The organism is Azospirillum sp. A23, assembly GCF_042938965.1.
Taxonomy (GTDB): domain Bacteria; phylum Pseudomonadota; class Alphaproteobacteria; order Azospirillales; family Azospirillaceae; genus Azospirillum; species Azospirillum melinis.
Map to the genome: position 1 here is coordinate 287584 of NZ_CP170666.1, position 54537 is coordinate 342120.

Below are 54537 nucleotides of genomic sequence, written 5' to 3' on the forward strand. Positions count from 1 at the left end.
CGGTTTCGCCGATGCTCCGCGAGATGGTCCTCCGCCTCGCCGGCGTGCCGGGCGGCTACTCTGAGGATGACCATACCGGCCGCCTCGTGCGGGTCCTGCTGGACGAGTTGGCGCTGATGCCGAGGGAGGGGTTGAGGCTGCCCGTGTCCGGCCACCCGAAGATCGCGATGATCGCCAGGGCGCTGACGGCGGATCCGGGCGACCGCCGCACGCTTGCCGGCTGGGCCGCGCATGTCGCCATGAGCGAGCGATCCCTGAAGCGGCTGATGGTCCAGGAAACCGGGCTGACCTTCGGCCAGTGGCGCCGCCAGCTCCATCTGGTCGTCGCACTGCGCGAACTCGCCGGCGGGGCGACGGTCCAGCGGGTGGCGGGCGACCTGGGCTACGAGTCCGTCACCGCCTTCATCGTGATGTTCAAGAAGGCGATGGGGACAACGCCGACAGGCTACTTCCGCACCGGCGCCGGCCGCGTCGACAATCCCGGCGGGGCGCATCCGGCTGCGGACCGGGCAAGCCGGGCAGCGTAGCCGAAGGCGAGCCGCCGCGTCAGGGCCACTTCACCTCGGGCGGCAGGCTCATCAGGATCGCCTCGGTGTTGCCGCCGGTCTTCAGGCCGAAGGTGGTGCCGCGGTCGTAGAGCAGGTTGAACTCGACATAGCGGCCGCGGCGGACCAGCTGGTGTTCGCGCTGTTCGGCGGTCCAGGGCCGGTTCATGTGCCGGCGGACGAGCGCGGCGTAGCTGTCGAGGAAAGCGGTGCCGACATCGCGGGTGAAGGCGAAATCCGCCTCCCAGTCGCCCGACTCGAGGTTGTCGAAGAAGATGCCGCCGACGCCGCGCGCCTCGCCCCGGTGCGGCAGGAAGAAATAGCGATCGCACCACTCCTTGTAGCGCGGATAATAGTCCGGGTCGTGCCGGTCGCAGGCGGCGCGCAGGCCGGCGTGGAAGTCGGCGGTGTCCCGCTCGTCCTCCATCATCGGCGTCAGGTCGGCGCCGCCGCCGAACCAGCCCTTGGTCGTCACGATGTGGCGGGTGTTCATGTGGGTCGCCGGGACCAGCGGCGAGCGCATGTGCGCCACCAGGCTGATGCCAGCCGCCCAGAACGCGCCGGTCTCGGCCGCACCGGGGATGTTGGCGCGGAATTCCGGGCTGAAGGTGCCGTGGACGGTCGAGATGTTGACCCCGACCTTCTCGAACACCCGGCCCTTCATCACCGACATGGTGCCGCCGCCGCCCTCGCCGCCGGCATGGTCGGGGCGGTTCCAGCTCTTGCGCTCGAACCGGCCGGGGGCCAAGTCGGCATGGGTGCCGGTCAGCTCGTCCTCCAGCGCTTCGAAGGCCGCGCAGATGCGGTCGCGCAGCTCCTTGAACCAGGCGGCGGCGCGGGCCTTGCGCTCTTCGACGGTGCTGGAGTCGGCAGTCGTTGCGGCTGTCATGGCGTATCCGGCTGTGCGGGAGCATCGGAGCGGAGCGCGGCAGACTGCCGCCCATCCAATGCGGCAGTCTGCCGCAAGGCCTCACCCAACACCATCGCCGCGCTGACCGCAACGTTCAAGGAGCGGGCGGGCGGCACCATCGGGATCACCAGCCGGGCGTCGGCGGCGTCATGCACCTCGTCGGGCACCCCGGCGCTCTCGCGGCCGACCAGCAGGCGGTCGCCGGGGGCGAAGCGGAAATCGGTGTAGGGGATCGCCGCCCGCGTGGTCAGCAGCACCAGCCGGCCGGCCTGCGGAGCCGCGCGGTACGCGGTCCACGAGCTGTGCCGGGTCCAGTCGAGATGGTCGAGATAGTCCATTCCGGCACGGCGCAACCGGCGGTCATCCAGCACGAAACCGCAGGGTTCGATCAGATCCAAAGCCACCCCCAGCCCGGCTGCGAGTCGCATCAGCGTTCCGGCGTTCTGCGGAATGTCGGGTTCGAACAGCACAAGGCGCAACGCGGGCCTTGCCTCGAAGTGTTTGTTTTGCATACAAATGTTCTTGCCCCTGTACACGCGACAAATTGTCTCCCGGCCAAGGACTTTTCAAGATGTCGACGCGACGGTATACCGCAGCGCAGAAGCTGGAGATACCCACTCCGGACCGATGCGGCATGCCTGAGGGTTTTTCCTTCGGCGGGCGGGCGTGCCGTGTCATGCATAAAAATGGTCCATCGGTCGTCCGGCGCGGGCAAAGGGCGTCGGGCATGCCTTGAGGAGAAACAGGCTTATGGCTCAGACCACGCATCCGCCCGGGACGGGTGGCCACGCGGCCTCCAGCGGCGAGGGGGGTTCCCGCCGCGATTTTCTGTATCTTGCCACCGGTGCGGTCGGTGTCGTCGGGGCGGCCTCGGCGGCCTGGCCCTTCATCGACAGCATGAACCCGGCGGCCGACACCCTGGCGCTTGCCTCCATCGACGTCGATCTGGCCCCCGTGGCCGAAGGTCAGGCGATCACGGTCACCTGGCGCGGAAAGCCTGTCTTTGTCCGCCACCGCACCGCCGAGGAGATCGAGTCCGCCAAGAAGGTCAATCTTGGCGATCTGCGCGATCCGGTTGCCGACGATGCCCGCGTGAAGAAGCCTGAATGGCTGATCGTCATCGGCATCTGCACGCATCTGGGCTGTGTGCCGCTCGGGCAGAAGGTCACCGATCCGCGCGGCGACTACGGCGGGTGGTTCTGCCCCTGCCACGGCTCGCACTACGACACCGCTGGGCGCATCCGCAAGGGCCCGGCCCCCGCCAACCTTGTCCTTCCGACGTACGCCTTCACCGGCGATACCAAGATCCGGCTCGGTTAACGCGGCCCAACGGTTCTGGAGACCCCCGAGATGGCTCAGGTTCAAGCCACCAAGTTCAAGAATCCGGTCGTGAACTGGATCGACAGCCGCCTGCCGATCTTCACGATGCTGGATCACGAGTACAACCACTACCCGATGCCGCGGAACGTCAACTATCTGTGGGCGTTCGGTGCGATTGCCGGCATCATGCTGATGATCATGATCGCCACGGGCCTGTTCCTGGCGATGCAGTACTCGTCCCACACCTCGCTGGCCTTCGATTCGGTCGAGCGCATCATGCGCGACGTCAATTACGGCTGGCTGATCCGCTACGTGCACGCCAACGGCGCGTCGATGTTCTTCATCGCCGTCTACATCCACATGTTCCGTGCGCTCTATTACGGCTCCTACAAGGCCCCGCGCGAGATCCTGTGGATCCTGGGCGTCATCATCTTCCTCGTCATGATGGGCACCGCCTTCATGGGCTACGTGCTGCCGTGGGGCCAGATGAGCTTCTGGGGCGCCACCGTCATCACGAACCTGTTCTCGGCCTTCCCCATCGTCGGCGACCCCATCGTCACGCTGCTGTGGGGCGGCTTCTCGGTCGACAACCCGACGCTGAACCGCTTCTTCGCGCTGCACTTCCTGCTGCCCTTCGTCCTGCTGGGTCTGGTGATCCTGCACACGGCGGCGCTGCATGTCTGCGGTTCGAACAACCCGCTCGGCATCGACCCGAAGGGCCCGCAGGACACCGTTCCGTTCAACCCGTACGTCACGCTCAAGGACGGCTTCGCGGTGGTGATCTTCCTGATCGTCTTCGCGGTGTTCGTGTTCTTCATGCCGAACTACATGGGCCATCCGGACAACTACATCCCGGCCAACCCGCTGGTGACCCCGGCGCACATCGTGCCGGAATGGTACTTCCTGCCCTTCTACGCCATGCTGCGCGCGATCCCGGACAAGCTGGGCGGCGTGCTGGCGATGTTCGGCTCGATCGCGCTGCTGGCCTTCCTGCCGTGGCTCGACCGCTCCAAGGTCCGCAGCTGCAAGTTCCGCCCGGTCTACCGCCAGTTCTTCTGGATCCTGGCCATCGACGCCCTGATCCTGGGCTATGCCGGTGCCATGCCTGCCGAGGGCTCCTGGCTGCTGATCGCGCGCATCGGCACCTTCTACTACTTCTTCCACTTCCTGGTCCTGCTGCCGGTGCTGGGCAAGCTGGAACGCACGCGTCCGCTTCCCAACAGCATCTCCGAGTCCATTCTGAAGGGCGGGGGCAGCATCGCCGCCGGCGCCCATGCCAAGCCGATGGAGAAGGCCTGATGCGCGCGTTGAAGACTGCAATCCTCTCGGCGGCGCTGGCTCTCGGCATCGCCGGGGCCGCGCAGGCCTCCGAAGGCGTGCACATCCCCAAGCAGACCTGGGCGCATGCCGGCATCTTCGGCACCATCGACAAGTCGGCGGCCCAGCGCGGCTTCCAGATCTACAAGGAAGTCTGCTCGGCCTGCCATTCCATGCGTCTGGTGCCGATCCGCACGCTGGCCGGCATCGGCTTCAAGGAAGACGAGCTGAAGGGCATCGCCGCCGGCTATGAGGTGCAGGCCGGTCCGAACGACGCGGGCGAGATGTTCATGCGTCCGGGTCTCCCGGCCGACCGTTTCCCGTCGCCGTTCGCCAACGACCAGGCGGCCCGCGCGTCGAACAACGGCGCCCTGCCGCCGGACCTGTCGCTGATGGCCAAGGCCCGCGTCGGCGGCGAGGATTACCTCTACGCCTTCCTGACCGGGTTCGAGGAGCCGCCGGCCGACGTCCATGTGATGCCCGGCATGAACTACAACAAGGTGTTCCCCGGCCATCAGGTCGGCATGCCGAACATCCTGCAGCCCGACGGCGTCACCTTCGCCGACGGCACCAAGGCGACGGTGGAGCAGCAGGCGCACGACGTGGCGACCTTCCTGACCTTCGTCGCGGAACCGCACCTCGATGCCCGCAAGCAGATGGGCGTCAAGGTCATCCTGTTCCTGCTGGTGCTGGCCGGCCTGATGTACGCCGCCAAGCGCAAGCTGTGGAGCACGCTGCACTGAGCCTGACGGTTCGGCTGAGGCAATTGGTATCTGGACAGGGCGCCCCTTAGGGCGCCCTGTTCTTGTTTGGGGGAGCGTGTCGTCGGGCGACGCAAGGCAAGGCGGAGAAGACAATGATGGACAGTCTGATCGACGAGATCGTCGATTTCTGGTTCGACGAGGCGATGAAGCCCTATTGGTTCCGCAGGTCGGCCAGCTTCGACCGTGCGGTGGCCGACACGCTGGGCCCGCATTACGAGGCGGCGGCCCGCGGCGACTACGATGACTGGATCGAGGATGTCGACGGCTGCATCGCGCTGTGCGTGCTGCTCGATCAGGTGCCGCGCAACATGTTCCGCGACGACCTGCGTGCCTTCGCCACCGACGCCAAGGCGCGGGGCGTGAGCGAGCATGCCGTCGCCAACGGCTTCGATCTGGAATGCAACGAGGACGAGCGGACCTTCCTCTATCTGCCCTTCGAGCATCACGAGGACATGGGCAGCCAGGAGCGCTCCGTCGCCCTGTTCACCGAACGGGTGGGCGACGAGACTACGATCCGCTATGCCGAACGCCACCGCGAGATCATCGGGCGCTTCGGCCGCTTTCCCCACCGCAACGCCCTTCTCGGCCGTGTGAGCACGCCGGAGGAGGAGGCGTTCCTCAAGGAACCCGACTCCTCCTTCTGAAGATGTGAGGTCAGGCCGGCAGCGACATCAAGCAGGTTGCGGCGCCAGCCAGCGCTCCAGCGCGCCCAGCAGGTCGGCGCGGCGGACCGGCTTGGTCAGATAGTCGTTCATCCCGGCCGCCAGACAGCGGATGCGGTCCTCGGGCTGGGCGTTGGCGGTGACGGCGATGATCGGGATGCGCGCCCGGTCGTCGCTCATCCGGCGGATGGTGGCGGTGGCGGTGGCCCCGTCCATGTCGGGCATCGCCACGTCCATGAGCACCGCCTCAGGCGGCACGGGCGCGTGGGCGACCGCCTCCACCGCCTCCGCCCCGCCATTGGCGGTCTCGACCGAGAAGCCGGCCTTGGCGAGCAGCCCGGCCACCACCATGCGGTTGGTGGCGCTGTCGTCCACCACCAGCAGCCGGCCGCCGCGCGACCGCGCCCAGTTCATCAGAAGCTCGCCGTCGGTGGTGCGGGAGGGCAGGGCCGCCGGCATGTCGAGCACCGCGCGCCGCGATCCGTCGGCCTCCTCGGTCACGCTCATCTGCGCGCCCAGGCCCGCCAGCAGCCGCCGCATGAAATCCTTGTTGAACCCGTCCTCGCACTTGGCCCCGCAGCTGGCCTCATAGCGGCCATGCAGTTCCGCCCGGAAGACGACCGAGTCTTCACCGCTGGGCAGCGCTGACAGCCGCAGGTCGAGCCGGCCCGGTGCTGCGGCGGCGATGGCGCTCGCGGCAAGTGCGTTGCACAGGCTGCTGACCGTTTCCGCATTGCCGATCAGGCGCGGCGGCGTGCCGGTCAGAACGCCGACATCCAGAGCGATTCCCCGCCCCTGCGCCAGGGCCGTGGTGGAAACCGCCAGCATGCGGGCCATCGCTTCCGGAGCGAACGCCGTCCCCCTGTGGTGGGGGGCGTGATGCAGAATGTCACCGTTCATGGCCCGCCATTGGCAAAATGCAAAGCAGCTTGCATCGATCGGGTCAGAAAAGGACCGAGGTCCGCGCTCCGGCCGATCTTGCGACCAATTCTCAGCAAGTTGCGGGCCAGCGGCGCATCATTTCGCGCGCCGCGCGCGGCAAACAGCGTTATCCTGTCGGCACATACTTGGGTACGCTGTCCAGGGTCCGTCGACCGACACCGGAGAAGTGGCTGTATGGCAGATTCGTGGTCCGGGAGAGCGGCGAGGCGGCTGCTGCACTGTCTGGCGGTCCTGGCGGTTCCGGTTCAGCTCCTGATTGCTGCGACGGCTTACGGTGCCGAAAGCGTTCTCTACTGCGCCGACCCCGATTGGCCCCCCTACGAATCCATCACCGCGGACGGAAAGCACCAGGGGATCGCCGCGGACCTGCTGGCCCTGGTGTCGGAACGCTCCGGGGTGGCCATGCGTCCGCTGCCGACCCGCGACTGGGAGGACAGCCTGGCGGCGGTGCGGGACGGGCGCTGCCGCTTCCTCAGCTTTCTCAATCGGACGCCGAAGCGGGAGGAATGGCTGGCCTTCACCGAGCCGCTGTTCGTCGATCCCAACGTGCTGGTGACGCGGGAAAGCCACGACTTCATCGCCGATCTCGCCGGCCTCGGCGGCGAAACGATGGTGCTTCCCAAGGGAACCTCGGTCGAGGAGCGGGTGCGCCGCGACTTTCCCGAGCTGCGCATCGTCATGGTCGACAGCGAGGCGGAAGCCTTCGCCATGGTGTCCCACGGCAAGGCCGACATGACGCTGCGGTCGCTGACCGTTGCCGTCTTCACCATCAAGACGGCCGGCTGGTTCAATTTGAAGGTTGCCGGCCACCTGCCGGGCTATGAGAATCTGCTGCGCATCGGCGTCCGCCGGGACGAGCCGGAGCTGCTGGCGGCGCTGGACCGCGGTGTCCGGACGATTTCCGCCGCCGAACGGACCGCCATCGCCAACCGGCATGTCGCCATCCAGGTGCAGTCGCCGCTCGATCCGTGGACGCTGGCGAAGCTGCTCGCCATCCCGGCGGCGGTGATCCTGACCAGCTTGTTCTGGATCGTGACGCTGATGCGGGTGAACGAGCGGTTGCGGGTGCAGTCGCGCACCGATGTGCTGACCGGCCTCGCCAACCGCAGCCATCTGAACGACGTCTGCCGTGCGGAGATGGAGCGCGCCGCCCGCTACGGCAGGCCGTTCTCGATCATCCTCGTCGATCTGGACCATTTCAAGCAGGTCAACGACCGCTATGGCCATGTCTTCGGCGACCGGGTGCTGATCGAGTTCGCCGCACTGGCCCGCAAGGCGCTGCGCGCCACCGACACGGTCGGCCGCTGGGGCGGCGAGGAATTCCTGATCCTGTGTCCGGAGGCCAGTCCGGAAGCGGCCTTCGCCCTGGCCGAACGGCTGCGCCGGACGATCCGCGGCTACGACTTCTCCAACGGCCACCGGCAGACCGGCAGTTTCGGCGTCGCCGGAGTCCGTGACGGCGACAGCATCGACCGCCTGCTGATCCGGGCCGACAACGCGCTGTACCGGGCGAAGGACGAGGGGCGAGACCGCGTCGTCCTCGACAGCGACGACAGCGACGGCGGCGAGGGCGGCGGTCGGCCCGGCAGGGCGTTCAGCCGGACGGCGTGTCCGGCGGATTGAACAGGTAGGGCACGAAGCTGCGGTGATGCTCGTTCACCCGCAGCTCGCTGCCGATCGGCGGGAAGGCGCGCTGCTGGCAGTCGGTGCGCTCGCACAGGCGGCAGTTGACGCCGATTGGCACCGCCGCCTTCATGTCGGTGATGTCGATGCCGGCGGCATAGACCAGTTCCGGCGCGTGGCTCGCCTCGCAGCCCAGCCCGACGGCGAACTGCCGTGACGGCTTCAGATAGGCGCCGCCGCGCTTGGTCACCGTGCGGGCGATGCTGATATAGGCGGTGCGGTCAGGCATCTGGGCGAACTGCACCAGGATCTTGCCGGGCTGGGCGAAGGCGTCATGCACGTTCCACAGCGGGCAGGCGCCGCCGAAGCGGGCGAAGTGAAAGCGCGTCGCCGAATGGCGCTTGGTGATGTTGCCGGCCATGTCGACCCGCACGAAATAAAAGGGCAGGCCGCGGGCGCCCGGCCGTTGCAGGGTGGACAGCCGGTGGCAGACCTGCTCGAAGCTGGCGGAAAAGCGGCTTTGCAACTGCTCCACATCGTGGCGCAGGGCGCGGGCTTGCGCCGCGAAGGCGCGGTAGGGCAGCACCAGCGCCCCGGCGAAATAGTTGGCGAGCCCGACCCGGCAGATCGACCGCGCGTCCTCGCTGGAGAATTTCGCCTGCTCCACCAGATCGTCGATCTGGTCGCCGAACTCCAGCAGCGCGATCTGGTTCGCCATGTGGAAGGCGCGGCTGGAGCTGGTCAGCAGGGCCGACAGCCGCAGCGTGCCGGTGGTGGCGTCGTAGCTGCGCATGGCGGTGTCGCCCGCCTCGTCGGCGACGATCTTCACCCGCACGTCGTGGCGCCGCTTCAGATAGGCGGCGAGTTCGTTCAGCAGCGATCCGGAATGGATTTTCTCGCTGTCCCACAGCCGCTCCGCCGCCTCGTCCAGCGGACCGATGTAGTTGTTGCAGTAATGGAAATAGTCCCGCACCTCCTCATAGGGGAATTGCGGACCGGCGAAGCTGTCGCCCTGTTCGGTGTTGGACAGGCTGTCGGTCAGCGACTGCACCCGCTCATGCAGCTTCTGATAGGCCTGATGCAGGCTGAGCACCCGGCGGGCCAGTTCCGGGCTGGACCCCACCACGCTGCGCAGTTCCGCCGCGGTCAGCGGGGCGCCTGCGAACAGCGGGTCGGCCAGCGCCTCGCGCAGATCGGAGACCAGCCGGCTGTCCTCGTCCTCCAGGAAGGCGGACAGCTCCAGCTCGAAGGTGGCGGCGATCCGCATCAGCACCGGCAGGGTCAGCGGGCGCTGGTTGTTCTCCAACTGGTTGAGATAGCTGGGGGAAAGCTCCAGCGTCTTGGCGAGCGACGCCTGGGTCAGGCCGCGCTGCTCGCGCAGGCGGCGCAGCTTGTAGCCAAGGAACAGCTTCTTTTGCATGCGTATAAATTCCTGCCCGGCGCCGGCCTTGGAAATCCGCCATTCTTCGCAATCTTAGCAAGCGCAAAGCCGCAATTGCAAAGGGCTTCGCAACTTCGCACGTTTTTGCGAAGAGGCTGTTTGAAGCGCTGCGAAGTTTGTGAATAATCCGCGGCGTTCCGGTGAACGATTGCGTCGCCTGCCGCCGGAACGGGGACGGTCATTGAGACGACAAGGAATGGGAACGCCCGATGCAAGACATTCTGGCCAAGTTGGAGTCCAAGCGCGCCGCGGCGCGGCTGGGCGGCGGTGAGAAGCGCATCGCCGGCCAGCACGCCAAAGGCAAGCTGACCGCGCGCGAGCGGATCGAGCTGTTCCTCGACGAAGGGTCGTTCGAGGAGTTCGACATGTTCGTCGAACATCGCTGCATCGACTTCGGCATGGAAAACCAGAAGGTCCCGGGCGACGGCGTGGTCACCGGCCACGGCACCGTCAACGGCCGCCTCGTCTTCGTCTTCAGCCAGGACTTCACGGTCTTCGGCGGCGCGCTGTCCGAAGCGCATGCCGAGAAGATCTGCAAGATCATGGACCAGGCGCTGAAGGTCGGCGCCCCGGTCATCGGCCTGAACGACAGCGGTGGCGCCCGCATCCAGGAGGGCGTCGCCTCGCTCGGCGGCTATGCCGAGGTGTTCCAGCGTAACGTCGATGCCTCGGGCGTCATCCCGCAGATCTCGCTGATCATGGGGCCGTGCGCCGGCGGCGCGGTGTACTCGCCGGCCATGACCGACTTCATCTTCATGGTGAAGGACAGCTCCTACATGTTCGTCACCGGCCCCGACGTGGTGAAGACCGTCACCCACGAGGTGGTGACCGCCGAAGAGCTGGGCGGCGCCGTCACCCACTCCACCAAGTCGGGCGTCGCCGATCTGGCCTTCGAGAACGATGTCGAGGCCCTGCTCCAGCTGCGCCGCTTCGTCGATTTCCTGCCGTCGTCGAACCGCGAGAAGGCGCCGGTCCGTCCCTGCGCCGACCCGCTCGACCGCGAGGACTTCTCGCTCGACACGCTGGTGCCGGAGAACCCGAACAAGCCCTACGACATGAAGGAGCTGATCCTCAAGATCGTCGACGAGGGCGACTTCTTCGAACTCCAGCCGGAATACGCCAAGAACATCCTGATCGGCTTCGCCCGGATGAACGGCTCCACGGTCGGCATCGTCGCCAACCAGCCGATGGTGCTCGCCGGCTGCCTCGACATCGACAGCTCCAAGAAGGCGGCGCGCTTCGTCCGCTTCTGCGATGCCTTCGAAATCCCGATCCTGACCCTGGTCGATGTCCCCGGCTTCATGCCCGGCACCAGCCAGGAATATGGCGGCATCATCAAGCATGGCGCCAAGCTGCTGTACGCGTACGCCGAGGCCACCGTGCCGAAGGTGACCGTCATCACCCGCAAGGCGTACGGCGGCGCGTACGACGTGATGTCGTCCAAGCATCTGCGCGGCGACCTCAACTATGCCTGGCCGTCGGCTGAAATCGCGGTGATGGGCGCCAAGGGCGCGGTGGAAATCATCTTCCGCAGCGACATCGGCGACGCCGAGAAGATCGAGGCACGTACGGAAGAGTACAAGCAGAAGTTCGCCAATCCCTTCGTCGCCGCGTCGCGCGGTTACATCGACGACGTCATCATGCCGCACGGAACCCGCCGCCGCATCACGAAGGCGCTGTCCATGCTGAAGAACAAGCAGCTCCAGACCCCCTGGCGCAAGCACGACAACATTCCGCTGTGAGGGCCGGCAGCATGTTCGAGAAGATCCTCATCGCCAACCGTGGCGAGATCGCCTGCCGCGTCATCCGCACGGCACGCCGCATGGGCATCAAGACCGTCGCGGTCTATTCCGACGCCGACAGGAACGCGCTCCATGTCGAGATGGCCGACGAGGCCGTCCACATCGGCGCCGCCCCGTCCGCCCAGAGCTATCTGCTGATCGACAGGATCGTGGATGCCTGCAAGCGGACCGGCGCCCAGGCCGTCCATCCCGGCTACGGCTTCCTGTCGGAAAAGCGCGAGTTCCAGGAGGCGCTGGCGGCTGCCGGCATCGCCTTCATCGGGCCGGACGCCCACGCCATCCAGGCGATGGGCGACAAGATCGAGTCCAAGAAGCTGGCGAAGGCCGCCGGCGTCTCCACCGTCCCCGGCTATCTCGGCGTCATCGCCGACGACAGCGAGGCGGTGACCATCGCCCGCGACATCGGCTATCCGGTGATGATCAAGGCCTCGGCCGGCGGCGGCGGCAAGGGCATGCGCGTGGCCTGGAACGACGAGGAGGCGCGCGAGGGCTTCCGCTCGGCAACCAACGAGGCGCGCTCCAGCTTCGCCGACGACCGCGTCTTCGTCGAGAAGTACATCCAGCAGCCGCGCCACATCGAAATCCAGCTTCTGGCCGACGGGCAGGGCACCTGCCTGTACCTGCACGAGCGTGAATGCTCGATCCAGCGCCGCCACCAGAAGGTCATCGAGGAGGCGCCGAGCCCGTTCCTCGACGCCGCCACCCGCAAGGCGATGGGCGAGCAGGCGGTGGCTCTGGCCAACGCGGTGCAGTACAAGTCGGCCGGCACGGTGGAATTCATCGTCGATGCCGAGCGCAACTTCTACTTCCTGGAGATGAACACCCGCCTCCAGGTCGAACATCCGGTCACCGAGCTGATCACCGGCCTCGACCTCGTCGAGCTGATGATCCGCGTCGCCGCCGGCGAGAAGCTGACGCTCCGTCAGGAGGACGTGCAGCTCAACGGCTGGGCCGTCGAGGCGCGCGTCTATGCCGAGGATCCCTTCCGCAATTTCCTGCCCTCGACCGGCCGCCTGACCCATTACCGGCCGCCGGCCGCCGACAGCCATGTCCGCGTCGACACCGGCGTGTTCGAGGGCGGCGAGATCTCGATGTATTACGATCCGATGATCGCCAAGCTCTGCACTTGGGGGCAGACGCGCGACGAGGCCATCGCCGAAATGCGCGAGGCGCTGGACCAGTATTACATCCGCGGCGTCAGCCACAACATCCCGTTCCTGGCCTCGCTGATGGCGAACCAGCGCTTCGTCGACGGGCGGCTGACCACCAACTTCATCGCCGAGGAATATCCGAACGGCTTCCACGCCTCGGACCTGCCGCCGGAAGATCCGGCGGTGCTGGTCGCGGTGGCGGCGGTGATCCACCGCAGCCTGAACGACCGCGACAACCAGATCTCCGGCAAGATGCCCGGCAACAAGGTGGCGGTGCGCGGCGACTGGGTGGTGGTGCTCGACGGCACCCAGCATCCGGTTCACCTGCATGCCGCCGAGAGCAATGGGCAGCGCATCGGCTACACCGTCGATGTCGACGGCACGCACCACACGGTGCGGAGCGACTGGCAGATCGGCGAGCCGCTGTTCCGCGGCACGGTGAACGGCCGGCATGTCTGCGTGCAGATCGACCGCGTCGGCATCGGCTATCGCCTGCACCACAGCGGCTCGCAGGCCATCGTCAAGGTGCTGACGCCGAAGGCGGCCAAACTGGACGCCCTGATGCCGGTCAAGGCGCCGCCGGACATGTCGAAGTTCCTGCTGTCGCCGATGCCGGGCCTGCTGGTGTCGCTGTCGGTGTCGGAAGGCCAGGAGGTCAAGGCCGGCGAGGTGCTGGCCGTGGTCGAGGCGATGAAGATGGAGAACATTCTGCGCGCGTCGCAGGACGGGACGGTCGCGAAAATCCACGCGGCGCCGGGCAGCAGCCTGGCGGTCGATCAGAAGATCGTGGAATTCGCGTAACCGTATAATAAGAAGAAACGCAATCGAGAGGAAGCGTCGCCCCTGCCCCCTTCCACCGGCCGTCCGTCCGATGGAAGGGGGCATCGGGGGGACCGCACTGCCAGTATTAGTTTCGCCCAAGGCAATCGCATATGAAGATCGTGCTCTTCTCAAAGGAAGCTCGTCATCCCCGCGAAGGCGGGGATCCAGGCTTTCCCACCAGATTCGTCTTGCGAACTCTGGATCCCCGCCTTCGCGGGGATGACGGAAGGCCCTTCCAAGGAATTTAAGTTCCACATCCGATTGCCTTGCAGTTTCACCAGCGCCATAAGAAGCCATCAGGAGGCGTCGATGACCGAGTTCCCGCAGAAGACCCTTGCCGACTGGGACAAGCTGGCCGCCAAGGATCTCGGCGCCGACGGCGACATTTCCAAGCTGGTCTGGAAGACCCCGGAAGGGCTGGACGTCAAGGCGCTCTACACCGCCGCCGATCTGGAAGGGCTGGAGCTGGACACGCTGCCGGGCTTCCCCCCCTTCACCCGCGGCCCGCGCGCCACGATGTATGCGGTGAAGCCCTGGACCATCCGGCAATATGCCGGCTTCTCCACCGCGGAGGAGTCGAACGCCTTCTACAAGGCCAACCTCAAGGCCGGCCAGATGGGCCTGTCGGTGGCCTTCGACCTCGCCACCCACCGCGGCTATGACAGCGACCATCCGCGCGTCGTCGGCGATGTCGGCAAGGCCGGCGTCGCCATCGACAGTGTCGAGGACATGAAGGTCCTGTTCGCCGATATCCCGCTCGACAAGATGTCGGTGTCGATGACCATGAACGGCGCGGTGCTGCCGATCCTGGCCGGCTACATCGTCGCGGCGGAAGAGCAGGGCGTCTCCCAGGACAAGCTGAGCGGCACCATCCAGAACGACATCCTCAAGGAGTTCATGGTCCGCAACACCTACATCTACCCGCCCGAACCCTCGATGCGGATCATCGCCGACATCATCGAGTACACCTCCCAGCACATGCCGAAGTTCAACTCGATCTCGATCTCCGGCTACCACATGCAGGAGGCAGGCGCGACGGCGGTGCAGGAGCTGGCCTTCACCATCGCTGACGGGCTGGAATATGTCCGCGCCGCGATGTCGAAGGGGCTGCCGGTCGACAAGTTCGCGCCGCGCCTGTCCTTCTTCTTCTCCATCGGCATGAATTTCTTCATGGAGATCGCCAAGCTGCGCGCCGCGCGCCTGCTGTGGTCCTCTCTGATGCAGGAGAAGTTCCAGCCCAAGGACGCGCGCTCGCTGGCTCTGCGCACCCATTGCCAGACCTCCGGCGTCTCGCTGACCGAGCAGGACCCCTACAACAACGTCATCCGCACCACCATCGAGGCGATGGCGGCGGTGCTGGGCGGCACCCAGTCGCTGCACACCAACGCCTTCGACGAGGCGCTCGGCCTGCCGACCAAGACCTCCGCCCGCATCGCCCGCAACACCCAGCTGATCATCGCGGAGGAGGCCGGCGTCACCAAGGTGGTCGATCCGCTCGGCGGCTCCTTCTACATCGAGCATCTGACCCACAGCCTCGCCAACGCCGCCCTTGAGCTGATCGGCCGGGTCGAGGAGATGGGCGGCATGACCAAGGCGGTCGAGAGCGGCATGCCCAAGCTGCTGATCGAGGAGGCCGCCGCCCGCCGTCAGGCCGCCATCGACCGCGGCGAGGAGGTGATCGTCGGCGTCAACAAGTACCGTCCGGAGAACCCGGAGGGGGTGGACGTGCTGGACATCGACAACACCGCCGTCCGCGAGGCGCAGATCGCCCGCCTCAAGCAGATCCGCGCCACCCGCGACGAAGCCAAATGCCAGGCTGCGCTGGCGGCGCTGACCGAGGCCGCCGCGGCGAAGACCGGCAACCTGCTGGCCCTGTCGGTCGAGGCCACCCGCGCCCGCGCCACCGTCGGCGAGATCTCCGACGCGCTGGAAAAGGCCTTCACCCGCCATGTCGCCGTCATCCGCTCGGTGTCGGGCGTCTACGGCTCGGCCTATGAGGGCGACGAGGGTTTCAGGAAGATCCAGGAGGAGGTGGCGTCCTTCGCCGCCGACGAAGGCCGCCGGCCGCGCATCCTGGTGGTGAAGATGGGCCAGGACGGCCACGACCGCGGCGCCAAGGTGATCGCCACCAGCTTCGCCGACATCGGCTTCGACGTCGACATCGGCCCGCTGTTCCAGACCCCGGACGAGGCGGCGCGGCAGGCGGTGGAAAACGACGTGCACGTCATCGGCGTGTCGTCCCAGGCCGCCGGCCACAAGACGCTGGTGCCGCAGCTGATCGAGGAGCTGCGCCGCCAGGGCGCCGGCGACATCCTGGTGGTGTGCGGCGGGGTGATCCCGCCGCAGGATTACGATTTCCTCTACAAGGCGGGTGCCGCGGCCATCTACGGTCCGGGCACCAACATCCCGAAGGCGGCGTCGGACATCCTGGGCATCCTGCGCAAGCAGCGGGCGGCGGCGTGATCGGCAAAAGAGGGAAGAGCATGGCTCTTCCCTCTTTTGAGTCAGGCGGCTGTGCCCCGCTGTGAGATTTGATGGGGCGACGCGCGGTGGCGGCATCGCCCCGTCGATTTCAGTGATCCCAATCCAGATCCCTGATGTCCTGCCGCCGCTCCTGTATGGTCAGCTCAATTCTGTAGCGCCGTGGATTGCCGCACATCCAGCAACTGCACACTGCCATATTGTCGGCGACCTTCTGCGGAACGTCGGCCCAAGGGAGAATGCGCCGAACCTTCGCGACCATACGAGCCCGGTCATGCCGGCGGCGCGCCCGCATCATGTCTTTAGACATCTTGCCTCTCCTAGCTCGATGCCCCGGCGCGTCCCGTTCAACATTGGACGGCGCTGCCGGGGCTATCGTGGCTTGGGAGGAGAGGCGACCAAATTCGTCATGCCGGTATTGTAGTCGCGGTTCAGGACGGCGTCATCCCCCCGTTTCGGAACCTGGGATGGGCCGGGCAAACTCCGCAGATTTCAAACTGAGACACCACCCGGGTCGCCATGAACTGGACAGGATAGAGCTGCGTCACTATCCTTAGGATGGTGACGCATGGTCGGGAGCCATTTCGATGTTCAGGATCGATCCAGCCAAGAAGAGTGAGCATCCCGTTTCCGATACGCTGGAAAACGCATCCCCTGTGTCGTCCATGGATGCCGAAAAGAAGAAATGGATGGAAGACAATCGGGCGGCGTTTGCAGCCTACGATGCGTTGGTGGACCGGCTTGGTCTTTTTGGTGAAGAGTACCGGAACTTCGAATGAGATTTCTCGACGTTTGCCTCAATCCGGCGGCGAAGGGAAAGAAGAATCACCCCATTCCCTATCTCTTGATCGTTCAGGGTGATTATGTCGGGATCGACAGAACCCGTGTGGTCGTTCCGTTGATCCGGTCGTCCGAAGTTGAAACTCCGATTCCCAAAATCATGCCGTCAATCATGGTCGGCAACGAGCAATTCGCCGTCGCGACGCCGCAGATCATCGCTTTGCCCGTTGCGCAAATCGGTGCTGTCGTGGCGTCCGCATCCGACGCCCATTCCGACATCCGCCGTGCCATCGACGTCCTGACAGGCGACTTTTGACCGTCACCGCCGAAACCGACCTCTACGCTCCCGTCAAAGCCTTCCTCGAAGCCCAAGGTTACGACGTGAAGGCGGAGATCCGCGGCTGCGATCTCGTCGCCACGCGCGGGGACGAGCCGCCGGTGATCGTAGAGCTGAAAAAGCGCTTCACCCTCGACCTCGTGCTGCAAGGGGTGGACCGGCTGGCGGTCAGCGACAGCGTCTATCTCGCCGTGCCGCAGCCGGGGCGCAAGGCGACCGGGCTGTCTCCCCTCGACGGCGACGTTAAGAAGCTCTGCCGCCGGCTCGGGCTCGGCCTGCTGATGGTCGATCCGGGGCTGGCCGAGGGGCGGCAGGTCGCCGTGCTGCTCGACCCCATCCCCTACACCCCGCGCAAGGACAAGAAGCGCACTCATCGCCTGCTCGGCGAGCATGCCCGCCGGGTCGGCGATCCCAACCGCGGCGGCTCCACCCGCGTCGCCATCGTCACCGCCTACCGCCAGGACGCGCTGCGCATCGCCCGCCTGCTGCGCGGCGGGCCGCTGACCGTCGCGGCTCTGCGCAAGGCGGGGGCGCCGAAGGATGTCGGACCGATGCTGCTGCGCAACGTCTATGGCTGGTTCGAACGGGTCGGGCGCGGCACCTACGCGCTGACCCCGGCCGGCGTGCAGGGGGTCGAGGCCTTCGCCCATGCCCTGGCGGAGGCGTGACACTCCGCACCGCCAAGCCTATGATCGTCGCCACCCAATCCACGATCACAAAAGGCTGGAGCCCGCTTTGTCGGACTACATCAGCAATCTCGTCGTTTTTTTCGTCGTCGTCGATCCGCCGGGGCTGGTGCCGCTGTTCATCGCGCTGACCCGCGGCTTCGATGACCGGCACAAGCGGATCATCGCGCTGCGCGGCACCGCCATCGCCTTCGTCGTGCTGGTCTTCTTCGCCTATTTCGGCAAGGTCGTGCTGGAGACGCTGTCCATCGAGATGCCGGCCTTCCGCATCGCCGGCGGGGCGCTGCTGTTCTGGATCGCCTTCGAAATGCTGTTCGCCAAGCGCTCCGAGCGCAAGGAGCGCGACACCGGCGAGGCGATGACCGACGAGGACGCGCACGACATCGCCGTCTTCCCGCTGGCGGTTCCGCTGATCGCCGGGCCCGGCGCCATCACCTCGATCCTGCTGCTGATGGACCGCGTCGGCACCACGGCGGCGGGACAGGTCAGCGTCCTGGGGGCGGCGGCGACGGTGATCGGCGGGGTGACGCTGATCCTGCTGGGGGCCGACCGGGTCGGGCGGCTGCTGGGCCGCACGGTGATCCACACGGTAAGCCGCGTGCTCGGCATCGTGCTGGCGGCGCTGGCCGCGCAGACGGTGATTTCCGGCATCACCGCGGTGTATCCGCCCCACTGACATCCGGCCAACCCGGCAAAATCGTCCAAAGGGGCAGCGCGCCGCCGCCGGCACTTCCTCGCTACCGCTTCCCGCAGTCCGGCCCAAGCCCGAAAGACTAATCCCCTTTCCGGTCCGGCCGCCCAGCCTACATGGGGTCCTGCCACAGTCGACGCCGGGTATTCGCCCGGCGTTCGCCCATCCACGCGCCCAAACACAAGAGGCGGCGGCCATGGACCTCGACCCGCTGATCCTGTCGCGGATTCAGTTCGCGTTCACGATCTCCTTCCACATCCTGTTCCCCAGCTTCACGGTCGGGCTCGCCTGCTGGATCGCGCTTCTGGAAGCGCTGTGGGTCGGCACCGGCAAGGGCATCTACCGCAGCCTGTCGGAGTTCTGGACCCGCATCTTCGCGCTGTCCTTCGGTCTGGGCGTGGTGTCGGGCATCGTCATGTCCTACCAGTTCGGCACCAACTGGAGCCGCTGGTCCGACACCGTGGGCAACGTGCTGGGTCCGCTGATCCAGTACGAGGTGGTGACCGCCTTCTTCCTCGAGGCCGCCTTCCTCGGCATCCTGCTGTTCGGGCGCGACCGGGTGCCGCGCGGCATCCACCTGATGGCGGCCTGTCTGGTGGCGCTGGGCACGCTGCTGTCGTCCTTCTGGATCCTGTCGGCCAACAGCTGGATGCACACCCCGGCCGGCTTCGAGATCAGGGACGGCCGCTATTTCGTCACCGACTGGTGGCAGGTGGTGTTCAACCCGTCCTTCCCCTATCGCCTCGCCCACATGGTGACGGCGATGTTCCTGACCACCAGCTTCGTCGTCGCCGGCATCAGCGCCTTCTACCTGCTGAAGCGCCGGCATTTCGACCATGCCAGGCTGGGGCTCGGCATGGCGCTCGCCCTCATCACCGTGCTGGCGCCCCTGCAGATCTTCCTCGGCGACGAGCATGGGCTGAACACGCTGGAGCATCAGCCGGCCAAGATCGCGGCGATGGAAGGCAATTGGGAGGGCGGTCCGCGCGCCCCGCTGGTCCTCTTCGCCATCCCCGACGTGGAGGCGGAAACCAACCGGCTGGAGATCGGCATCCCCGCTTTGTCCAGCCTGATCCTGACCCACGATTTCAACGGCAGCGTTCCCGGCCTGAAGCAGTTCCCGGCCGACGAGCGCCCCGACCCGCGCATCGTCTTCTGGACCTTCCGCCTGATGGTCGGCATCGGCTTCCTGATGCTGACGGTGGCGGCGGTGCATCTGGGCTTGCGTTTCCGCGGCCGGCTCTACAGCAGCGACTGGTTCAACCGCATCCTGGTTGGCTGCATGCCCATCGGCTTCGTCGCCATCCTGGCCGGCTGGTTCACCACCGAGATCGGGCGTCAGCCCTGGGTCGTTTACGGCCATCTGCGCACCGCCGACGCGGTGACCCCGTCGCTGACCACCGAGGCGGCGCTGGTCTCGCTGGTCTCCTTCGTCGTCGCCTACACCATCATCTACGGCGCCGGGACCTATTACCTGATCCGCCTGCTGCGCGCCGGCCCGGCGCTTGTCCACGACGCCCGGCCGCCGCCGGAGGCGCAGAGCCCGAAGCGCCCACTGTCGGCCGCCGACCCGTCCATCGAAGCCGCGGAGTGAGCCCCATGCAGGAAATTGCGGAAGGAAGCCTGCTGACCCTGATCTGGGTTGGGATCGTCGGCTTCGCGGTGTTCATGTATGTGCTGATGGACGGCTTCGACCTCGGCATCGGCATCCTCTACCCCTTCGCCCCGACGGAGGAGGACCGCGACACCATGATGAACACGGTGGCGCCGGTCTGGGACTTCAACGAGACCTGGCTGGTCCTGGGCGGGGCGGGGCTGTTCGCAGCCTTCCCCATCGCCTATGCCGTGGTCCTGCCGGCGATGTACATCCCGCTGCTGGTCATGCTGATCGCCCTGATCTTCCGCGGCGTGGCCTTCGAATTCCGCTTCAAGGCGCGGGCGGGCCGGCACTGGTGGAACCGCTCCTTCTTCGTCGGGTCGCTGCTGGCCACCTTCGCCCAGGGTGTCGTGCTCGGCTCCTTCATCCAGGGCATCCCGGTCTATGAGCGGCAGTTCGTCGGCGGCATGCTGCACTGGCTCTCCCCCTTCGCCCTGTTCTGCGGCGCGGCGCTGGTGGTCGGCTATGCGCTGTTGGGGGCGACCTGGCTGATCTGGCGGACCATCGGGCCGTTGCAGGACTGGTGTTTCCGCATGGCGCGGCGGCTGATGCTGGTGGTTCTCGTCGGCGTCGCCGCGGTCAGCCTGTGGACGCCCTTCCTGCTGCCGCAGATCGCTGAGCGCTGGTTCTCGCTGCCCAACCTGTTCTTCCTGGCGCCGGTGCCCATCGTCACCGCGGTGCTGGCCTTCGCCCTGTGGCGGGCCATCGACAACAGCCGGGAGGTGGCCCCCTTCGTGCTGTCGATGGCGCTGTTCGCCCTGTCCTACCTCGGCCTCGCCATCAGCCTGTGGCCGCATCTGATCCCCCCCGGCGTCACCGTGTGGGAGGCGGCGGCCCCGCCCAGGACGCAGGTGTTCCTGCTGGTCGGCATGGCCTTCCTGATCCCGTCGATCCTGGGCTACACCGCCTATTCCTACTGGGTCTTCCGCGGAAAGGTGACGGGGGCCTTCGGATACCATTGAGCGGAGGAGGCGCCCCGGCATAAAAAGGGCGCCTTCGGACGGGAAAGGGATCCGCCATGGACAACGACATCAGCTTCGCCGAGGCCATGCTGCGCCGTGGCGCCGGCCTGCTGGACGCGGAGGCGGATGCGCCGGGCGGCGATCCCTTCGCCGTGCTGGCCCGCCTGCTGGCCGCCGCCGCGGCGACCGACGCGCCGCTGGTGGTGCTAAGCGAGGGCGGCAGCCACCCCGCCCTGTTCGACGAGGCCAACCGCCGCGCGGGCGAGCCGCTGACCGCCCGCCTCGCCGGCCTTGCCGCCACCCGCCAGGGCGAGCGCGCCACCATGTACGAGTTCGACGGCACCGGCCCGCTGACCGGCAACCGCATCGTCGCCGCCCTGTTGCGGCCGGAGCAGCGGCCCGACCTGCTGCATGTCTACATCGCCGTCGGCCGCCTGCGCGGCGGCGAGGCGCAGATCACCGTGCCGCCCGCCCTGCTGCGCTTCGACGCCGCCGCGCTGGGCCAGACGCTGGCGCTGCTGGGCGATGCGGTGTCGCGCAGCCCGAATGCCGCCACCGCGGCGCTGGCTCATGCCGCCGCCATCCTGCCGATGGAGGGCCATGAGCAGGGCGGCATGCCGGCGGCCCTGCTGGACCTCTACTGGCATGCGCTGACCCTTGCGTCGGTGCGCGCCGCAGGCGGCGCTGGGGCGTCGGTGCGCGCCGCCAGCGGCGCGGCCGGGGGATTGGCCGGGATGACGCCGGAGGGGAATGCGTAAAGGTACCGGGGGCAGCCTCCGCTCCCGCTTTTGCACAAAATCCACCGATGCAAGAAATAATTCCTATAATCTCCGCAGGATTCCCCCCTGCCTGCGGAGCGACGCCATGGCCCTCGACAGCCGTACCCTTGCAAACGACCATTTCCCGGTGTGGGCGGAGGAGCCGCCGGTGCCGTCCGAAGGCTCTCTGGTCCCCGGTTCGCAGTTCCATGAGGAACAATGGATCATGGCCGCCGGCATGCTGGCGCGCGGCAGCAGCTTCCTCTATGTCGCCCGCGCCATGGGATGCAGCCGGACGACGCTGTGGCGCGCTTATTACGGCTCCAAGGATTTCCGTCATAGGGTCTGGTGGGAGCGGCAGGCGCTGAACCGCGAGGCCGACCTGCGCCTGTCGTCGCTGCGCAGTCTGGTGGTCGAGCAGATCGAACGGCTGGTCTCCTCCGGCGATCCCTCGACCGTGCGCTGGCTCGCCGAGCGGCTCGGTCTCTTCGCCGGTCTCGATGCTCCAGCCGCTAAGCGACACACCATGCAACCGGTTCGTCAGCCCGTCCCCGTCGCCGCCCCCGAACTCGACGACATCCCCGCGGATTGCCCTCTCTCCCCCGCTCACGCGCAAACGGAGTTTGCGCTGACGCGACAGGCGGACCTTCGGTCCGCCGAAAGCGGGGAGAGGGAGGGGACCCACGCCGCAGGCGTGGGGAGGGTGAGGGGGCCGGCGCGCGATCCGCGCGCCGCCAAGGGGCATGCTGCCCCTTGGCAATCCCCTGGCGCGGTCGTTCCGTCCGCGCTGCCCCCCTCACCCAACCCTCTCCCCAGGGGGGAGAGGGCTTATAAGCTGTCGCCTTGCCCAACCGCTCTGCCGCGCCACCGGTAGGCGGCGGATGGAACAGCCGCCAAAAACCGTTCCACGCTGTTCCACCTCTCCCGCCGGCCCCCCGCCGGCTACGCTTCGCATCGTCCCCGAGGAGGCCTTTGCCCCGCCGCTCTTTTGCAAATCGTTTGAAACTCTTTCCCGTGCTGCCGATCTGGTGACAGAGTTAACGTCAGTGAAATACTGCGTCACATCGTCACCAGTTCAACGGGAGCAGCCATGCGCCAGCGCCTCCGCTTCTATCTCGGGGACGAGCTTCGGGAGATCGATGCGGTCGATCCCACCCTGACGGTGCTCGACTGGCTGCGCCTGTCGGAACGGCGGGTCGGCACCAAGGAAGGCTGTGCCGAGGGCGATTGCGGCGCCTGCACCGTGGTGGTCGGGCGGCTGGACGGCGATACCCTGCGCTACGAGGCGGTGAACGCCTGCATCCGCTTCCTCGCCACGCTGGACGGCTGCCGCCTGCTGACGGTGGAGCATCTGAAGGGTCCGGACGGCGCGCTGCATCCGGTGCAGCAGGCGATGGTCGATTGCCACGGCTCGCAATGCGGCTTCTGCACGCCCGGCTTCGTCATGTCGCTGCTGGCGCTCTACCTGAACGAGGAGCGGCCGGACGGCCAACGGATCGACGACGCGCTTGCCGGCAACCTGTGCCGCTGCACCGGCTACGAGCCCATTGTCCGCGCCGCCCACGCCATGTACGACATCGCCGACCGGTCGGGCGACCGCTTCGCCGACCGCGCCGCCATGGCGGAAAAGCTGAAGGCCCTGCGCGACGAGGAAATCCTCAGCGTCGGCGCCGCCGGGCGCCGCTTCCTGGCTCCGGCCACCGTGCCGCAGCTGGCGCAGCTCCTGCTCGACAACCCCGGCGCCACCATCGTGGCCGGGGCGACCGATGTCGGGCTGTGGGTGACCAAGTTCCAGCGCGTGCTGGCAACGGTGGTCTACACCGGCCGGGTCCGCGCCCTGCGGCGGATCGAGGATCGCGGCGACGCGCTGGTGATTGGGGCCGGCGTCACCTACAGCGATGCGGCGGAGCGGATCGCGGCGCTCTATCCCGATTTCGGCGAGCTGATCCGCCGCATCGGCGCGGAGCAGGTGCGCAACATGGGCACCATCGGCGGCAACGTCGCCAACGGCTCCCCCATCGGCGACACGCCGCCGGCCCTGATCGCCTGCGGCGCCACCCTGCGGCTGCGGCGCGGCGAGGAGACGCGCGAGCTGCCGCTGGAGGACTACTTCATCGAATACGGCAAGCAGGACCGCCGCGACGGCGAATTCGTCGAGGCGGTGATCCTGCCCAAACCGGCGGCGGGGGAGCGGTTCCGTGCCTACAAGATCGCCAAGCGCTTCGACCAGGACATCTCCGCCGTCTGCGGCGCCTTCCGCCTGACGCTCGACGGCGAGGGCCGGGTGGCCGACATCCGCATCGCCTTCGGCGGCATGGCCGGCACGCCCAAACGCGCCGCCGGGGCCGAGGCGGTGCTGCTGGGTCGCCACTGGACCGAGGAAACAGTGCGGCTGGGGATGGAGGCGCTGGCGGGGGACTACGCGCCGCTGTCCGACTGGCGGGCCAGTGCCGGCTATCGGTCGGCCGTGGCCGCGAATTTGCTGATGAAGCTGTATGTCGAGACCAGCGACCCGGCGGCGGAGACCCGTCTGGTCGGCGACCGGAGGCTTGCACATGCCTGATTCCATGGCGCCTGACATCACGACCCCCATCGCACCCGCTGCCACCCCGGACCGGATCCCGGAGCGCATCAAGGGCGCCGTCCACGACTCCCGCCGGCACGAGAGCGCCCACAAGCATGTCAGCGGCGAGGCGGTCTATGTCGACGACATCGCCGAGCCCGCCGGCCTGCTGCATGTCTATCTCGGCCTCGGCAGCCGGGCCCATGCGCGCATCCGCGCCATCGACCTGTCGCCGGTCAGGCAGGCCCCCGGCGTGGTGGCGGTCTTCACCGCCGAAGACGTGCCGGGGGTCAACGACATCGGCTGCATGGGCAAGCATGACGAGCCGCTGTTCGCGTCATCCCTGGTCGAGCATGTCGGCCAGCCGATCTTCGCCGTCGCCGCCGAAACCCGCGACCAGGCCCGCCGCGCCGCCAAGCTGGCGGTGGTCGAGTATGAGGATCTGCCGGCAATCCTGACCATCGCCGCCGCCCGCGACGGCGAGCGGACCTTGGTGACCCCGCCGATGACTCTCCGGGTCGGCGATGCCGATGCGGCGCTGGCCGCGGCGGCGCATCGCGTGGAAGGCCGGCTCGCCATCGGCGGGCAGGAGCATTTCTACCTGGAAAGCCAGATCGCCATGGCGGTGCCGGGCGAGGATGGCGAGGTGCTGATCCACGTCTCGACCCAGCATCCGACGGAGGTCCAGCACATCGTCGCCCATGTGCTGGACCTGCCCAGCGCCGCGGTGACGGTGGAGGTGCGCCGTATGGGCGGCGGCTTCGGCGGCAAGGAGACGCAGTCGAACCTGTTCGCCGCCTGCACCGCCCTGGTCGCCAAACGCACCGGACGCGCCGCCAAGCTGCGCCCCGACCGCGACGACGATTTCCAGATCACCGGCAAGCGCCATGATTTCGAGATCGACTATAGCGTCGGCTTCGACGGCAGCGGGCTGATCCAGGGCGTCGACATGCTGTTCGCCGCCCGCGCCGGCTATGCCGCCGACCTGTCCGGCCCGGTGACCGACCGCGCGCTCTTCCATGCCGACAACGGCTATTTCTACCCGGCGGCGCGGCTGGCCTCCCTGCCGCTGAAGACCAACACCGTGTCCAACACCGCCTTCCGCGGTTTCGGCGGCCCGCAGGGCATGGTGGCGGCGGAGCGGGTGATTGACGAGATCGCCTATGCGCTGGGCAAGGACCCGCTGGAGATCCGCAAGCGGAACTTCTACGGCACCGATCCCGGGACGGACGGCCGCAGCCTGACGCCCTATCACCAGACCGTCACCGACAACATCCTGCCCGAACTGGTGGCGCAGCTTGAGGAGAGCAGCGGCTACTGGACAAGGCGGGAGGAGATCCGCGTCTTCAACGCCGGCGGCCGCATCCTGCGCAAGGGGCTGGCGCTGACGCCGGTGAAGTTCGGCATCTCCTTCACCGCCAGCCATTACAATCAGGCCGGCGCCCTGGTCCATGTCTACACCGACGGCAGCATCCAGCTGAACCATGGCGGGATCGAGATGGGGCAGGGGCTCTACACCAAGGTCGCCCAGGTGGTGGCGGAGGAGTTCCAGGTCGACATCGCCACCATCCGCCCGACCGCCACCAACACCGGCAAGGTGCCCAACACCTCGGCCACCGCGGCATCCTCCGGCTCCGACCTGAACGGCAAGGCGGCGCAGGCGGCGGCCCGGACCATCAAGGAGCGGCTGGTCGCCTTCGCGGCGGAGAACTGGGGCGTGGCGCCGGACGCGGTGCGGTTCGAGCGCAACCGGGTGCTGGTCGGCGACCGTGACATGAGCTTCGCCGATCTGGTGCGCGCGGCCTACATGGCGCGGGTGCAGCTGTCGGCCACCGGATTCTACAAGACGCCGAAGATCCATTGGGACCGGGCGGCCGGACGCGGCACGCCCTTCTACTATTTCGCCTATGGCGCCGCCTGCGCCGAGGTGACGGTGGACACGCTGACCGGCGAATATGTCGTCGACCGGGTGGACATTCTGCATGACTGCGGCCGGTCGCTGAACCCGGCGATCGACAAGGGCCAGATCGAGGGCGGCTTCGTCCAGGGCATGGGCTGGCTGACCATGGAGGAGCTGTGGTGGGACGGGCAGGGCCGCCTGCGCACCCATGCCCCCAGCACCTACAAGATCCCGGCCTGTTCCGATCGCCCGCGCATCTTCAATGTGGCGCTCCTGGAAAACGCGCCGAACCGCGAGGACACCATCTTCCGCTCCAAGGCGGTGGGCGAACCGCCCTTCATGCTGGGCATGTCGGTCTTCCACGCCCTGTCCGACGCGGTGGCGAGCCTCGCCGGGCATCGCCTCTGTCCGCGGCTGGATGCGCCGGCCACGCCGGAACGCGTGCTGGCCTGTATCGCCGCCCTGCGGGGTCGGGAGGCGGCGTCTCCCCAACCATGATATCCCTCTCCACCATTCTCTCCGACTGGCTGTCCAAGGGCGCTCCCGCCATCCTCGTCACCGTCGCCGAGGCGCGCGGCTCCACCCCGCGGGAGGAAGGGGCCGGCATGCTGGTGGGGCGGGAAGCCTGCGCCGGCACCGTCGGCGGCGGCCGGCTGGAATGGACCGCCATCGCCGCCGCGCGGCGGATGCTGGAGGATGGCAGCGCCGCCGAAACGCTCGACCTTCCGCTGGGGCCGGCGACCGGGCAGTGCTGCGGCGGGCATGTGGTGCTGCGGCTGGAGCGCGCTGACGCCGGCACCGTCGCCGCCCTGGAGGAACTCGAACGCAGGATGCTGGCGGCGCGGCCGACCCTGCTGCTGTTCGGCGCCGGCCATGTCGGACGCGCCATGGCGACGGCCTTCGCGCCCTTGCCGCTGCGCCTGCTGTGGATCGACGGCCGGGCGCAGGAGTTTCCCGAAACGATCCCTGCGGGGGTGGAGCGCATCCTGACCGACAGCCCGCTCGACCCGCTGGCGAACGCACCGTCCGGGTCCGGCTATCTGGTGCTGACCCACAGCCACGCGCTGGACTTCGAGATCGCCGAGGTGGCCCTGCGGCGCGGCGATGCGGCCTATGTCGGCATGATCGGCTCGGCGACGAAGCGCGCGAAGTTCGAACGCTGGTTCCGGGCCCGCGGGCGGGAGGTGGACGCGCTGGCGGGCCTGACCTGTCCCATCGGTGCCGCGCTGATCGGCGACAAGCGTCCGGAGGTGATCGCGGCCCTCGCCGCGGCGGAACTGCTGGTGGCGCTGGCGAAGCCCTCCCAAATCCCCCTCTCCCCCCCGGGGAGAGGGTCGGGGTGAGGGGGATGCATGGCGAGGATCTCGTCGGCTGCGCCGAACCCCCTCATCCTAACCTTCTCCCCGCTTTCGGCGGATCTTCGATCCGCCTGTCGCGTCAGCGCAAACGAAGTTTGCGCGTGAGCGGGGGGAGAAGGGACTTTGGCGGGAAAGGGCACCCCTCTCATCCCATCGCCTCCGCCCCCGACACCAGCTCGATCAGCTCATTCGTGACCTGCTCCTGGCGCAGGTGGCGCGCCGTGGCGGTCAATCCGTCCAGCGTGGTTTCGATGTTGTGCCGGGCCGTCATCATGGTGGAGAGGCGCGCCGCATTCTCGGCGGCGAAGCTCTCCATCGCGGCATCGGCAAGCAGGGCGAAGACATACTCGTCCACAAGCCGGGCGATCAGCTCGCGCGGCGGCATGTTGATCAGCGGCGGCACCGGCCGGGCGCCGTCCCGCGGTAGCCCAAGCGGCAGCAGCGGTCGGCGCACCGGTTCCGGCGGCGCACCGCCCTCGGTCCGGCCATAGAGAAGTTCCACCCGGCCCAGCCGCCCCTCCGCTGCGGCGCGGTAGAGCGCCTCGGCGATGTGCCGGGCAGTGGCGGTGACACCATCGGTGTTGGTCGCCATCGCCGTGCTCCACTCCGGCGGGCGTCCGCGCTCCTCCAGCAGGATGGCGCCGCGCAACCCCACCACCCACAGCGCGCAGCCGGGCGGGGCGACCAGCGCGGCATCGACCAGCCTTTCGGCGAAGGCGCCGACGAAGCCGTGCTCCGGCGCGAACAGCACCAGCGCCGAATGACCGTGCTGCCCGTCCGCCGGCCACTGGACCGGCACGTCGTCCAGCAGGGCCGCCGCCTGGGCCAGCGCCCCGGCGATCACCTCGGCATAGGCGCGGGTTCCCGCCAGCGTGCCGAGCGCCTGCTGCAGCCGCATGGCGGCGAGGGAGCGCATGACGTCGGTCACCGCCTCCAGCTCCTGCACGCTGGCCCGCCGGGCCTCGACATCGGCCAGCCGCTCGCTCATGGCATCTCTCCGCCTGTCTCTCCGCCAAGCCCGGCGGCGGCTTGGGCGGCGGCCTGGGCGATCAGGTCGCGCAGCGCCGTCTTGGTGGCGTCGTCCAGCGACTCGCCGATCTTCGGCGGGCGGGCGGCGACCAGTCCGGCCAGCGCCGCCTGGAAGCGGGGAATCGCCTCCAGCGGCATTCCGTCCAGCGTGCCGTCGGCGAGCGCCAGCAGCTGCGCCGCCTGGACCGCCAGCGGCCGGGGCGACAGGTGGCGCTGGGCCAGCAGGACGCGCATGCGCTGGCCGTGCGCCACCGCCTTGCGGGTCCGTTCGTCCACCAGCCCGCCGAAGCGGGTGAAGACCTCCAGTTCCAGGAACTGGGCGTAGTCGAGCCGCAGCGGTTCGGCCAGAGCACGCAGCACCGGCGGCTGCGCCTTGCCGCCGACGCGCGACACGCTGCGGCCGATGTCCACTGCCGGCTTCTGCCCTTCGTAGAACAGCTTGGCGTCCAGGCAGACCTGACCGTCGGTGATCGAGATCAGGTTGGTCGGGATGTAGGCCGACAGGTTGCCGCCCTGGGTCTCGGCGATGGGCAGCGCCGTCAGCGACCCGCCGCCCCGGGCCGGGCTGAGCTTGGCGGCACGCTCCAGCAGGCGGCTGTGCAGGTAGAACACGTCGCCCGGATAGGCCTCCCGCCCCGGCGGGCGGCGCAGCAGAAGCGACAATTGGCGGTGGACCGCCGCATGCTTGGACAGATCGTCGACGATGACCAGGGCGTGGCGGCCGCTGTCGCGGAAATGCTCGGCCATGGTGAATCCGGCATAGGGGGCCAGCCATTGCAGGCCGGGGGCGGAATCGGCGGCGGCGACGACGAACAGGGTGCGCGCCGCCGCCCCGCCCTGGCGCACCGCCTCGATGGCCGCACGGACGCCCGACGCCTTCTGGCCGACGGCGACATAGACGCAGAACACGTCATCATCCGTCTGGTTGAGGATGGCGTCCACCGCGATGGCGGTCTTGCCGGTGGCGCGGTCGCCGATCAGCAGCTCGCGCTGGCCGCGGCCGAGCGGGAACATGGCGTCGATCACCGCGGTGCCGGTCAGCAGCGGTTCGGACACCGCCGCCCGCTCCGCGATGGTCGGGGCGGGGCGCTCCACCGGCTCCCAGCGCTCGGCCTCCAACGGCGGTCCGTCGTCCAGCGGGTTGCCGAGCGGATCGATCACCCGGCCCATCAGCCCGTCGCCGACCGGTACGCGCAGCACCGTCCCGGTGCCGTGGACAGTGCCGCCGGCCATGACCGCCGCAGCATCGCCCAGCAGGACGCAACCGATCCGGTCGTCCAGATCCATGGCGAGCCCGGCGACCCCGCCGGGGAACAGCAGCAGTTCGTCAACCCGGACGTCGGGCAGGCCGGAGACATGGGCGATGCCGTCGCCCACCGACTCCACGCGCCCGACCGATTCCAGCCGTGCAGCGGTCTCCAGCCCATCGAGCCGGCGCAGCGTGCCCGGCATCCAGGCGTCGAGCGCCTCCTCAAGCGACGGCGTCGGCACTGTGTCTTGCGGAGTCATGACGCATCATCTCCTCCTTCGCCTCTGCCAGCGCCTGCTTCCAGCTGCGGCGGACGACGCTGTGGGCAAAATGCAGCTCCACCCCGGCGATCAGCGACGGGTCCCCGACCAACTCCAGGGCCACCGGCCGGCCGAGTGCCGCCGCAAGCCGGTCGCGCATCCGGGCGGTGTCGCCTTCCGGCAGCGGGGCGGCGGCAGCAAGCCGCACCGGCACCGGGTCGGTCCCATCGGCCAGGGCATGGCGTTGGGGCGGGCTCAAAGACTCCACCGCCGCGCAGGCCTCGTCCAGCAGCGGCACGGTCAAGACAGCGGCGGGGGCGTCGCGCAGAAGCCGGGTCGCCAGACGGATGCCGAGATCGGCGGCATGGCGCTGCAAAGCCTCCAGCGCCTGCGCCCGCTCTTCGGCCAGCCGGCTGCGCACCTCCTCCAGCGCATGGTCGGCCTCGCCCCTGGCCTTTTCCAGCAGGGCGGCGCGTTCGGCCTCCGCCTCGGCGCGGGCGGCGGCGATCAGGCGGTCGCGCTCGGCGGGCAGGGCGGTGCGCTGGTCCTCCAGGCTTTGGCGCGCGGCTTCGGCGGCTTGGCGCGCGGCCTCGGCCTCGCTGCGGACGCGCTCGGTGGCGGCCTGCCGCTCGGCGATCACCGCCAGGACCGGCCGGTAGAGGAAGCGGCGCAGCAGCCAGACCAGGATCAGGAAATTGACCGCCTGGAGCAGAAGGGTCCAACCGTCGATGTGCATGACGGACCTCGCGGTTGCGGCACTCAGGCGAACGGATTGGCGAACAGCAGAAGCAGCGCCACGACGAGGCAGTAGATCGCCATCGTCTCGATCATCGCCAGACCGACGAACAGGGTGCGCGACAGGGTGCTGGCGGCCTCCGGCTGGCGGGCGATGGCCTCCATCGCGGCGGCGACGGCGCGGCCCTCGGCCAGCGCCGGGCCGATGGCGCCGACCGACACCGCCAGTGCCGCGCCCAGGATGCTGATGGCATGCACGTCCATGGTTGCTACCCTTTCTCGATGGTGCCGACGGCGCCGCCGATGAAGACCGCGGCGAGAATGGTGAAGATGTACGCCTGGACGAGGCCCAGCAGCAGCTCCAGCGCCATCAGCGGCACCGGCACGAACAGCCCGGCCAGCGACAGCACGATGGCGATGACGAACTCCCCGCTCATCACATTGCCGAACAGGCGGATCGACAGAGAGAAGGCGCGCGTCAGCTCCGACAGCAGGTTCAGCGGCAGCAGAAGCGGGGTTGGGTGGGCGAAGCCCTTCAGATAGCTCCACAGGCCGCGCCGGCGGATGCCAAGCACCTGCGATGCCAGCAGCACGATCAGCGCCAGCGCCGCCGCCGTCTCCAGGAAGGCGGTCGGTGCCTTCAACCCCGGCACCAGCCCCGACAGGTTGGCGACCGCCAGATAGAGGAACAGCGTGCCCAGCAGCGGCAGGAAGGGGGTGGCATCGGTCTGCATCGTCTCGGCGATCTGCCGGCGCGCCGTCTCCACCACCAGTTCCAGCACGGTCTGGACCGGGCCGGGCCGCTCCACCCGTAACCGCCGGGTTGCCAGTGCGGAGCCCAGCGCCATCGCCGCCATCAGTCCCCAGGTGACGACGACCGGCAACGTCACCGGGACCGGGCCCAGCAGGAAGACGATCGGCGTCGTCAGCGGGGATTCCGTCATGGCATCCTCTCCTGCGGCCCCTCCAGCGCTCCCTCCTGCATCCGCCGCTCGTGCCGGACCACGACGCTGCGCGCCAGCTGGAAACCGGCCAGCATCGCCAGCAACGCCTCCGCCCCGCCCCAGACCGCAGCGATGGTGAAGCCGGCGGTGGCGCCGGCCAGCCGCAGCAGATAGAGCGGCATCGCTCGCCGCACCCCGCCCACCGCATAGAGCCGCGCCGTCGCCGCCAGCCCGCGGAAGAACAGGGTGCCGAGCGTCAGGCCGGCCAGGGCCCCGGCAATGATCGGGAGCAGGTAGGGCGGCACTGTCATGTCAGCGTTCCTGTTCGATGCGGTTCCAGGCGAGCCAGCCGCCGAGCGCGACGCCTGCGACCAGCAGCGCCGCCGTCCAGAAGATCCCGCCGCCGGCCCGCTCGTCGAGCCAGCGTCCGGCGAACAGCCCGGCCAGGGTCGGGACGATCACCAGCCAGCCGAGCGCCCCGATCAGGGCGAGGTTGCGGCCTATCGGCCGTTCGCCCTCGCGCTGCCAGTGCTCCCGCCGTTCGCGGTGGCGGCGAACGTTGCCGGGAAGCGGGTCCTTGTCGTCGGTCATGGCCTGTCCTCCCCGCCGTCCGCGGTGGGTGCGAATGGACCGGTGGGGCGCCGGTCCGGCCGCAGATAGGCCAGGATGTGGCGGACCGCCGCCAGATGCATGCGGCGGGCGCCGGAGCGGGCCTCCCCCTCCTCCTCCACAGTGCGGCGAAAGCGGGCGAGCACGTCGCGCTCCAGCACACGCAGGTCGTCGCCCGGCACCGCCTCGCGCGTCGCCACCGCGACCTGCGCGCCGCCGTGGATGGTCAGCACCCCGCCGCGCACGGCGCAATGACCTTCCCGGCCGTCGGCGGTGCGCCAGCTGATGACGGAGATGGCGAGGGCGGTCAGCAGATCGGCATGGCCGGGCCAGATGCCGAAGGCGCCGCTGGCATCCTCCGCCCGCAGGTGGCGGATGCCGGTGAGCTTTGCGGCGACGGAGGTTGGAGTTGTGACGATGAGGGAAAGGTCGTTCATCCCGTCCTCCCGGCGCGGTCGCGCTCGCGGATCTGGTCCAGGGTGCCGGTCATGAAGAAGGCGCTCTCGGCCCAGTCGTCGCACTGGCCGTCGAGGATGGCGCGGCATCCCTTCAGCGTTTCCTCCAGCGGTACGCTGACGCCGCCATGGCCGGTGAAGGCCTCCGTCACCAGGAAGGGCTGGGTCAGGAAGCGCTGCAGACGACGGGCGCGGCGCACGGCCAGCCGGTCGGCGGCGCTCAGCTCCTCCATTCCCAGCAGGGCGATGACGTCCTGCAATTCGCGGTAATGGGCGATGGTCTTGCGCACCTCCTCCGCCAGCCGGTAATGCGCCTCGCCCACCACCAGCGGGTCGAGCAGGCTGGAGGTGGAGCCGAGCGGATCGACCGCCGGATAGAGCCCTTCCGCCGCCATGGCGCGCGACAGCACGATGGAACTGTCAAGATGGCTGAACAGCTCCGCCACCGCCGGATCGCTGAAATCGTCGGCCGGGACATAGACCGCCTGGATCGCCGTCACCACAGCGCCGGGGGTGGAGGCGACGCGCTCCTCAAGCTCGGCGATCTCGCTGGCCAGCGTGGGCTGGTAGCCGACGCGGGACGGCAGGCGGCCCAGCAGGCCCGACACCTCCGCGCCGGCCTGGACGAAGCGGAAGACATTGTCCATCAGCAGCAGCACGTCCAGCATCTCCTCGTCGCGGAAATGCTCGGCGATGGTCAGGGCGGTCAGGCCGACGCGCCAGCGCGCGCCCGGCGGCTCGTTCATCTGGCCGAAGACGAGTGCCGTGCGGCCCAGCACGCCGGACCGCTTCATCTCCTCCCAAAGCTCCTGCCCCTCGCGGGACCGTTCGCCGATGCCGGCGAAGACGGAGATGCCGGTGTGGCGCTCCACCATCTTGCGGATCAGTTCCATCACCAGCACGGTCTTGCCGACACCGGCGCCACCGAACATCGCCGCCTTGCCGCCGCGGGCCATCGGGGCCAGCAGGTCGATCACCTTGATGCCGGTCTCCATCAGGTCGCGGCGCGGACTGCGGCGGGCCAGCGGCGGTGGCGGACGGTGGATCGGCGAGCGCGGCGTGCCGGGCGGCAGCTCCGGTCCGTCGTCGCGCGCAAGCCCCATCACGTCGAGCAGACGGCCCAGCACCGCTTCGCCCACCGGGGCGGTCAGCGGGCCGCCGGTGGGTCGCGCGAGTGTGCCGCGCCGCAGGCCTGACGTGCCCTGCAGGGCGATGGCGCGAGCGGTCCGGGCGTCCAGATGGCTCTGCACCTCCGCCACCAGCCGCTCCGGGCCGTCCCACAGAATTTCCACGGCGTCGAACAACGGCGGCAGGGCTGATTCAGGAAAGCGCAGGTCGATGACGGAGCCGCGGACGGCGACCACCTGTCCCGGTTCCGGATGCGGATCCGGGGCGGCGGGCCTGTCGGCGGAGGCTTCGGCGGAAGACTGAACGGACATGGTCACTCCGGCCGGTTGGGCAGGATGGGAACCGTGCAGGATGGCGGTGGCGACGGCGGCGTTGCGGAAAGAAACCCCACCCGGCCTTCCCCCGTTGGGCGGGGGAAGGGGCGCCGGGGAGCGGCGCCGTCGGGGTGGAGGGCAACGCGTCAACCAGATCGACCACCAGACCCAAGAATAGACCCCTTCGCCGCATTGCGGCATTGCGTCAAATCAAACCCTGTGCCCACAAATTGTCTTAGCCGGCGCGGAGAGCGGCCTCCTGTCTTCGACCGAGCGCCCGGTCCTCCGCCCGGATTCGCACAGCGAGCATCGCCGCGTTGAGGAGGGAGAAGAGAAGAGCCTAGCCGGCCATGCCGAAGGCGAGCGGAAGAGCGGCGATCTCCACCGCGACCTCCAGATAGTTGGGATGGTTGGTGAAGCGGTAGGGGCCGGTGCGGACCGGCGGCGCTCCGTCGAGCACGACGATCCGGGTGGTCCAGCGCCGCCCCAGCGTCGCCTGCACCCAGAGGCGGATCGTCTGCATGGCGAGGAGGACCGCCAGCCAAGCCGGCGCGACGGGTAAGATGCCCGCCGTTCCCGGAGTCCGCAGCGGGCCTCCCAGTGCGGCATCCCAGAGGCCGGCCAGCCACCCGACATGCAGCAGCACCATCCACGGGTAATGGCCGCGCCCATGTTCCTGCGCACCTTGGGCCAACAGCGCCGCGCGGTTGCGCCGGTCGATGACCAGTTCGCTGAGGCGCTGCGCCGTCACCAGCAGCATGACGAAGATCGGAACTGTCATGGCCTGCGCCGTCATTGCGGACCCCGCCGCATCGTGATCAGGTTGGCGGCAAAACCGGGGCCGAGCGCCAGAAGCGCCACCCGGTCCGGCAACCCCGCCCGGCGCGCCCGGTCCAGCACGAACAGCACTGTGGGGGCGGACATGTTGCCGTGATCGGCCAGCACCGCCCGTTCATGGTCGAGGCTGCCGGTCTCCAGCCGCAGCACCTCTTCCAGCGCCGCCAGCACGCGGGTGCCGCCGGGATGGCAGATGAAGCGGCCGATCCGCTCCTCCTCCGCTTCGCATTGGGCGAGCAGCCGGGCAAGGGCGGGGCGGAGATGGGTCTGCAGGAATTGCGGCAGCGCCGCCGACAGCACGATGCCGAAACCGCCATCGTCGATGCGCCAGCCCATGATGTCCCGCGACCGCGGGAACAGATGCTGGCCGGCACCGTCGATGACGGCGAAGGCGCGCTCTTCCGCACCGCCGCGCAGCACGCAGGCGGCGGCACCGTCGCCGAACAGGGCGGTCGCCACCAGATTGGCGCGGCTGCCGTCATCCTGCCGGAAGGCGAGGCTGCACAGCTCCATGGTCACGAACAGCACGGTGCGGCCGGGGGGTGCCGCCAGCCGCGCGGCGGTCGCCAGCCCCGCCACGCCGCCAGCACAGCCGAGCCCGAACAGCGGCAGCCGCTCGATGTCGGGCCGGAAGCCCATGGCCTCGGCGAGCTGCGCTTCCAGGCTCGGCACCGCGAAGCCGGACGAGGAGGAGACGACCACGCAATCGACCTCCGCCGGAGCGACGCCGGCATCCGCCAGGGCCGCGCTCGCCGCCTGGACGAACAGGGACTCCGCCGCCTGCCGATAGGCGCCCATGCGGTCGCTCCAGCCATGGGGGGTGGCGTACCAGTCTGCCGGACGGGCGCAGTGCCGCCGGGCGATGCCGGTGTTGGCGAAAACCCGCTCGAACTGGGGGAACCCGGCAAGCCGGTCGCCGAAGATGCGGGTGGTGAGGAGGGCGGCCTCCTCCTGGGACAGGACATGGGGCGGCAGGCCGAGGCCCAAGCCAAGCAAAGCCACGGGTGGGAACACGGGGGGGCGGCTCCATTCAGGACATCGCGGTCGCAAGCGGGATGCTGGCGGTGCGGCGGGTGGGGAACACGCCGGTGGGGCCGTCTATTCGCTGCCGCCGAGGGCCCGAAAAAACTTATCTGCGACCGAATAGCCGCCGGGGGTGGCGTGTTGTCCGCCAGCGCCGCGATACGGCGAACCGTCCCCCCCGAATTCCAGGAGAAGTCATGAAGAGCGTTTACGCCAAGGCTGGAAGCAGCGTCCTTGCCGGCCTGCTGTGCGCCGCCGTTCTCGGCGCCGGTCTGCTGGTCTCCGTCTCCGCCCGTGCCATGGGCGACGACACCACCCCGACCTGCAAGCCGGGGGAGGTCTATGACAAGAAGACGAAGCAGTGCGTGAAGCAGAGCGGTGCCAACCTCACCGACGACAACATCGCCGACTACGCCTATTCGCTGGCGAAGGCGGAGCGCTATCAGGAGGCGCTGAACATCCTCGCGATGGCGCGCAATCAGGACAGCCCGGTCGTGCTGAATTACCGCGGCTATGCCACTCGCAAGCTGGGCCGCGTCGACGAGGGCATCGGCTATTACCTGAAGTCGGTGGCTGCCGACCCCTCCTACGCCAAGGTCCGGGAATATCTCGGGGAAGCCTACATGCTCAAGGGGCGTTCCGATCTGGCGCGGGAGCAACTGGCGGCGATCCGTTCGATCTGCGGCACCGGATGCGAGGAGTATCGCGACCTGGAAGAGGCCATCGCCGCGCCGGCCAGGGGCTGACGTCACCGGCGGGGGCGCTTTACCTCCCCGTGCGGGGGCGTTCCCGCCGCTTTGTTCGGTCACCGGAAAGGCGGATGATGGCTATCGTCGAGAGCGGTCGTGAGGCATATGGTTGGTCGCGGCCGGGACAGTGCCGAAAGGACCGGATCGGCCCGGATGCCATGCGAGGGAGCGGTGAGATCGCAAGCGAAGCGGAAGTCAGGCACGGCTTGTCCGTCACCTTGCCGCGCCTTTGGCGCTATGGCTTCGTCCTGTCGCGGCAGCGCGACTGGGCGGACGATCTCGTGCAGCAGACCTGCTTGCGGGCATTGGAGCGGCACGGCCAATTCCAACCCGGGTCCCGCATCGACCATTGGCTGTTCGCCATCCTGAATTCGGTCTGGCTGAACGAGGTCCGGGCCCGGCGGGTCCGCTTCGGCCAGGGAACCGTCGAGGCGGAGACGAGCCTGGAAGTCGACGGCGCGCGCGAGACCGAGGCGAAGGTTCTGGCAGGCCAAGTGATGAGGCTGGTCGGCGATCTGCCGGAAGCGCAGCGGGCGGCGGTGTTTCTCGCCTATGTGGAGGGTCTGACCTACCGCGAGGTCGCTGCGGTTCTCGACGTGCCGGTCGGAACGGTGATGAGCCGTCTGGCGGCGGCGCGGGCAAAGCTGGCGGACAGGATGAGCGACGGAGCGGTAAAATGACCGGAGAGAACGACGACCCCCCGATGCCCTCCGACGAGGAACTGACCGCCTTCATCGACGGCGAACTGGAGGAGGAGCATCGCGCCCGCCTGCTCGACCTGATCGAGCGCGATCCGGCGGTCGCCGCGAGGGTGGAGCATCTTTCCCGCGCCAGCCTGCCCTATAGCGAGGCATTCCAGCCCCTGCTCGACGTCGCCCCGACGGCGGACCTGCAACGCATGCTCGACGGAGTGGCCGCGCCGCCGGTTGCCGCCAACGCGGTCGTTCCGCTGACACGCCGCCGTCTGTTCGGCGCCATCGCCGCGTCGGTGATGGCGGGCGTGCTGGGCGACCGGCTTCTGGTCCGGCTGTTCGGAACCGGCGACGGCGACGAGTTGGCCGACGATGACGGCGGGCCTGACCGGGAGCACCACTGGCATGGCGTGGTCGCGCAATATATGGGGTTGTACACGCGGGAAACGCTGGGCGCCGCCACGCCCGGCCACGACGCCCAGTCGGCACAGCTCGCTGCCCTGAACCGGCCGCTCAACCTGTCCCTGACGCCGGAGGCGGTGGAGGTCGCCGGAGCGGAATTCCGCCGCGCGCAAATTCTGTCCTACGACGACATGCCGCTCGCCCAGATCACCTATCTCGATCCGCGCAGCGGCCCGCTGGCGCTCTGCATCCTGCGCCGCTCCGGCACCGTGCGCGGGGTGGAGCAGGAAATGCGTGGCGGGCTGTCCATCGCCTATTGGAACGGGCCGGACCATGCCGCCCTGCTGATCGGCCGGCTGCCTCCCCAGGATTTGACGGCCAAGGCCGAAGCGGTCCGGGGGCGGCTGGCGATCTGATACGCGTGCCGATCCGGCCGGGACAGGCTCGCCAATGGCGGCTCCGTCCCGGCCGGAAAAGCCTCAGCCCATGAGAGCCCTCAGCCGATCTCGAACTTGATGCCCTGGGCGAGCGGCAGCGCGGAGGAGTAGTTCACCGTCGCGGTCTGGCGGCGCATGTAGGCCTTCCACGAGTCGGACCCGGACTCGCGGCCGCCGCCGGTCTCCTTCTCGCCGCCGAAGGCGCCGCCGATCTCCGCACCGCTGGGACCGATGTTGACGTTGGCGATGCCGCAATCGGACCCGGCGGCCGACAGGAAGCGCTCCGTCTCACGCAGGTCGGTGGAGAAGATGCAGGAGGACAGCCCCTGCGGCACGGCGTTTTGAAGCGCGATGGCTTCCTCCAGCGTGTCGTAGGTCAGGACATAGAGGATCGGCGCGAAGGTCTCGTGCCGGACCACCTCGGTCTGGGCCGGCATCTCGACGATGGCCGGGGTGACGTAATAGGCGTTGGGGAAGCGGTCGGTGAGGGTGCGCTCGCCGCCGGCCACCGTGCCGCCCTCGGCCTTGGCGGCTTCCAGCGCCCGCTGCATCGCCTTGAAGGCGTCGGCGTCGACCAGCGGACCCATCAGCACGCCGGCCTCCAGCGGGCTGCCGATCGGAACGGAGGCGTAGGCCGCCTTCAGGCGCGGCAGCAGCTGGTCCTTGACCGAGCGGTGAACGATCAGGCGGCGCAGCGTGGTGCAGCGCTGGCCGCAGGTGCCGACGGCGGAGAACAGGATGGCGCGCAGCGCCATGTCGAGGTCGGCCGACGGCGCGACGATCATGGCGTTGTTGCCGCCCAGCTCCAGGATCGAGCGGCCGAAGCGCTCAGCCACCACCTTGGCGACCTCGCGGCCCATGCGGGTCGAGCCGGTGGCCGAGACGATGGGGAAGCCGGGGTGGGCGACCAGCGCCTCGCCGACCTCACGGCCGCCCTGGATGATCTGGGACAGGTTAGCCGGCGCGTCGCCGAAGCGGGCGACGGCGCGGTCGAAGATCACCTGGCAGGCGGCGGCGGTCAGCGGGGTCTTTTCCGACGGCTTCCAGACGACCGGGTCGCCGCAGACCAGCGCCAGGGCGGCGTTCCACGACCACACCGCCACCGGGAAGTTGAAGGCGGAGATGACGAGGCAGGGGCCGGCCGGGTGCCAGGTCTCGCGCATCGTATGGCCCGGACGCTCCGACGCGATGGTCAGGCCGTAGAGCTGGCGGGACAGGCCGACGGCGAAGTCGCAGATGTCGATCATCTCCTGCACTTCGCCCAGGCCTTCCTGGTAAATCTTGCCGGCTTCCAGCGAAACCAGACGGCCCAGATCCTCCTTGGCGGCGCGCAGTTCCTCGCCCAGCAGGCGGACCAGTTCGCCGCGGCGCGGGGCCGGCACCGAGCGCCACGCCTCGAAGGCGCGGGCGGCGTTGGCGACGATGTCCGAAACCTGCGACGGCGCGGTCTCCGCCACCGTGGCGAGCGTGGCGCCGTCGACCGGCGAACGGGCGGTGAGCCCGGCTCCGCTGGAGGTCAGGCCGAAACGGGAGAGGATGTCGCTGTGCTGCACCGGGGTGGCTCCTTGGGTCAAAAAGCGAGGCATATGATGTTCCCTGTCCCATGCCGGGAGAGGGAGGTATTCGCTCAGATCATTTTCCCTTCCCGGCGGCACGGATCTCGGAAAGCGTCCGGCTGGGGGTCAGGGCCTCGGGGTCGAGCTTGATATGGATGATCGCCGGCAGGCCGGACGCGCGGGCGCGTTCGAAGGCCGGAGCGAACTGCTCGGTGGTCTCCACCGTCTCGCCATGTCCGCCATAGGCGCGGGCGAAGGCGGCGAAATCGGGATTCTGCAGTCGGGTGCCGGACACGCGGCCGGGATACTCGCGTTCCTGGTGCATGCGGATGGTGCCGTACATGCCGTTGTCGACGACCAGCACGATCACGGCGGCCCCCTCCTGCACGGCGGTGCCGAACTCGATCCCCGTCATCTGGAAGCAGCCGTCGCCGGCGAAGCACAGGACATCGCGGGTGCGATGCTGAAGCTTGGCGGCGATGGCGGCCGGCAGGCCGTAGCCCATCGAGCCGCAGACCGGTGCCGCCTGGGTGCCGAAGCGGCGGAAGCGGTGGAAACGGTGGATCCAGGTGGCGTAGTTGCCGGCGCCGTTGGTGAAGATGGCGTCATGCTCCAGCCGCTCGTCCAGCCAGGCCATGATGCGGCCCATCTGAACGTCGCCGGGGATGGCGCTGGGCGGGGTGCTCCAGGCATCGTAAGCGGCGTGGGCCGCTTCGGCGCGGGCGGCCCAGCCGGGCTTGGCCGTCACGCTCAGCCCGGCCATCGCCTCCAAGAAGGCGGCCGGCGTGGCGACCATGCCCAGCGTCGGGCGATAGACGCGGCCGATCTCCTCGGCGCCGGGGTGGATGTGGACCACCGCCTTGCCCGGATTGGGAGTGCCCAGCAGGGCGTAACTCTGCGACGGCACTTCGGAAAAACGGTCGCCCAGCAGGATCAGCAGGTCGCTGTCCTTGACCAGCGCCGAAAGCTTGGGGTTGATGCCCAGCCCGATGTCGCCGGCATAAAGCGGGTGGCAATGGTCGAACAGCATCTGGCGGCGGAAGGTCACAGCCACCGGCAGAGCCAACCGTTCCGCGAAACGCTGCAGCTCGGCGACCGACTCCTCGGTCCAGCGGGAGCCGCCGACGACCAGCAGCGGCCGTTCCGCCTTGGCTAGCAGAGCGCCGAAGGACGCCACCTGCGCCGGCGTGGGGGCGCCGTCGACCGGCTCCGCGCGTGGGGCGACGAGGACGTCCGCAGTTTCCGTCAACGTGTCTTCCGGCAGGGCCAGCACGACCGGGCCGGGGCGGCCGGCCATCGCGGTGTGGAAGGCGCGGGAGATCATCTCCGGCACGCGGTCGGCGCTGTCGATCTCGGCGACCCACTTGCACATGCCGCCGAACAGCTTGCCGTAATCCACCTCCTGGAAGGCGTCGCGGCCGCGCATGCCGCGCTCGATCTGGCCGACCAGCACGACCAGCGGGGTTTCATCCTGCTGGGCGACATGGATGCCGGAGGCGGCATTGGTGGCGCCGGGGCCACGGGTGACGAGGCAGACGCCGGGGCGGCCGGTCAGCTTGGCCTGCGCCTCCGCCATCATCGCCGCACCGCCTTCATGGCGGGCGACGACCATCTCGATCGGGCTGTCGTGCAAAGCGTCCAGCACGGCGAGATAGCTCTCGCCCGGCACGCCGAACACCCGCCGCACGCCCTGCGCCTCCAGCGCCTCGACGATCAACTGACCACCGGTCTTCATCGCGCCCCCGCCCCGCCAATGGGAATTTTCCGGATCTCCAGGATATCGAGCGTGCCGTGCCGCGCGCCAAGGCGCAAACGACTTTCTTTCCATAGGTCATGAGCTTTGGTAATGAGGTAGTCATGGATCTGCAACGCCGCCTTCTCCCGTCCATGAGCATGCTGTCCGCCTTTGAGGCGGCGGCCCGCACCGGCAGCTTCACCGCGGCGGCGGCGGAACTGTCGCTGACGCAAGGGGCGGTCAGCCGGCAGATCAAGGCGCTGGAGGACCAGATCGGCACCGCCCTGTTCATCCGCAAGGGGCAGCGGGTGACGCTGACTCCGACCGGGGCGCTCTATGCCGATCCGATCCGCGACGCGCTGCGCCAGATCGCGGCGGCCACGGTGCGGACCATCGCAGCACCCAAAGGGGGCGTGTTGAACCTCGCCATCCTGCCGACCTTCGGCACGCGCTGGCTGGTTCCGCGGCTGCCGGCCTTCCAGACAGCGCACCCGCAGGTGACGATCCACTTCACCACCAAACTGGCGCCTTTCGATTTCCGCCTGCACGATCTGGATGCGGCGATCCATTACGGTTTCGGCGACTGGCCCGACGCCGTCTGCGACCATCTGCTGGACGAGGAGGTGCTGCCGGTCTGCTCCCCTGCATTCCTCAAGGCGCATCCGGTGGCGGAGCCGGGGGACCTGTTGTCCCTGCCGCTGCTGCACACGAGCACGCGCGCCGATGCGTGGAACGAGTGGTTGTCGGCACAGGGGCTGCCTCCGCGGCCCGGTGCCGGCATGGTGTTCGAACAGTTCGCCACCACCGCCCAGGCGGCCGAAGCCGGGTTGGGCGTCGCCCTGCTGCCGACCCTGCTCGTTCGTGCCGAGCTTAACGACGGCACTCTGCTCCCCGCCATCGACCGGCCCCACCGCAGCGCGCGGGCCTATTACCTCGTTCACCCCCGCGGCAAAGCCAACCATCCGCCCTTTGCCGCCTTCCGGCAATGGCTGCTGGCCGAGGCGCGGGGGGAACAGCCTCAGGCGTAACTCACACCGCCGCCAACTCTCCGACCCCGTCTCCGTTGCGCCGGACTGTCATCCGCCGGTCGTGGAAAGCGGCGAGGCTGGGACGGTGGCCGATGCTGACCAGCGTCGTGCCGGGCAGGCGGGCGCGCAGCAGGCCATAGAGCCGCTCCTCCGTCTCCGGATCGCAGGCCGAGGTCGCCTCGTCGAGATAGAGCCAGTCGGGCTTGTGCAGAAGGGCGCGGGCGACGGCGATGCGCTGCTGTTCGCCGCCGGACAGGCGTTGCGACCAGTGGTCCTCCTCCGCCAGACGGCCGGCGAAACCGGCCATGCCGACGGCATCCAGCACCTCGCGCACCGCCTCGTTCGGGAAGGCATCGGGAGTGGCGGGGTAGGTGACGGCGGCGCGCAGGGATCCGATGGGAAGGTAGGGCTTCTGCGGTAGGACCATGCTGCCGTTGGCCGCGGTGGCACCGTTGCCCGGCAGCGCGATCCGGCCGCGGCCGAAGGGCCAGATGCCGGCGATGGCACGCAGCAGGGTGCTCTTGCCCGACCCCGACGGGCCGGTGATCAGAAGGGACTCGCCCGGTTGCACCGTCAGGTCGGCGCGGACCAGCGGCGTGCCGCCGTCCGGCAGGGTCAGGGCCAGCCGGTCCAGCGTCAGGGCGCCATCGGTCGCCGCAGTGCGCTCCACCCCGGCATGGTCGCGGGAATCGGCGCGGACGGTCTCCACGGCGTGGTGGAAGCCGGTCAGGCGGCTGGTGGTGGCGTGCCAGTCGGCGAGGTTCACATAGGCGTCGATGAACCAGGACATTGCTCCCTGCACCTGCCCGAAGGCCTGCGAAGTCTGCATCAACGATCCCAGCGGCAGAGCACCGCTGAAATAGCGCGGGGCGGCGACCAGCAGCGGGAAGATGATGGCGATCTGCCCATAGGCGGAGGTGAACCAGACCAGCCGCTTCTGCGTGCGCATCAGCGACCACCAGTTGGCGACGACACGGGCGAAGCGGTCGCCGAAGCCGCGCGCCTCCTGCACCTCACCCTGTTGCAGGGCGACGCTCTCGGCATTCTCGCGCAGGCGAACCAGGGAGAAGCGAAAGTCGGCCTCGTACCGCTGCTGGTCGAAACTGAGCCGGGCCAGCGGCTTGCCGATCTTGTGTGTGATCCAGGTGCCGCCGACGGCATAGACCAGCGCCACCCACACCATGTAGCCGGGCAGGTCGATGCCGAGCCAGGGAATGTTGACCGATCCCGACAGGCTCCACAGGATGGCGAGGAAGGAAATCAGCGAGACCAGATTGGTCATGAAGCCCAGCGACAAGCTCAGCGTCAGCTGAACGAAGCTGCGCAGATCCTCGGCAATGCGCTGGTCGGGGTTGTCGGTGCCGGTGTTGGCGAATTGCAGGCGGTAATAGGTCTGGTTCTCCAGCCAGTCGCCGAGATAGCGCTCGGTCAGCCAGCGGCGCCAGCGGATTTGCAGCATCTGGTTCAGGTAGAGGCGATAGACCGCCACCGCGATGAAGACCAGCGCCAGCCCGCCGAACACCAGCAGGGCCTGGATGAAGCCGTTCTCGTCCTTCTCCTGCAAAGCGTTGACGATGTCGGCGTTGATCTGAGTGAACCAGACCTCCATGAACACCGCCGCCAGATTGAGGACGACGATCGCCGCCAGCAGGCCGCGCGCCGCCCATTTCTCCTCCGACGACCAATAGGGCTTGGTCAGCCGCCAGACATCGGACAGGAATTGGCGGGCGGCGGACAGGCGTCCGGAAGAGGACGGTGGGGAATACGCACGCGCGGGCATTGGTTGGGCACTCGCAAGCGGTCTGGACGATGCTTGCCGATTACCACCCTTTGCCGCGGCCGGGGCATGAAATCGCTGTCACTTGCCGCGGATCATGTCCCAGCTCGCCATCAGCGCCCCGCCGGCGATCAGCGCGCAGGCGGCCCAGACGGCCCAGCCGCCGCTGGCCTGCCCGAACAGGATCAGCAGCAGGGTGGAGGCCGGCGGCACGGCATAGGACAGCACACCCAGCGCCCGGATGTCGCCGCGCTTCATTCCATGGTCCCAGACGAAGAAGGCCAGCCCGTCCGGACCGATGCCGAGGGCCAGCAGGACCAGCCAGCCCAGCGCCTCCTGCGGCCAGACGGCGGCATCCTCGAACAGCAGGTGTCCGGTCAGGCCCAGCAGGGCGGTGACGAGGCAGAAGCCGCTGACCGCCTCGGTCGGGACCGAGCCGAAGCGGCGTGACAGGACCGAATAGGCCCCCCAGATCAGCGCCGCCGCCAGGGCCGCACCGTAGGCGGGCAGATTGCCGCCCAGTGTGCCGGCATCCAGGTGCAGCCCGCCGCCTCTCCCCGATACGATCAGCGCGGTGCCGGCCAGCCCGCACAGCGCGCCGGCCACATGGGCGGCCTTCAGCCGCTCCCCCGGCAGCAGGGCGGAGAACAGGACGATGCAGAGCGGCCAGAGATAATTGATGAGATTGACCTCCACCGCCGCTGATGGCGCCAGATGGAAGGCAAGGAACAGGCAGGCGTGATAGCCGAACAGTCCGCCGACTCCGACCAGCCAGACGGGTAGCGGCTGGCGCAGGGTTCCGATCAGGTTGCGGCCGCGCAGAACCGCGGCGCCGCTGCCGGTCAGGAAGGCGAGCCCGAAGGTGACCGCCACCAGTTGCAGCGGCGGCATGGCGCTGGACATCGAGGTCAGCAGCGCCGCCGTCGCCCACAGCAGGATGGCGATGGAGCCGATGCCGGTGGCACGCCGCACCTCCGCCATCGAAGGTGTGGCGGCGGATGACCGGGACAGAACAGAACTGGGCAGGGCGGAATCGGGAAGGGTGTCGGCGCTCATGCGGGGGTGCATAGCCTATGGGTCAGCCGCCTGCAATGGCTGTGGGGAGCGGCTTGTTGTCGCCCGCTTTTCGTTTTCAACCTTCCAACTTTTGGCCTTGCGATTTTCAGGCGGAAAGTAACGCGGAGCCGTTGATTTGCCTGAAAAAGCACAGCGGAGGGCTGCGTCAGCGCTGCTGCCCGGCCGAGGCGCGGCAGTCGTTCAGGATGTTGCCGACGGTCACCCGTTCCCGCTCATCCATGGTCAGGCTCCAGCGCGCCTTCACCAGGACCCAGTCGGCGACATAGAGGCAGATGCCGTCGCGCTTGGGCGGCAGCCAATCCTCCGGCCCCTTGGAGCCCTTGGCGCGGTTGGCTTCGCGGCTGGAAACCAGCAGGGTCAGCGGGTCGCTGGTGTCGTTGGCGTAAGCGGCGCGCTTCTCCCGGCTCCAGTCATAGCCGCCGCTGGCATAGGCCTCCTCCAGCGGCACGCGGTGGTCGATGTCGACCATCTGCGGGTCGGTGTAGCGCTCGCCGGTGTAGGGATCGAGCCAGTCTCCGGACTTCACGCCGCAGCCCTTGGCGTCGAGCGTCGGCGGACGGCGGGAATCGCGGATCAGCACCTTCTCGCGGGCATTCAGGCAGCCGCCGTCGAGCGCCAGCCAGTGCGGCCACTCCTCGCGCTGATAGCCCTTGCGCTTTTCGGCCTCCACCCGGATGCCGTCGAGCTGGCGGGCGACCTCGGCATAGTCGATCCGGTCGGCGGGGCGGGCGACGACCGGCGGCGGCGGTTCGGCGGGCTCCTGCTTGCGCGGCTGGCGGGGGCGGTGTGTTTCCTCGCCCAGCAGACGGTCGAGGGTGCCGGGCGGGATGATGTGGAGCCGCTCGGCCACCGCGACGACGGCGAGGATCGCGAGGACGATCAGCAGCGCCCGGATGGGAAGGGATCGGCGGCGGGCCATGGTTCGCTCATCCTGATGGCGGCGTCCTCTCCCGGGGCGGGAGACGGAGTTTATGGTTGGCGATCGGATTCACGCTTCAAATCGAGTCCGATTTTACGCGATCCGATCTGATCGGCCTCCTCATACCCCGGTATCGGATCCAACCTCAAGGCATGCGGCCGGTCAGGGTGGCGCTCAATCCCTGGAGCAGGCCGACCTGGCACACGGTGTCGAAGGTGGAGCGCAGCAGCGACGGGTCGCCGATCGACACGCGGATGTCGCCGGCCCGCGCTTCGGTGTGACGGCGGCGGACCTTGCTGCCACACAGCTCCTGCAGCACCTCCAGCAGCATCACCAGCGACGTCGCGCGGCCGGTGCAGAGGTTGTAGACCTGCGCCCCGGCAAAGCGCCGCTCCATCGCCAGCGCCAGGATGCGCACCACGTCGCCGACGAAGACGAAGTCGCGGACCTGCTGGCCGTCGCCATGGATCTCCACATCCTCGCCGCGGGCGACCCGGCGGGCGAAGATGGAGATCACGCCGGAATAGGGCGACATCGGATCCTGGCGCGGGCCGTAGACGTTGAAGAAGCGGAAGCCGACCGTCGGCACCCCCTGGATCGCCCAGGCGACGCGGGCGTGCATCTCGCACCCCAGCTTGTCGACGCCATAGGCGGACAACGGGCGCGGCAACTCGTCCTCGTTCAGCGGGGTGTTGCCGTTGTCGCCATAGATGGCGGCTGAAGAGGCGTAGACCACCGGGATCGGACCGCCGCGCTTTGCATCGCGCGCCGCTTCGAACACGGTGACGGTGCCCAGCAGGTTGGTGCGGTGGGTTTCCGCCCACAATTCCCGCGATTTCTGGACCGACGCCACGGCGGCAAGGTGGAAGACGCCGTCAACCCCCTCGCCGGCATCGCCGGCCATCGCCTCGCGCACCGCGTCGGGATCGGCCACGTCGCCCACCACCAGCTTCGCGGCGCTTGGCTTGTTCTCCAGCCTGCCGCTCGACAGGTTGTCGAGGATCGTCACCCGATGCCCGTCGGCAAGCAGCCGGTCGGCCAGATGCGAGCCGATGAAACCGCAGCCGCCGGTGATGAGGTAGTGCGCCATGGTCGGTCCAAGCCCTTCCTTTGTTGCACCGGCTTTGCCGCAGTGCAGCGGGGTCGCCGGAAATCCCCTTCAAGAGTCGGGACACAACCGGCGGTTTGCCAGACCATCTTCGGGATAGGGTGGGTCCCCAACAGGGGAAGCAGCGTCGCCCGTCCGGTGACGGCGGGGGCGAATCGGCCGCACTTCCTCCATGACAGTTTCCGGACAGGCGGGACCGATGGTTCAACAGGGTTATCCACCACCTTGTCCACGGTTCTGTGGATAACCATGGTCAAGCTTGTGAGGTTCGAACGCGAGTCACGTCGGTCACACTGGTGCAGAAATGCTGCTGTGTACGAACGGTTGCCTGACCGGATCCTTTGCTGCAAAGCACAATGCCACCCCACGCGAAAAGCCCCGCTGTGGCGGTTGTGCCACGGCGGGGCCGTTCGATGGCTGCGGAAGATGCTGTGGACGACAGTCCGGCTTGCGCTTGCCCGCCTGTGCCCGTTCCGGCGTCAGCCCTGCTTGGGACCGAACGTCTCAGCCTTCACGGTGGCGTAAGCCCAGTCGAGCCAGGGCAGGACCGCCTCCATATCCTCATTCTCCACCGTAGCGCCGCCCCACAGCCGCAGGCCGGGAGGCGCATCGCGGTAGGAACCGGCGTCGAAGGCGGCCTCCTCCTTCTCCAGCAGGGCGGACAGCTTCTTGGCGAAGGCGGCCTGAGCCTCCTCCGACAGGGCGGTCACCTCCGGATCGGTGAAGCGCAAGCAGATCGAGGTGCAGGAGCGGTTGACCGGATCCGTCGCCAGGAAACCGGCCCAGCTGCTGGTCTCCACCCATTCGGCGACGATGCGCAGATTCTGCTCCGACCGGCGGATCAGCTGTGTCAGGCCGCCCAGCGACAGGGCCCAGCGCAGGCCGTCGATGGCATCCTCGACGCAGAGCATCGACGGGGTGTTGATGGTGTCGCCTTCGAAGATGCCTTCGATCAGCTTGCCATTCTTGGTCATGCGGAAGATCTTCGGCAGCGGCCGGTCGGGCTGGAAGCTCTCCAGCCGTTCCACCGCGCGCGGGCTCAGCACCAGCATGCCGTGCGCCGCCTCGCCGCCCAGCACCTTCTGCCAGGACCAGGTGGCGACGTCGATCTTGTGCCAGGGCAGCGCCATGGCGAAGGCGGCCGAGGTGGCGTCGCAGATGGTCAGCCCCTCACGGTCGTCGGCGATCCAGTCGCCATCGGCCACCCGGACGCCGGCGGTGGTGCCGTTCCATGTGAAGACGACGTCGCGGCTGAAATCGACCGTCGACAGGTCCGGCAGCTCGCCATAGGGGGCGATCAGATTGCGCACGTCCGGCAGCTTCAACTGCTTGGCGACGTCGGTGACCCATTCCTTGCCGAAGCTTTCCCAGGCCAGCATGTCGACGCCGCGGGCGCCCAGCATCGACCACAGCGCCATCTCCACCGCACCGGTGTCGGAGGCCGGGACAATGCCGATGCGGTAGTCGCCGGGGATGCCGAGCGCCGCGCGGGTGAGGTCGATGACCTCCTTCAGCTTGGCCTTGCCCGGCTTGGAGCGGTGGGAGCGGCCGAGCAGCGCGCCGTCCAGCGCGTCGAGCGACCAGCCCGGACGCTTTGCGCAGGGGCCCGAGGAGAAGAGCGGAGTGTTGGGCCGGCGGCTGGGCCGGCTGGCGCTGCTGGCAGTCATTGGGCGAACTTCCTGTCCCGGAACGGGAATGTGCGGAGGTCCGGACCTTAAAAGCTGCGCCTGTCGTCGTCAATCGAGGGTGTGGCGAAGGATACGGGACCCAGCATGGCCTCGGCCGCAGGTCCCGCACCGGTTGCCGCCTACTTGCTGCGGCCGATCCTGCCGTTGCGGTAGGTCCAGGCGGCGTCCGCCCCGCCACCCGGCTGGGGCATGGAAACCGTCAGGGTATCGTTGTCGATGGTGACCTGGGCGGCATCGCTGCATGACCCGAAGGGGTAGGAGACCGTCGGCTGCGGGCCGCCGACCTCGAGGATGCGGAAGCGGGTCGGGCAGTCCTTGGCGCCGGTATCGGACTGGAACAGGGCGATCCAGCGATCCTTCATCGAATAGGCACCGACGAAGGACAGCAGGTCGCTCTCCTTGTCGTCGAACACCGGCTTGTCGTTCACCGCCACCTGGGTGTGCTTCGGCCCGATGTCGGTCATCGTCAGCACGGTGTTGCCCAGCGCCGCCATCAGGCGCGGCTCCGCCGCACTGGCGGAGGTCGCGATCCCGCAGGCAATCGAAAGGCTGCCCGCCACTACGGCGCACACACTAAGAACCCGCAAATGCCGTCTCCCTGGCTGCTGCGCCCCGGCGGGGCGGCTTTACCGAACGGCGCGCACCATAATGCGGTGGGCGCTCCGCCGGAAGCCGTCCTTTTTGGTGCCGGTGTGCTGTCAGCAGTGGATCAGCGGATGTTGACGCTCAGGCCGAAACCCGGAACCATCGGCTGCGGCGCATAGACGACGGGCGGCGGGGCATAGATCACCCGCGGCGGCGGGGGCGGTGCGTAAACCACGGGCGGCGGCGCGTAGATCACCGGGGGCGGGGCGTAATAGGCGCCGCGCTCCCGCCAGTGGCGATGGTGCGGGCGGTCCCAGCCGCCACGCCAGTCCGGCGGGCCACCCCGCCATTCGCGGCCACGATCGCCCCGCCAGCCGTCGCGCCAGCCATCATGGGCGGCGGCCGTGCCGACGGAAGCACCCAGCATCGATCCGGCGACCAGAGCGCCCAGAACCACGGCTTTCAATCCAGTACCAATGCGGCCAGTCATTCCGGCGTCCTCCTGGTGTCGGGGGTATCTTGTCCCCTCATGAGCCGATGAACGTCGCCACTCCCGCTTTCATTCCACCCGGCCGCAAAAGATTTCGTCCTATTGCTTTGGTTATGAGGGGTGGGCCGCGGATGTCACCGCGCGCCCCTCTTTTCCGGTCCGGGCATTTATGGTAAATGATCGGGCATGGTAGAGACCCGACGCACCGGCGACCGTTCGAACGAGCCGATCCGCCCCGACTCCGGTGGCGGGCGCGTCCCCGCGTCCGGTGCGCGCGCCCGGGCGGAAGGCGCCGTCCAGCAGGGGCGGCAGCGGGTTCCGACCCTGCGCGAACTCGCCGCCCTGGTGGTCAACGGCGTGCTGACCCTGCCGCGCAACTACCGCCGCGGCATGTTCCTCGACGTTCAGGTGTAGGCGGCGGCTTCCGGGCCGAACAGCCGTTCGATCAGCCGCGGCGGCAGCTCGTATTGCGGCAGGCACATGCTGGTGCTGCGGGCATGCAGCGTGTGCAGGCACAGCCCTTCCGCATCCGGAAAAGCGCCGACGCGGAAGCGCTCGCGGGCAGCCTTCACGAAAGGCGCGTCCTCGCAGGCGTTCACCGCCGGAAAGCGCGCAGTCTCCCAGACCGGCCGGCGGTAGGCGTAGGAGAAGCCATACCCGTCGAGATTGTCGGGCAAGAAAGGGGCATCCGGCGCTTCGACATAGCCGCAAGTCTGCCGGCCCCAGCGATGATGCGATCCGCCGAGTGCCGTATCCCAATAACCGAAGCGCCGATGCGGCACGCTGTAGAGGAACCAGCCCGACAGCTTGACGAGATCGTATCCCTGTTCCAGCCAGCCCAGCATGCGCTCCACATAGACCGGCGCATAGAAATCGTCGTCGTCCATGTGGACGATCACCGATCCCTTGGCATGCTCGGCCAGGATGTTGCGCTTCTCACCGATGGCGTAACGGCTGGGAGAATAGAAATACTTCAGACGCGGATTTGCCAATGGCTTCAGATAGGCCGAGGGACGCGGGCTGTCGTCGAACACCAGCCACTCGATCTCGCCATGGGTCTGCGCCTGGATGCAGGCGTGCAGGCGGGGCAGAAACTCCTCCCGCTGCCAAGTGGGCGTGACAATGCTGACCAGGGAGGCGCTGACCAGGGGGGCGGATGCAGGGGAGGACATCGTGCTTTCTTGCTCGGGCGCAGGGCCTGCGTGTAGACAGGCGACAGGATAGCACCGCTCCCCGGCCCTGCACATGGGCCGGGCGGCGTGAGAACGGGAAGGACGCCCCTTGGGACTGATCGACCGCATCTGGATCGTCTTCGCCGCTCTGAATGGCGCCGTGGCGGTCGGCACCGGCGCCTATGCCAGCCACGCGTTGGCCGCCCAGCCGCAGGCCCAGGAATGGGTCCGCATCGCCGGGCAGTACCAAATGGCCCATGCGCTGGCGCTCGTCCTGCTGGTGGCGCTGGGTGGGCGGATAGGAGGTCTGACCCTGCGGATCGCCGGCTGGCTGTTCGTCGCCGGGATCCTGCTGTTCTGCGGCACGCTCTATGCGCTGGCGACGGTCGGGCCGCTGCCGGTGCCGATGACGGCCCCGGCCGGTGGATGGTGCCTCATGCTGGGCTGGGTGGCATTGGCGGCCGCGGCGCTGCGGACGCGCGGCTGAGGCCCGCAGCTTACAATCAAGGGCGCTCGATCGGCGGCGCCCGTTCGGTCTCGGGCGGTCAGCCGGCTGCGGCGGCGCGCAGGTCGGAACGGTCGGTGGTCTGGTCGATGTTGCGCTCCTCCTCATCCGAGCTTTCGGCGATCTCCTCGGCGGCCTGCGTGCAGTAGAGGCCGTGCAACGTGGTCATGATGGTCTGCGCCTCATGTCCGTTCAACGAATAGTAGATATTCTGGGCGCTGCGCCGCGTGCGGACCAGATTGTCGTTGCGCAGGCGGGCCAGATGCTGGGACAGCGCCGACTGGCTGAGGCCGACCAGATCCTCCAGTTCGCCCACCGACCGTTCGCCCTGGCTCAAATGGCACAGGATGAGCAGGCGCCGCTCGTTGCACATTGCCTTCAACAGCGCACTCGCCCGGCGGGCGTTGGCCTGCAAATCCTCGATCTTCATCGCTTTACCGTCGCCCTGTCCGTTCCGATTCGTTTCGCGCCCGAGCCGTCGTTGCGCGGCTTGGCAAAGAAAAATGCTCGTATCCTAGTATATTCGTACCTCGCGGGATTTGTCCACCTGTGGGAATCCAGCATGCGGAACATGCCGCTGCTTGGTGCCACCGTAGGCTTGAGCGTCGCGATCCTCACTGTGCTCCGGCTTTTTCTCGCATCGCGAAGCAAAGCCGATGGGGCTGTATCAGCCACCGGTTGTGATCGATAATCAACCGCATTGGGCGTTGCGGCCCTCCCACCATGCATCGTGACAGCGCATGGCGAGTCGGGTAGCATTTTCGCCATGACCGACCATCCGTTGAATACCAAGGGCTTGCAGTGCCCGCTCCCTGTCCTGCGCGCCCGCAAGGCGATCAAGGCCATCGCCATCGGCGATACTCTGACGGTGGAGGCGACCGATCCCGGTGCCCGCAAGGATTTTCCCGCCTTCTGCGAGGCGACAGGCAACCGCCTGCTGTCGGTCGTGGAGGAGGAGGGTGTCCTGCGTTTCGTCATCGAGCGGGCGGCCTGACCCGAACGGCCGGTCGCTGCGCCACCGGCATCGCATCCGTTCGTACCCCAATCGTGCCGTGTCACGGATTGCCGCCGCTCCCGAAAGTGGGCTGTGACGAATCGTCCTGGATTCAGCCTGTACTTTCATTAGCGATGCGGGAAGAATGGTTTTCGGAAACGCCGCCTTTGCCGCCCGAAAATCAACGATAACGACCGAAAAATCGATGTTCACCACCCTGTTCACCCACCCGGCGTGCCTGGAGCACGACACGGGTCTCGGTCATCCCGAATGCTCCGACCGCCTGCGCGCCGTGCTCGCCGCACTGGAGACGGAAGAGTTCCACATGCTGGAACGGCAGGAGGCGCCGCGCGCCACGGTTGAACAGCTTCTGCGGGCGCATCCGCAGTCGCACATCGACCGCGTGCTGTCCCTGATCCCCGATGTGGAGCATGCGGGCGTCGATGCCGACACGGTCGTCTCGCCCGGATCGGGGGAGGCGGCGCTGCGCGCGGCCGGGGCCGTCTGCGCCGCGGTCGATGCGGTGGCGACCGGCCAGTCGCGCAACGCCTTCTGCGCCGTCCGCCCGCCCGGCCACCATGCGGAGCGGGAAAAGGCGATGGGCTTCTGCCTGTTCAACAACGCCGCCGTCGGCGCCTTCCATGCCCGCGCCGCCCATGGGTTGCAGCGGGTGGCGGTGATGGATTTCGACGTCCATCACGGCAACGGCACGCAGGACATCCTGCAGTTCGACCCCGACATGCTCTATTGCTCGACCCACCAGTCGCCGCTTTATCCCGGCACCGGCGATGCCGGTGAGAAGGGCGAGTACGGCAACTGCGTCAACGCGCCGCTGCCGGCCATGGCGGGATCGCCCGAGTTCCGCCACGCGATGACGCACGTCATCCTGCCGGCCATCGACCATTTCAAGCCGGACCTGCTGATCATTTCGGCCGGGTTCGACGCCCATTCGCGCGATCCGCTGGCCGGCCTGCACCTGATCGACGACGATTTCGTCTGGGCCACGCGCAAGCTGGGCGAACTGGCCCGCACCCATTGCGGCGCGCGCATCGTCTCGGTGCTGGAGGGTGGATACAACCTTCGCGCCCTGGCCTCGGCAAGTGCGGCCCATGTGCGGGAACTGATGTACTGCTGACCGGAGCCTTCCCCGCGGGACGGCGGCCTTCGTCTCCCGAAAGGGGTAGTTCCGCCCGAACGCATAGGCCGCCCAGCGGCCGAACATAGTCCGCAAGGGCCGGGGTACGGGAGTGCCTCGGGCCTTGCGCCGGACGAGGGCGGGGCATACCTTCGCGGGCTTGAGGTTCCATCGATGGTTCTGTCCGACATGCCCCCTTCCGCCGCCTCTGTTCCCATTCCGCCCGACATCGCCGCCCTCAGTTTCGAGGATGCACTCGCCGAACTGGAGCGGATCGTCCGCCAGCTTGAGGAAGGCCGCGGCAAGCTCGACGATGCCATCTCCTCCTACGAGCGGGGCACGGCGCTGAAGCGCCATTGCGAGATGAAGCTGCGCGAGGCGCAGGCCAAGATCGACCGTATCACCGTAAGCGCCGACGGCTCCCTCGGCACCG

The 54537-nt window shown here is 68.3% G+C and carries 55 protein-coding genes and 1 pseudogene (2 of these 56 cut by a window edge); 29 read left to right on the plus strand and 27 right to left on the minus strand.

The features are described 5' to 3' along the window. Positions 1-527: the 3' portion of a helix-turn-helix domain-containing protein gene (locus ABNQ40_RS10290; protein ID WP_109049599.1), read on the plus strand. It extends 367 nt beyond the left edge of the window; the window shows 527 of its 894 coding nt (coding positions 368-894); its start codon lies beyond the left edge, outside the window; its stop codon occupies positions 525-527. A gap of 19 nt (positions 528-546) precedes the next feature. Here the strand turns inward: ABNQ40_RS10290 and hemF are convergent, their stop codons facing one another. Then, positions 547-1434: an oxygen-dependent coproporphyrinogen oxidase gene (gene hemF, locus ABNQ40_RS10295; protein WP_109049600.1), complete on the minus strand. Its 888-nt coding sequence runs from the start codon at positions 1432-1434 to the stop codon at positions 547-549. Continuing rightward, positions 1431-1967, minus strand: coding sequence for a tRNA (cytidine(34)-2'-O)-methyltransferase (locus ABNQ40_RS10300; RefSeq protein ID WP_391346405.1), 537 nt, complete (start codon positions 1965-1967; stop codon positions 1431-1433). The genes hemF and ABNQ40_RS10300 overlap by 4 nt, the downstream gene beginning before the upstream one ends. 238 nt (positions 1968-2205) lie before the next feature. Between ABNQ40_RS10300 and petA the strand changes: the two genes are divergently transcribed. From petA to ABNQ40_RS10320, 4 genes are all read left to right on the plus strand, one after another. Beyond that, the gene (gene petA / locus ABNQ40_RS10305; protein WP_109049602.1) at positions 2206-2775 is read left to right on the plus strand and encodes a ubiquinol-cytochrome c reductase iron-sulfur subunit; all 570 of its coding nucleotides are present in this window, start codon (positions 2206-2208) and stop codon (positions 2773-2775) included. A 30-nt stretch (positions 2776-2805) separates the two neighbouring features. Next, positions 2806-4074 carry a cytochrome b/b6 gene (locus tag ABNQ40_RS10310; RefSeq protein WP_109049603.1) on the plus strand — a complete coding sequence of 423 codons (1269 nt, stop codon included), beginning with the start codon at positions 2806-2808 and terminating at the stop codon, positions 4072-4074. After that, positions 4074-4835, plus strand: coding sequence for a cytochrome c1 (locus ABNQ40_RS10315; RefSeq protein ID WP_109049604.1), 762 nt, complete (start codon positions 4074-4076; stop codon positions 4833-4835). The genes ABNQ40_RS10310 and ABNQ40_RS10315 overlap by 1 nt, the downstream gene beginning before the upstream one ends. A 113-nt stretch (positions 4836-4948) precedes the next feature. Beyond that, positions 4949-5500, plus strand: a complete 552-nt coding sequence (locus ABNQ40_RS10320; RefSeq protein ID WP_109049605.1) for a DUF924 family protein — start codon at positions 4949-4951, stop codon at positions 5498-5500. Positions 5501-5527: 27 nt separating this feature from the next. On the opposite strand, the gene ABNQ40_RS10325 is transcribed toward ABNQ40_RS10320, so the two are convergent. Then, positions 5528-6418, minus strand: a complete 891-nt coding sequence (locus tag ABNQ40_RS10325; protein WP_109049606.1) for a response regulator — start codon at positions 6416-6418, stop codon at positions 5528-5530. A gap of 216 nt (positions 6419-6634) precedes the next feature. On the opposite strand from ABNQ40_RS10325, the gene ABNQ40_RS10330 reads away from it, so the two are divergent. Continuing rightward, on the plus strand, positions 6635-8083 hold the full coding sequence (locus ABNQ40_RS10330; RefSeq protein WP_109049607.1) for a diguanylate cyclase: 1449 nt from the start codon (positions 6635-6637) through the stop codon (positions 8081-8083). On the opposite strand, the gene ABNQ40_RS10335 is transcribed toward ABNQ40_RS10330, so the two are convergent. Next, positions 8055-9503 carry a short-chain fatty acyl-CoA regulator family protein gene (locus ABNQ40_RS10335; protein WP_109049608.1) on the minus strand — a complete coding sequence of 483 codons (1449 nt, stop codon included), beginning with the start codon at positions 9501-9503 and terminating at the stop codon, positions 8055-8057. The genes ABNQ40_RS10330 and ABNQ40_RS10335 overlap by 29 nt on opposite strands. A gap of 230 nt (positions 9504-9733) precedes the next feature. On the opposite strand from ABNQ40_RS10335, the gene ABNQ40_RS10340 reads away from it, so the two are divergent. The 3 genes from ABNQ40_RS10340 to scpA all read left to right on the plus strand — a co-directional run bounded on the left by ABNQ40_RS10340 (position 9734) and on the right by scpA (position 15762). Further along, positions 9734-11266 carry an acyl-CoA carboxylase subunit beta gene (locus ABNQ40_RS10340; protein WP_109049609.1) on the plus strand — a complete coding sequence of 511 codons (1533 nt, stop codon included), beginning with the start codon at positions 9734-9736 and terminating at the stop codon, positions 11264-11266. Positions 11267-11277: 11 nt separating this feature from the next. Further along, entirely contained in the window at positions 11278-13278 is a 2001-nt protein-coding gene (locus ABNQ40_RS10345; protein ID WP_109049610.1) for an acetyl/propionyl/methylcrotonyl-CoA carboxylase subunit alpha, read from the plus strand. Positions 13279-13608: 330 nt separating this feature from the next. Beyond that, positions 13609-15762, plus strand: coding sequence for a methylmalonyl-CoA mutase (scpA, locus tag ABNQ40_RS10350; protein ID WP_109049611.1), 2154 nt, complete (start codon positions 13609-13611; stop codon positions 15760-15762). A 109-nt stretch (positions 15763-15871) separates the two neighbouring features. Here the strand turns inward: scpA and ABNQ40_RS10355 are convergent, their stop codons facing one another. Further along, the gene (locus ABNQ40_RS10355; protein WP_109049612.1) at positions 15872-16090 is read right to left on the minus strand and encodes a hypothetical protein; all 219 of its coding nucleotides are present in this window, start codon (positions 16088-16090) and stop codon (positions 15872-15874) included. A gap of 277 nt (positions 16091-16367) precedes the next feature. Between ABNQ40_RS10355 and ABNQ40_RS10360 the strand changes: the two genes are divergently transcribed. From ABNQ40_RS10360 to xdhC, 11 genes are all read left to right on the plus strand, one after another. Further along, positions 16368-16559 (plus strand): type II toxin-antitoxin system CcdA family antitoxin, encoded by a 192-nt coding sequence (locus ABNQ40_RS10360; RefSeq protein ID WP_109049613.1) that lies wholly within the window; start codon positions 16368-16370, stop codon positions 16557-16559. After that, the gene (locus tag ABNQ40_RS10365; protein ID WP_109049614.1) at positions 16556-16876 is read left to right on the plus strand and encodes a CcdB family protein; all 321 of its coding nucleotides are present in this window, start codon (positions 16556-16558) and stop codon (positions 16874-16876) included. The genes ABNQ40_RS10360 and ABNQ40_RS10365 overlap by 4 nt, the downstream gene beginning before the upstream one ends. Continuing rightward, positions 16873-17565, plus strand: coding sequence for a DUF2161 family putative PD-(D/E)XK-type phosphodiesterase (locus ABNQ40_RS10370; RefSeq protein WP_391346413.1), 693 nt, complete (start codon positions 16873-16875; stop codon positions 17563-17565). Before ABNQ40_RS10365 ends, ABNQ40_RS10370 begins: the two co-directional genes overlap by 4 nt. Before the next feature lie 67 nt (positions 17566-17632). Further along, the gene (locus tag ABNQ40_RS10375) at positions 17633-18259 is read left to right on the plus strand and encodes a MarC family protein (protein ID WP_109049616.1); all 627 of its coding nucleotides are present in this window, start codon (positions 17633-17635) and stop codon (positions 18257-18259) included. A 211-nt stretch (positions 18260-18470) separates the two neighbouring features. After that, positions 18471-19868, plus strand: a complete 1398-nt coding sequence (locus ABNQ40_RS10380; RefSeq protein ID WP_109049617.1) for a cytochrome ubiquinol oxidase subunit I — start codon at positions 18471-18473, stop codon at positions 19866-19868. A gap of 5 nt (positions 19869-19873) precedes the next feature. Next, on the plus strand, positions 19874-20893 hold the full coding sequence (gene cydB, locus ABNQ40_RS10385) for a cytochrome d ubiquinol oxidase subunit II (RefSeq protein WP_109049618.1): 1020 nt from the start codon (positions 19874-19876) through the stop codon (positions 20891-20893). 56 nt (positions 20894-20949) lie between these two features. Then, positions 20950-21651 carry a hypothetical protein gene (locus ABNQ40_RS10390; protein WP_109049619.1) on the plus strand — a complete coding sequence of 234 codons (702 nt, stop codon included), beginning with the start codon at positions 20950-20952 and terminating at the stop codon, positions 21649-21651. Positions 21652-21757: 106 nt separating this feature from the next. After that, on the plus strand, positions 21758-22525 hold the full coding sequence (locus ABNQ40_RS10395; protein ID WP_391346417.1) for a hypothetical protein: 768 nt from the start codon (positions 21758-21760) through the stop codon (positions 22523-22525). A gap of 216 nt (positions 22526-22741) precedes the next feature. Then, positions 22742-24214, plus strand: coding sequence for a xanthine dehydrogenase small subunit (gene xdhA / locus ABNQ40_RS10400; protein WP_109048227.1), 1473 nt, complete (start codon positions 22742-22744; stop codon positions 24212-24214). Continuing rightward, positions 24207-26612 (plus strand): xanthine dehydrogenase molybdopterin binding subunit, encoded by a 2406-nt coding sequence (gene xdhB, locus ABNQ40_RS10405; RefSeq protein WP_247879593.1) that lies wholly within the window; start codon positions 24207-24209, stop codon positions 26610-26612. Before xdhA ends, xdhB begins: the two co-directional genes overlap by 8 nt. Then, the gene (gene xdhC, locus ABNQ40_RS10410) at positions 26609-27457 is read left to right on the plus strand and encodes a xanthine dehydrogenase accessory protein XdhC (RefSeq protein ID WP_109048228.1); all 849 of its coding nucleotides are present in this window, start codon (positions 26609-26611) and stop codon (positions 27455-27457) included. The genes xdhB and xdhC overlap by 4 nt, the downstream gene beginning before the upstream one ends. Before the next feature lie 160 nt (positions 27458-27617). Here the strand turns inward: xdhC and ABNQ40_RS10415 are convergent, their stop codons facing one another. The 11 genes and pseudogenes from ABNQ40_RS10415 to ABNQ40_RS10465 all read right to left on the minus strand — a co-directional run bounded on the left by ABNQ40_RS10415 (position 27618) and on the right by ABNQ40_RS10465 (position 36046). After that, on the minus strand, positions 27618-28460 hold the full coding sequence (locus ABNQ40_RS10415) for a FoF1 ATP synthase subunit gamma (protein WP_109048735.1): 843 nt from the start codon (positions 28458-28460) through the stop codon (positions 27618-27620). After that, a complete protein-coding gene (locus ABNQ40_RS10420; RefSeq protein ID WP_109048734.1) occupies positions 28457-30010 on the minus strand; it encodes a F0F1 ATP synthase subunit alpha in 1554 nt (517 codons plus the stop codon). Before ABNQ40_RS10420 ends, ABNQ40_RS10415 begins: the two co-directional genes overlap by 4 nt. Beyond that, positions 29973-30746 carry a F0F1 ATP synthase subunit delta gene (locus ABNQ40_RS10425; RefSeq protein ID WP_109048733.1) on the minus strand — a complete coding sequence of 258 codons (774 nt, stop codon included), beginning with the start codon at positions 30744-30746 and terminating at the stop codon, positions 29973-29975. Before ABNQ40_RS10425 ends, ABNQ40_RS10420 begins: the two co-directional genes overlap by 38 nt. Before the next feature lie 23 nt (positions 30747-30769). Further along, positions 30770-31009, minus strand: a complete 240-nt coding sequence (locus tag ABNQ40_RS10430) for a F0F1 ATP synthase subunit C (RefSeq protein WP_109048732.1) — start codon at positions 31007-31009, stop codon at positions 30770-30772. Positions 31010-31014: 5 nt separating this feature from the next. Continuing rightward, positions 31015-31689, minus strand: coding sequence for a F0F1 ATP synthase subunit A (locus ABNQ40_RS10435; protein WP_109048731.1), 675 nt, complete (start codon positions 31687-31689; stop codon positions 31015-31017). Beyond that, positions 31686-32000, minus strand: a complete 315-nt coding sequence (locus ABNQ40_RS10440) for an ATP synthase subunit I (RefSeq protein ID WP_109048730.1) — start codon at positions 31998-32000, stop codon at positions 31686-31688. Before ABNQ40_RS10440 ends, ABNQ40_RS10435 begins: the two co-directional genes overlap by 4 nt. A gap of 1 nt (position 32001) precedes the next feature. After that, positions 32002-32280: an AtpZ/AtpI family protein gene (locus ABNQ40_RS10445; protein WP_109048729.1), complete on the minus strand. Its 279-nt coding sequence runs from the start codon at positions 32278-32280 to the stop codon at positions 32002-32004. Further along, positions 32277-32735: a F0F1 ATP synthase subunit epsilon gene (locus tag ABNQ40_RS10450; protein WP_109048728.1), complete on the minus strand. Its 459-nt coding sequence runs from the start codon at positions 32733-32735 to the stop codon at positions 32277-32279. The genes ABNQ40_RS10445 and ABNQ40_RS10450 overlap by 4 nt, the downstream gene beginning before the upstream one ends. After that, positions 32732-34192: a F0F1 ATP synthase subunit beta gene (gene atpD / locus ABNQ40_RS10455; protein WP_109048727.1), complete on the minus strand. Its 1461-nt coding sequence runs from the start codon at positions 34190-34192 to the stop codon at positions 32732-32734. The genes ABNQ40_RS10450 and atpD overlap by 4 nt, the downstream gene beginning before the upstream one ends. Before the next feature lie 238 nt (positions 34193-34430). Beyond that, positions 34431-34976: pseudogene (locus ABNQ40_RS10460) on the minus strand (isoprenylcysteine carboxyl methyltransferase family protein). Between the two features lie 11 nt (positions 34977-34987). Then, on the minus strand, positions 34988-36046 hold the full coding sequence (locus ABNQ40_RS10465) for a type III polyketide synthase (RefSeq protein WP_391346429.1): 1059 nt from the start codon (positions 36044-36046) through the stop codon (positions 34988-34990). 206 nt (positions 36047-36252) lie between these two features. Here ABNQ40_RS10465 and ABNQ40_RS10470 point away from each other — a divergent pair, with 206 nt between their 5' ends. From ABNQ40_RS10470 to ABNQ40_RS10480, 3 genes are all read left to right on the plus strand, one after another. Next, complete coding sequence (locus ABNQ40_RS10470) at positions 36253-36801, plus strand: tetratricopeptide repeat protein (RefSeq protein WP_391346432.1); 549 nt, start codon at positions 36253-36255, stop codon at positions 36799-36801. 77 nt (positions 36802-36878) lie between these two features. After that, positions 36879-37484, plus strand: a complete 606-nt coding sequence (locus ABNQ40_RS10475) for an RNA polymerase sigma factor (protein WP_391347404.1) — start codon at positions 36879-36881, stop codon at positions 37482-37484. Further along, complete coding sequence (locus tag ABNQ40_RS10480) at positions 37481-38314, plus strand: anti-sigma factor family protein (RefSeq protein ID WP_391346435.1); 834 nt, start codon at positions 37481-37483, stop codon at positions 38312-38314. Before ABNQ40_RS10475 ends, ABNQ40_RS10480 begins: the two co-directional genes overlap by 4 nt. A gap of 80 nt (positions 38315-38394) precedes the next feature. Here the strand turns inward: ABNQ40_RS10480 and ABNQ40_RS10485 are convergent, their stop codons facing one another. Both ABNQ40_RS10485 and ABNQ40_RS10490 read right to left on the minus strand, forming a co-directional pair. Then, the gene (locus ABNQ40_RS10485; protein ID WP_391346437.1) at positions 38395-39888 is read right to left on the minus strand and encodes an aldehyde dehydrogenase family protein; all 1494 of its coding nucleotides are present in this window, start codon (positions 39886-39888) and stop codon (positions 38395-38397) included. 79 nt (positions 39889-39967) lie between these two features. Next, positions 39968-41626, minus strand: coding sequence for a thiamine pyrophosphate-binding protein (locus tag ABNQ40_RS10490; RefSeq protein WP_109048723.1), 1659 nt, complete (start codon positions 41624-41626; stop codon positions 39968-39970). A 122-nt stretch (positions 41627-41748) separates the two neighbouring features. On the opposite strand from ABNQ40_RS10490, the gene gcvA reads away from it, so the two are divergent. Continuing rightward, positions 41749-42654, plus strand: a complete 906-nt coding sequence (gcvA, locus tag ABNQ40_RS10495) for a transcriptional regulator GcvA (RefSeq protein ID WP_109048722.1) — start codon at positions 41749-41751, stop codon at positions 42652-42654. A 1-nt stretch (position 42655) separates the two neighbouring features. Here gcvA and ABNQ40_RS10500 read toward each other — a convergent pair whose 3' ends face one another. The 7 genes from ABNQ40_RS10500 to ABNQ40_RS10530 all read right to left on the minus strand — a co-directional run bounded on the left by ABNQ40_RS10500 (position 42656) and on the right by ABNQ40_RS10530 (position 50298). Then, the gene (locus tag ABNQ40_RS10500; RefSeq protein WP_109048721.1) at positions 42656-44434 is read right to left on the minus strand and encodes an ABC transporter ATP-binding protein/permease; all 1779 of its coding nucleotides are present in this window, start codon (positions 44432-44434) and stop codon (positions 42656-42658) included. A 78-nt stretch (positions 44435-44512) separates the two neighbouring features. Then, positions 44513-45487, minus strand: a complete 975-nt coding sequence (locus ABNQ40_RS10505; protein WP_109048720.1) for a DMT family transporter — start codon at positions 45485-45487, stop codon at positions 44513-44515. Positions 45488-45653: 166 nt separating this feature from the next. Then, positions 45654-46427: an HNH endonuclease family protein gene (locus ABNQ40_RS10510; RefSeq protein WP_109048719.1), complete on the minus strand. Its 774-nt coding sequence runs from the start codon at positions 46425-46427 to the stop codon at positions 45654-45656. Positions 46428-46572: 145 nt separating this feature from the next. Beyond that, on the minus strand, positions 46573-47517 hold the full coding sequence (locus ABNQ40_RS10515; RefSeq protein WP_109048718.1) for an SDR family NAD(P)-dependent oxidoreductase: 945 nt from the start codon (positions 47515-47517) through the stop codon (positions 46573-46575). A gap of 497 nt (positions 47518-48014) precedes the next feature. Continuing rightward, the gene (locus ABNQ40_RS10520) at positions 48015-49202 is read right to left on the minus strand and encodes a phosphoserine transaminase (RefSeq protein ID WP_109048717.1); all 1188 of its coding nucleotides are present in this window, start codon (positions 49200-49202) and stop codon (positions 48015-48017) included. 140 nt (positions 49203-49342) lie between these two features. After that, complete coding sequence (locus tag ABNQ40_RS10525; protein WP_391346444.1) at positions 49343-49783, minus strand: hypothetical protein; 441 nt, start codon at positions 49781-49783, stop codon at positions 49343-49345. Positions 49784-49932: 149 nt separating this feature from the next. Next, complete coding sequence (locus ABNQ40_RS10530) at positions 49933-50298, minus strand: hypothetical protein (protein WP_146255422.1); 366 nt, start codon at positions 50296-50298, stop codon at positions 49933-49935. Between the two features lie 186 nt (positions 50299-50484). Here ABNQ40_RS10530 and ABNQ40_RS10535 point away from each other — a divergent pair, with 186 nt between their 5' ends. Continuing rightward, positions 50485-50712: a hypothetical protein gene (locus ABNQ40_RS10535; protein WP_109048714.1), complete on the plus strand. Its 228-nt coding sequence runs from the start codon at positions 50485-50487 to the stop codon at positions 50710-50712. Here the strand turns inward: ABNQ40_RS10535 and ABNQ40_RS10540 are convergent. After that, positions 50703-51470 (minus strand): glycosyltransferase family 2 protein, encoded by a 768-nt coding sequence (locus ABNQ40_RS10540; RefSeq protein ID WP_109048713.1) that lies wholly within the window; start codon positions 51468-51470, stop codon positions 50703-50705. The genes ABNQ40_RS10535 and ABNQ40_RS10540 overlap by 10 nt on opposite strands. 109 nt (positions 51471-51579) lie before the next feature. On the opposite strand from ABNQ40_RS10540, the gene ABNQ40_RS10545 reads away from it, so the two are divergent. Then, positions 51580-51957: a DUF423 domain-containing protein gene (locus ABNQ40_RS10545; protein WP_109048712.1), complete on the plus strand. Its 378-nt coding sequence runs from the start codon at positions 51580-51582 to the stop codon at positions 51955-51957. Positions 51958-52015: 58 nt separating this feature from the next. Here the strand turns inward: ABNQ40_RS10545 and ABNQ40_RS10550 are convergent, their stop codons facing one another. Next, the gene (locus ABNQ40_RS10550) at positions 52016-52405 is read right to left on the minus strand and encodes a helix-turn-helix transcriptional regulator (RefSeq protein WP_109048711.1); all 390 of its coding nucleotides are present in this window, start codon (positions 52403-52405) and stop codon (positions 52016-52018) included. A gap of 336 nt (positions 52406-52741) precedes the next feature. Between ABNQ40_RS10550 and ABNQ40_RS10555 the strand changes: the two genes are divergently transcribed. The 3 genes from ABNQ40_RS10555 to ABNQ40_RS10565 all read left to right on the plus strand — a co-directional run. Further along, positions 52742-52969, plus strand: coding sequence for a sulfurtransferase TusA family protein (locus tag ABNQ40_RS10555; protein ID WP_109048710.1), 228 nt, complete (start codon positions 52742-52744; stop codon positions 52967-52969). 205 nt (positions 52970-53174) lie between these two features. Next, positions 53175-54104, plus strand: coding sequence for a histone deacetylase family protein (locus tag ABNQ40_RS10560; RefSeq protein ID WP_109048709.1), 930 nt, complete (start codon positions 53175-53177; stop codon positions 54102-54104). Between the two features lie 174 nt (positions 54105-54278). Continuing rightward, positions 54279-54537 carry the 5' portion of an exodeoxyribonuclease VII small subunit gene (locus ABNQ40_RS10565; RefSeq protein WP_247879659.1) on the plus strand. It continues 20 nt past the right edge of the window, so only the first 259 of its 279 coding nucleotides appear in the window; its start codon is at positions 54279-54281; its stop codon lies beyond the right edge, outside the window.

What these genes read in the sequence shown, in the direction of transcription:
- ABNQ40_RS10490 (WP_109048723.1), bottom strand. Translation starts at nt 41,626, where the DNA reads ATGAAGACCGGTGGTCAGTTGATCGTCGAGGCGCTGGAGGCGCAGGGC.
- ABNQ40_RS10560 (WP_109048709.1), top strand. Translation starts at nt 53,175, where the DNA reads ATGTTCACCACCCTGTTCACCCACCCGGCGTGCCTGGAGCACGACACG.
- petA (WP_109049602.1), top strand. Translation starts at nt 2,206, where the DNA reads ATGGCTCAGACCACGCATCCGCCCGGGACGGGTGGCCACGCGGCCTCC.
- ABNQ40_RS10475 (WP_391347404.1), top strand. Translation starts at nt 36,879, where the DNA reads ATGGCTATCGTCGAGAGCGGTCGTGAGGCATATGGTTGGTCGCGGCCG.
- ABNQ40_RS10520 (WP_109048717.1), bottom strand. Translation starts at nt 49,202, where the DNA reads ATGACTGCCAGCAGCGCCAGCCGGCCCAGCCGCCGGCCCAACACTCCG.
- ABNQ40_RS10505 (WP_109048720.1), bottom strand. Translation starts at nt 45,487, where the DNA reads ATGAGCGCCGACACCCTTCCCGATTCCGCCCTGCCCAGTTCTGTTCTG.
- xdhB (WP_247879593.1), top strand. Translation starts at nt 24,207, where the DNA reads ATGCCTGATTCCATGGCGCCTGACATCACGACCCCCATCGCACCCGCT.
- ABNQ40_RS10430 (WP_109048732.1), bottom strand. Translation starts at nt 31,009, where the DNA reads ATGGACGTGCATGCCATCAGCATCCTGGGCGCGGCACTGGCGGTGTCG.
- xdhA (WP_109048227.1), top strand. Translation starts at nt 22,742, where the DNA reads ATGCGCCAGCGCCTCCGCTTCTATCTCGGGGACGAGCTTCGGGAGATC.
- ABNQ40_RS10325 (WP_109049606.1), bottom strand. Translation starts at nt 6,418, where the DNA reads ATGAACGGTGACATTCTGCATCACGCCCCCCACCACAGGGGGACGGCG.
- ABNQ40_RS10335 (WP_109049608.1), bottom strand. Translation starts at nt 9,503, where the DNA reads ATGCAAAAGAAGCTGTTCCTTGGCTACAAGCTGCGCCGCCTGCGCGAG.
- ABNQ40_RS10415 (WP_109048735.1), bottom strand. Translation starts at nt 28,460, where the DNA reads ATGAGCGAGCGGCTGGCCGATGTCGAGGCCCGGCGGGCCAGCGTGCAG.
- ABNQ40_RS10540 (WP_109048713.1), bottom strand. Translation starts at nt 51,470, where the DNA reads ATGTCCTCCCCTGCATCCGCCCCCCTGGTCAGCGCCTCCCTGGTCAGC.
- atpD (WP_109048727.1), bottom strand. Translation starts at nt 34,192, where the DNA reads ATGTCCGTTCAGTCTTCCGCCGAAGCCTCCGCCGACAGGCCCGCCGCC.
- cydB (WP_109049618.1), top strand. Translation starts at nt 19,874, where the DNA reads ATGCAGGAAATTGCGGAAGGAAGCCTGCTGACCCTGATCTGGGTTGGG.
- ABNQ40_RS10550 (WP_109048711.1), bottom strand. Translation starts at nt 52,405, where the DNA reads ATGAAGATCGAGGATTTGCAGGCCAACGCCCGCCGGGCGAGTGCGCTG.
- ABNQ40_RS10340 (WP_109049609.1), top strand. Translation starts at nt 9,734, where the DNA reads ATGCAAGACATTCTGGCCAAGTTGGAGTCCAAGCGCGCCGCGGCGCGG.
- scpA (WP_109049611.1), top strand. Translation starts at nt 13,609, where the DNA reads ATGACCGAGTTCCCGCAGAAGACCCTTGCCGACTGGGACAAGCTGGCC.
- ABNQ40_RS10330 (WP_109049607.1), top strand. Translation starts at nt 6,635, where the DNA reads ATGGCAGATTCGTGGTCCGGGAGAGCGGCGAGGCGGCTGCTGCACTGT.
- gcvA (WP_109048722.1), top strand. Translation starts at nt 41,749, where the DNA reads ATGGATCTGCAACGCCGCCTTCTCCCGTCCATGAGCATGCTGTCCGCC.
- ABNQ40_RS10480 (WP_391346435.1), top strand. Translation starts at nt 37,481, where the DNA reads ATGACCGGAGAGAACGACGACCCCCCGATGCCCTCCGACGAGGAACTG.
- ABNQ40_RS10315 (WP_109049604.1), top strand. Translation starts at nt 4,074, where the DNA reads ATGCGCGCGTTGAAGACTGCAATCCTCTCGGCGGCGCTGGCTCTCGGC.
- ABNQ40_RS10360 (WP_109049613.1), top strand. Translation starts at nt 16,368, where the DNA reads ATGTTCAGGATCGATCCAGCCAAGAAGAGTGAGCATCCCGTTTCCGAT.
- ABNQ40_RS10425 (WP_109048733.1), bottom strand. Translation starts at nt 30,746, where the DNA reads ATGCACATCGACGGTTGGACCCTTCTGCTCCAGGCGGTCAATTTCCTG.
- ABNQ40_RS10535 (WP_109048714.1), top strand. Translation starts at nt 50,485, where the DNA reads ATGGTAGAGACCCGACGCACCGGCGACCGTTCGAACGAGCCGATCCGC.
- ABNQ40_RS10395 (WP_391346417.1), top strand. Translation starts at nt 21,758, where the DNA reads ATGGCCCTCGACAGCCGTACCCTTGCAAACGACCATTTCCCGGTGTGG.
- ABNQ40_RS10380 (WP_109049617.1), top strand. Translation starts at nt 18,471, where the DNA reads ATGGACCTCGACCCGCTGATCCTGTCGCGGATTCAGTTCGCGTTCACG.
- ABNQ40_RS10500 (WP_109048721.1), bottom strand. Translation starts at nt 44,434, where the DNA reads ATGCCCGCGCGTGCGTATTCCCCACCGTCCTCTTCCGGACGCCTGTCC.
- ABNQ40_RS10450 (WP_109048728.1), bottom strand. Translation starts at nt 32,735, where the DNA reads ATGAACGACCTTTCCCTCATCGTCACAACTCCAACCTCCGTCGCCGCA.
- ABNQ40_RS10320 (WP_109049605.1), top strand. Translation starts at nt 4,949, where the DNA reads ATGATGGACAGTCTGATCGACGAGATCGTCGATTTCTGGTTCGACGAG.
- ABNQ40_RS10355 (WP_109049612.1), bottom strand. Translation starts at nt 16,090, where the DNA reads ATGTCTAAAGACATGATGCGGGCGCGCCGCCGGCATGACCGGGCTCGT.
- ABNQ40_RS10390 (WP_109049619.1), top strand. Translation starts at nt 20,950, where the DNA reads ATGGACAACGACATCAGCTTCGCCGAGGCCATGCTGCGCCGTGGCGCC.
- ABNQ40_RS10345 (WP_109049610.1), top strand. Translation starts at nt 11,278, where the DNA reads ATGTTCGAGAAGATCCTCATCGCCAACCGTGGCGAGATCGCCTGCCGC.
- ABNQ40_RS10300 (WP_391346405.1), bottom strand. Translation starts at nt 1,967, where the DNA reads ATGCAAAACAAACACTTCGAGGCAAGGCCCGCGTTGCGCCTTGTGCTG.
- ABNQ40_RS10470 (WP_391346432.1), top strand. Translation starts at nt 36,253, where the DNA reads ATGAAGAGCGTTTACGCCAAGGCTGGAAGCAGCGTCCTTGCCGGCCTG.
- ABNQ40_RS10555 (WP_109048710.1), top strand. Translation starts at nt 52,742, where the DNA reads ATGACCGACCATCCGTTGAATACCAAGGGCTTGCAGTGCCCGCTCCCT.
- ABNQ40_RS10510 (WP_109048719.1), bottom strand. Translation starts at nt 46,427, where the DNA reads ATGGCCCGCCGCCGATCCCTTCCCATCCGGGCGCTGCTGATCGTCCTC.
- ABNQ40_RS10445 (WP_109048729.1), bottom strand. Translation starts at nt 32,280, where the DNA reads ATGACCGACGACAAGGACCCGCTTCCCGGCAACGTTCGCCGCCACCGC.
- ABNQ40_RS10440 (WP_109048730.1), bottom strand. Translation starts at nt 32,000, where the DNA reads ATGACAGTGCCGCCCTACCTGCTCCCGATCATTGCCGGGGCCCTGGCC.
- hemF (WP_109049600.1), bottom strand. Translation starts at nt 1,434, where the DNA reads ATGACAGCCGCAACGACTGCCGACTCCAGCACCGTCGAAGAGCGCAAG.
- ABNQ40_RS10530 (WP_146255422.1), bottom strand. Translation starts at nt 50,298, where the DNA reads ATGACTGGCCGCATTGGTACTGGATTGAAAGCCGTGGTTCTGGGCGCT.
- ABNQ40_RS10420 (WP_109048734.1), bottom strand. Translation starts at nt 30,010, where the DNA reads ATGACTCCGCAAGACACAGTGCCGACGCCGTCGCTTGAGGAGGCGCTC.
- ABNQ40_RS10310 (WP_109049603.1), top strand. Translation starts at nt 2,806, where the DNA reads ATGGCTCAGGTTCAAGCCACCAAGTTCAAGAATCCGGTCGTGAACTGG.
- xdhC (WP_109048228.1), top strand. Translation starts at nt 26,609, where the DNA reads ATGATATCCCTCTCCACCATTCTCTCCGACTGGCTGTCCAAGGGCGCT.
- ABNQ40_RS10515 (WP_109048718.1), bottom strand. Translation starts at nt 47,517, where the DNA reads ATGGCGCACTACCTCATCACCGGCGGCTGCGGTTTCATCGGCTCGCAT.
- ABNQ40_RS10365 (WP_109049614.1), top strand. Translation starts at nt 16,556, where the DNA reads ATGAGATTTCTCGACGTTTGCCTCAATCCGGCGGCGAAGGGAAAGAAG.
- ABNQ40_RS10435 (WP_109048731.1), bottom strand. Translation starts at nt 31,689, where the DNA reads ATGACGGAATCCCCGCTGACGACGCCGATCGTCTTCCTGCTGGGCCCG.